Source organism: Geosporobacter ferrireducens (assembly GCF_001750685.1).
GTDB classification, from domain to species: Bacteria; Bacillota; Clostridia; order Peptostreptococcales; family Thermotaleaceae; genus Geosporobacter; species Geosporobacter ferrireducens.
This window is the reverse complement of sequence record NZ_CP017269.1, coordinates 173014-230684: the sequence shown is the minus strand read 5'-3', so window position 1 is coordinate 230684 and position 57671 is coordinate 173014. Positions and strand designations below refer to the sequence as shown.

Genomic DNA, 57671 nt, shown 5'->3' with positions numbered 1-57671 from the left:
TGCTAGGAAATTTTGATATTTCGCATCTCTAAAATAATATTATTACTGCGAGAATCTAATAAAAAGCTCTATATGTGCCCTGTTTCATGATCTTGCATCAAGACAAGCTGTTGTGGGAGGAATAAGGACAAGCCAGTCAATGCAAGGTTCTATGAGTATTATCAAAAGAAGATGCGTGAAGGAAAGATCCAGCATCAAGCTATTACCTGTATTATGAGAAGGCTGGTAAATATTATTTATGGCATGATGAAGAACAAGACAGAATATGTCCAATCCCAGGTTTTAAATACTAGGCTTAGGGTGCCACTGATTAGTACAGGTAGTAAACTTGGAAACATCTTTGAAGAGAGATATGTATTGACATTATTAGTAACATCGATTGTGTCTTTTGTAATCTTTGATGGATCGATAAAGCTAATATAAAATAGACTTTTAATAGCATCTAAATAAAATTTAAGCCCTGGGATGCCAGGGCTTATTCTATTTCTATAGGATTTCGTCTGAGATATTCTTTTAAGCAGAGATATCGTTCATCTGTAGTTCTAAGTTTGTGCAGTAGATTTTCTAAAAGGGCCTGGGCATCTTCCAGATCATATTGGATATGCCTGAGTTCATCCATATTTGTTTTTTTATCGAGGTTACTTTTCATCTCAAGAATCTTCTCGCGAAGAGCCGCAACTTCTCTGGATGCATTAGAAAGCTCCTGACGGAGAAAATCGTCGGTGTTGTCAATGCCTAGATTTCGAATCATATGTAAAATCGTTTCATAATATTCTCTGAAAATGCGTTCATCCAGCATGTAATCATCCTTTCAGTAAGTAAGTAGATAAAGTAGATATACGCATTGAAACATACTAGATATTGTATATGTACTTTCTATTATATTTTGAAAAGCTGCCAGCGACAAGTATCGATTTCATAGCGTAGTTGATATCGCTTCAAAGTGCCGCTAATTAGGCTTTGACATTCATATACCCACATTTTATTGCCGGCAAGCTTATTTAATTCTTTCGTAAGGACCTGATCCACCTTAATCTCTATCCAGGATTCATCCTCCTCAATGAGCCGAAACTTAACAGGCGTAATCTGGCCATCCAGGTTTGTTTTAGAAATCATTTCAACTGCCTTATTAACGATTTTCATAATAAACACACATCCTTACAAAATAGAAGTCATAACCGACATCTCATCAGTGGAGCCAATGCCGCCCATGAGAGGCTTAATCCCAGAATTTAAAAAGCCGGCACGATGAACCGATGTGGATCCGAACCGGAAGCGAAGTGAATCAATTGCCCGATCAAGTGCTTGATTTTTTTCTTTATGTACATCATCAAAAAAAGAGGTTTGCTGAAATTCATTACTGCAAAGCTCCGATACCCGAACACCAAAGTGTCGCAGAGCTTCTCCCTGCCAGGCTTCATCAAAGAGATCACGGGCAATTCTATAGATTTCATTAGTAGAGTCGGTCGCAGAAAAAATCTTTCTTTGATGAGAATAAGTTCTAAAATTGGTGTCCCGGACACTTACAGAGATGAGTCTGGCCACGCAGGCTGCATCACGAAGACGCATGGCTACAGTTTCTGTTAGAGATAAAAGAATCTGATGCGCCGTTAACCGATCATCTACATCGAATGGGATAACACTGGAATTTCCAATGCCCTTCATATCAATATGCTTTCCCGTATGCACTAGAGAAGCTTCTATACCATGGGCATAGTTATAAATCAATTCTCCATGACTTTTAAGCCTATATCGAATTAAATTCAGATCTGCAGCTGCAAGCTCCCCGATGGTGTTGATACCCATGGCCCGCAGTTTTGGAGCCGTACAGGGTCCTATCATGAATAGATCCTGAATATCAAGGGGCCACATCTTTTGAGCCATCTCTTCCGGATAGAGGGTAGTTACTGCATCGGGTTTTTTCAAATCAGATGCCATCTTTGCCAAGAGCTTATTTGAACTAATACCTATTGATACGGTAAAGCCCAGCTCATTTTTAATCCGATCCTTGATTTTGTGTGCTGCATCAACTGGATGACCAAAATGTTTTTGCATATTGGTATAGTCTAAAAAAATCTCATCAATACTAAATTTTTGATATGCCGGTGAAAAATCTTTGATGATCTCCATCATTGCATTTGAGCACTTTACATACAGTGGATAATCCGGAGGCACAATGACCAGAGTCGGGCATTTCTGAAAGGCAGCATGCAATGTTTCTCCGGTTTGGATATTAAAGGCCTTACAGGGAATACTTTTAGCCAGAATGATGCCGTGGCGCGTCTCCGGATTCCCGCCCACTGCAGAGGGAATAGTACGAAGGTCTAAAGAATCTCCCTGCTGGAGCCTATGGGCTGCAGAAAATGCTAAAAAAGCTGAATTGCAATCTATATGCATGATACAGCGATTAGAAGGACTCATATAAAATAATCACCTACTTTATGCCAAAAGGCGAATAGCGCGTGCTTTAGAGTTTTCAATAGAAATATATCCTTTCTGCTTCAGTATTTGCAGATGCTTATGTACGGTGTTTGTAGATCGTATATTGCAAAGCTCTCCAATATCACGAATAGATGGAGAATCACCAAACATGCGGTAATAAAATTTTATGGAGTTTAAAACCTTCTCCTGATTTGCTGTAAGCATTTTTACACCTCCTATAGTATAACCAATCTATTAAAATTATACCGAACAAACGTTCGATTGTAAAACTCTGAAAAAAGCTGAATAACAGAAAAATCCAGAGATAAAGCTAGTTAATCAAAGCAGAGGATGATTTTCACAGATTTACCACCGAACACATGTACTGGTAAAATATTCTTAACGGGTGTTCTCCATAAATAGAGGTGATGAGATTGAAAAAAGAAAATTTTAAAGAAATAACCGATAAGGATCTAATGGTGTTCCTTGTGGCAAAGGGACTGAAGATAGTTAAGATAAAAAAGGATCCTGAGAGAAATAGAAGTTTGGTGTATTTCAATGATACAGCAGAGCTTGAAAATGCAGTGCTTGCTTATACGAATAAAGAAGAAATTAATTATGGAGATTATATTGCAGCTGAGAAAAGAGTAAAGACACTCCTCAGCATGCAGAAGATGAATTAACGAAAATGACTCTAAGCTTTAATCTTTCGTCTGTCATCTTTCAACGAAAAGTTGAAGGAGATGATAGAGATGCTAAAACCGCCAATTGCACGAATGGGAGGCAAGTCTCGCCTGAGAAAGCAGATAATATCCATGATACCGGAGCATACATGCTACATAGAACCATTTTTCGGTGCCGGCTGGGTATTCTTTGGAAAGGAGCCCAGCAAAGTTGAAGTAATCAATGATGTGGACCGGGAACTTATTAATTTATTCAAAATGATCAAACATCATCCGGGTGAAATTGAAAGGCTGATGCAATTTGAAATATCAAGCAGAGATAGTTTTGCAGAATATAAAAAAATGGAAATAAACGCCTTAACAGATATTCAAAGGGCAGTTCGGTTTATTTTCCTGATTTCTCAAAGCTTTGCAAGTAAGGGAATATCTTTTGGTTATGGAACCAACACCCGGCCTTCTCCCCAGATATTTGACACATCAAATCTGAAGAACTTAAAAGAACGGTTAAGAAATACCTATATTGAGAACCTAAGCTTTGAAGAGATCTTTGCCCGTTATGACCGTCCATACAGTTTTTACTTTTGTGATCCGCCCTATTATGAGACCGATGGCTATAAAGACAAATTTGACTATGAGGATCATATGATGCTTCGAGATATTCTGCTGAATGTCCACGGACAGTTTCTATTAACTATTAATGATCATCCGGAGGTACGAAAATGGTACAAGGACTTTTATATGATAGAAACAAAAGTGCCCTATTCTATCGGGAAGGAACAGGAGAGCAGGAAAAAGTATAATGAACTGATTATAACTAACTATGAAGTCAATACAGATTCGCTAAAAATAGTGTAGTCCCCCACCCTAATCATAGAAAAGTACTGAATTCATTTTCAGTACCTTTCTTATATTTATATAAGTTTATGAGAGGAGAGAGCTATGAAAAAAGGAAAAAATGGGATTGAATTAAAGGATATTGCCGAATTTTTAAATCTTTCCAGGCGTTTTATGCGGGAGCTGGATCTGCTTCGAGCCACTGACATACCACCCCAATACATCAAATTGACAAAGGATGCAGCCATAAAGGTAGGAGAGAAAGCTTATCTTTATGCTTCCGGAGAACATCATGCCAGGGCTATGCACTAGAAGCTGCGAAAAGTGCAACTTGCATGAAAGCTGCGGAGGCTGCTCCCTTTGCGAAAGAACCTTATGCCGGCAGACCTGTAAGTGCTGCTTTGCCCTTTGTTTTCACCGCCCCTATGCTGCTGCATATATGAAAAAAATCGGCGGTGTAGAGATCCATGCTGCAACCAATAAAACATTGCAGTTACCCGATCATATACCGATTGTTCCAGATCGACTTAAAATACAGCCTAAATTGGAGGAGATGCCGGTTATAGGTATTCATGGAGGCAATATGTTTGTAAGAAATGGGGAGCGAATCAACAGGAGTCACTATTAAAAATAGGGACTTTTATACTGCTAGAGAGAGAAGACAGCTATCAACTAAGGCATCATCCAAAATGGGATGCAATTCGAAAGGACCCTACGCTGCAGAACTGCAAAAGCTGCCTACATCCTGAAAACGGCGGGAAGCTATGTCCCGTATATAATGAAGATATATGGCCGGAGAATGGAAAATGGTGTGGATCCTATGCCTTTTTAGAGAACCAACATAATAAGGATAATAAAAAGGAATACATTGAAATAGCAAAAGCATATGACATCGATGAGTTGATTAAGATTGTTGGCCAGGAATGGAATTTAAAATAGAATATTGATTTGTTGAAATTTATAAAGTGCTTCGCAGGCAAAATTTAAAAGTGAAGTACTTTTTGAAATGTCGAGAATTGCGGTCGATTTATTGGTTATCTCTCAGATTCCTAGAAGGAATGAAGCAGATTTAAGAGAAGGTATAGAAAATATTGAAATTAAGATAAAATCATGTATACTAGAAATGTTAAAATGACTAATGACCATTATGTGAAATTGAAATATAAATTAAAAGGAATGTAAAAATACTATAGGATAAATTTCATTAAACATAGTGCGTTGGATAAATAACTTCTAGGAATTTAGGAGATGAATGAATGAACTCTGAGGCTAAAAAAAATATTATGTGGTGTCCTGTTTTCATAATTGTTACTATGGGTATAATTATGGATATATTCGTATCTATGGGAAAATGTAATATACCAGTAACGCAACCATATATGGATTCTATTTATTCAGGGATTGTAACTATTTCTGTATTAAATTTTACCTTGATTGCTTTATTATCGGGTACGTTAAGTACTTGTTATTATGGATATCAGTTAAAAGATATTTTAGGATTTAAAAATACTCCTGTAAATTTAAAAATTTTTATTACTGTCTCATTATTACATATGATACTAGCTACAATGGTTCTGTTTTTAAATTACATTATAGATAGTGTAAATGTATTAACATCTTTGTTATTTTCAATGGTGTATATTGTATGGTATACAGGACAGGAAATTTATAAAATAATGACAAATGAAAACTACTGTATTGATATTGTTAAAAACTATTATGAAACCATAGTAGTTAAGGAAAAAATCAATTATAACTTATTTAAATTTCACTTGAATAAATTATCAAAAGCATTAGAGATAGCGATTGAAGAGAAAAATAAAGAGGATAAGGACAAAGTATTAGAGATGTTACGTACACTTTGTGCCTTTATGAAAGACGCGGAAAATAATACGGAGTATTATGATTACTCCATTTATTTAAAATTTGTTTTAGATAAGCATGTTGTAGATTTGAGTTTGCAATTTGGATATAACGAGATGGTTAAAGAAATAATTAATTTATATGAAATTGTGTCACACAATCAATATGTCAGAAATGATTTTTTGATATTACCACTTAAGGAGATTCAGTTTTATGATGATAAAATATTGCAAAGTTTTAACTATCTAGATCAAATTATAGATTTAAGCTTACTTGATGAGTACAAAAAATATAAAATAAAGGATGAGGACATACAAAGAATATTGCATAGCTATATTTCGAGTTTATTAAAAAATCAGCTATGTTCTACAACGTGTAAAAATGTAATGATTACAAATTATATTAGTAAATTATCTAGGTTTAATTGGAATTGTGAAAATCAACTTCTGCTAGTGGATCAGGTTGCACTGTTAAATCTATTACATTATCATATTATAACAAACGAAGATTTGAATGAACGGAAATTTCTTTTTAAAGAATTAGTCAAAAATACTTTTATAAACAATGTTCATAATAGCAACATTACATATTACAATTATTTGTCTATTATTCTTCAAGTGTTTTATGCCTATATTATGCACGAAGTAGAAACTCTTAAAGAAGATTATAGGGAAAATCTAAAGCGACTTTTACAAACAGATATTGCTACATCAAATATTGTACGATTGAATGTTAGAATGCTAATAAAAATGAATATTGAGGGTGTTCTATGTGCTATCGCACTTAGAATTGAGAAAGAGGACGATTATACAACAAAGTTCGAATATTTTCCCCCGTATATGATGGCAAAATCAGTAATTTGGACAAAAGAGTTTAATATCAGATTTATGTTTTTTTTATTCATGATATATAATGATGAAGTTGGATATTACTCTTTATATAAAAGATTCTTCAAATGGGATAAGATGAATAATACTGCCAAGCTACAAATTCTTAATGAGTTCATGAGCCTCTTTGATTATAATACAGAAGTACTTAAAATAAATATTATAGATAAGATAGGAAGACTAGCTGATTTAATGGAATGTTCGTTTTCAGTAAATGAGAATAAGCAAAAAGAATTATTTGAGCATATTAGGGAGGAACATGTAAAATTATTCACGGAAAATTCCAGCAATGTAGAAATGTCTGAGTTGAATTTGGAAGATATAAGATATCAACTTAATGAACTAATGAAACTTGAAAATGTCTTTGGATGGTCTGAAGATTATTATAATGAATTTTATGTAAAATATTCAACCCCCTATTGTATATGTAGAAAAGAACATATGAATAATAAAAGTGCTGCTCGAAATATACAAATAGCATGTTTAAGTGCTATAAATAATTTTATTAGTTCATCAACTAATGAGTTAGAATTATCTTTTGATGAGCAAGGAATCAAGAAGATGCTAAATTTCTTGAATAATTCAAAATATGATTCTAAAAATTATACGTTTACTGATGATTGGGCTTTTTCAAAAGAGTTGAGGGAGTCTTTAGATTTTAAGGAAATCATAAATAAAAATAGTTTTATAGATGACGTATCTACACATAAAATAAACTCCCGCATTTACTTCAATAGAGATAATTTTAAGTTTAATATTAAAATATCATATTATAAGTGGATAGATTTAACTGATAAAGAGTGTGTTGAATACATAGAGAATTCCAAAACGTATAATGGATTATATAATATAGATGGTGCTTTAATGGCAAAGGACAAAGCTATCAATACGGTACAAAGACTGTTCTGTAAAGAAAGGATAGTATTTAAATTAATGGTGTCTTTTAAACGTAATGATGTAACACATATTAAATTTAAGACTAGGGAATAACTTGAAAATTATTCCTAAAGCCTCCTATAGTATTTCATTTTATAAAAAGTGGGATATTCTTCTTTTGTATGTAGATATGGATAGGTTACAGTGTGAAGTATATACAGGGAATTCGAAATCACTACTAATACCGATAGATAGAGTTATAGTATTAAATAGGGACTCAATAGAGCCTTTTCAGATTAATATAGGAGATATGACCACCTTCTCTTATTTGACTACTGCAGACAAATTATTTAATGATGGCTATTGTTTAAAAATGAATTTTGATCCCGAAAAAGATTTAGTAAAGATAGATTGAAAAATTTTCAATAGTAGAAGACATTAAAGGCTACATAATATGCATTGTGTAGCCTATTCTCTATAAATGTGATAAAATTTGCGTAGACAGTAATTTTCTTAGAAAATTTTAAAAATCAACCTATAGAAGCAACATCTTACAAAATTAACCAAGTAAATTATCTATTGAAAAATTGGCTACACAATTATTATCATGCTTTTTTGGAGGGAGAATCAATGAAATATATCGAGGAGTTTAAAGAAGAACTGATCCGTCAGGATAAATCGCAAAATACAATTTCTGGTTATGAAAGGGATCTAAAAGATTTTAAAATTTTCTTTCAGGAAAAAGCCGGCAAAGAATTTCATCCGGAGGAGATCATTGCTCTAGACATCCAGGAATATAGATCCTACCTTCTGAATATAAAAAAACAAGATGTCGGCACTATTAATCATAAGTTGACAGCCATGGGGCAATATTTCAAATTTCTTGTGGCTGAGAACATCATGCGGGAGAACCCTGCTGCAGCTGTAAAGAAAATAAAGGTTCAGGCACCAACCCTTCCGGGATCCTTAGACAAAAATATTGTATACCGGTTACGGCGGGAATTCCATCGAGAGGGAAATAAAAGAGATATTTGCATCTTTGAGTTAATTTATAACACCGGTGTTAGAGTTAGTGAACTCGTTAATATAGATCTGGATGATTTTGATATAACGGACCGGAAGGGAGAATTAGATATTCGAGCTGGCAAAGGGATGAGAGCAAGGAGCTTACCTTTGAATAAGGATGTAAGAAACGCCATATTAAACTACTTAGATGTACGACCAAAGGGCAGCTGTAATAAACTGCTACTAGGCGAACGCGGCCCTCTGCAAAGGCAGGCAATTAATAAGATTATCAAGAAGTATAAGGATAGAGCTGGACTGGGAGAATACAAGATTGCGCCCCATACGTTCAGGCATCAGTTTGCATACGACTTACTTGATTCAGGTGAAGATATTGTAACTGCTGCAGAGCTTTTAGGACATTCTGATATTAACGTTACCAGAAGATACAGCTTGCCTACAAAGCAAGATAAACAAGCTGCCGTGGAAAAATTAGTTCTTAGCAGATAGAACAAATTTTACAAATAAAAAAGAGAAGTATCAATAGGATATTATTCCTGCTGATTCTTCTCTTTTTTTACCCATTTAATCTCATAGCCGAGAACATCTAAGATTTTTTCTATGTCTTTATAGGAGGAATGCCCCTAGGCTTACTTGTTTCATTTGCATAATTTGTCGAATGATACGAAGAGGATTTTGTAAAACAATGACAAAATAATAGATATAATAATTTTGAGGAGGAGTTTTCATGAAAAGACTTATTACATCTATTATCATTGTTATGATGATATTTAGCTTGCCGGCAGCCGCAGCATCTAACGAAATAAAAATAACTCTAGATGAAAAGCAGCTTCAACTTGATGTTCCGCCAACCGTTGTCGAAGGGAGAACGCTTGTGCCTTTGAGAGCCATATTTGAGGCTCTTGGAGCTAGACTTGAGTGGGACAATGCTACTAAAACCGTAACTGGCACAAAGGGAAACACTATAGTAATTTTGCAAATTGGTAACAAAGTAGCGATGATCAATGGGATAAAGAAGGAATTAGAAGTACCTGGAACTATCATTGATAACAGAACTCTGGTACCAGCTAGGTTTATTGCGGAAGCTCTTGGAGCAAAAGTGGACTGGGATAACAATACGAAAACAGTAGTAATTAAGAGTGTGGCAGAGGCTGCTGAAAAAACTACAGAAACAAAAACTACATACAAAGTCCTAAGAGTAGTGGATGGCGATACATTAGAAATTGAATATAATGGAAAAAAAGAAAAGGTGAGACTGATAGGTGTAGATACTCCTGAATCTGTCCATCCAGACGCTACAAAAAATAATGAATTCGGTGATGTGGCTTCAAAGTTCACCAAAGGCTTGCTTGAGGGTAAGGAAATAGAGTTAGAATTTGATGTGCAAGAAAGAGATAAATATGGTCGATTATTAGCCTATGTCTATATAGATGGCAAAATGTATAATAAGACGTTATTGGAAGAAGGATATGCGAAAGTAGCGACTTTCCCACCAAATGTAAAATACGCAAATGATTTTGTTCTAATCGAAAAGAAAGCTAGAGATGCTAATAAAGGATTATGGGCATATGAAGAGGTAGAAAAAACTGAGGCGGCTGAAATAACTACGCCAAACGAACCTTCCCAACCGAAACAACCTACAGCACCAACTACCCAAAGTGGAAATGTGTTAAAGGTTAAGGCTGGAGAAAATGCTACTGTAACCATTCAGGGAACACCGGGAGTAGAATACAAAATTTCCGTATTCTATTCATCTGGTGCCAGTAAAGCGGCAGGGCTGGAAGCTAAGAAAGCCGATTCAAATGGTAATGTATCATGGACATGGAAGGTCGGGTCGTCCACAAAGCCTGGAAAATATGATGTTGTGATCAAAGGAGATAAGGAGATAAAACTCACATTAGAAGTAGAATAGAAAATACAAAGGGTGGGAGCAATTAGGCTTCCATTCTTTGTATTTTGTGATTTGATCTGTTATCGACCTACTAGATAATAAAATAGCTTTTATTTCAATATAGTACCAAAATTGCTATAATAAAGTAAGAGTATCAAATATTATACCATTGGTTGATAACTGTAACCTAAAGATTTGTTTGAGAGGTGATTATTATCGAGGTTAACAAAAAGCGTATTATGATAGGCTATGAAATATGGATTTTTTTACTTGCTATAATAGCTGTTTCAATAACCATTCTAGACTTAAATAACCGTATCATAATTACGCCGAATTCATCTATCTATTGGCTAGATAATGGCATCTTAGCATTTTTCACGGCTGATTATTTTATTAGACTTGCGATTTCCAAAAACAAAAAAGAATTCTTTAAGTATAACATTTTAGATTTAGTTGCAATTATTCCATATAGCTCTGTATTCAGGATTTTTAGGGCCTTCAGACTTATCAAAGTTATTAGAATAACAAAGGCATTTAAAATTACTAGGCTAATCAGAGGGTTTGCATTGGCAAATAAAATTAAAACGAGGGTTAGCACATTTGTTAATACTAATGGATTCATTTATATACTATATCTTACAATAATTACTATTGTTCTTGGTGCAATAGGTATATATTTTGCAGAATTCAAGTCTAACATCAAGTCATTTGAAGATGCATTATGGTGGAGCTTTGTAACAGCAACGACAGTAGGATATGGAGATATTGCGCCTACAACAACTATAGGCAGAATGATTGCAGCTATATTGATGATTGTAGGGATTGGATTTATCAGTATGTTGACTGGAACAATTGCTACTTTCTTTTTAAAGGTTACTAAAGTCTCCCGAAATAACCAGATTACAGCGGTTGTAGATATTTCAGACTTAGGAGATGAAAAAATTAAACAAGTCTTAGATTATATAGAATTTATACGAAATAAATGATAAAACTTAATTTTCTTGTTTACTTACCTAAGTTTTGTACAAACAACTAAGCTGTATTTAGAAAATCATGGAAACTTAACTGGATATACTTAGGCTGTAATGCTTCAACAAACAATTTTGCTAGTTTTGATAAGTTAGGTAAAACAATCTCTATATGATCCTTGAACTCTATGACTGTAGCAAAAACACTTCCTAGCTTTTTTATCAATGCTTGAACACCTATATTCTGAAACTTGGATGAATTGAATGTAGTATTTTTCATTAAGGTAATCAGGTTATGAGTAATAAATACCAGCCATAAAAAGCCATATATCCCATAGAATTTTGACGTTCTTAGATTCTTAATTCCATAGATTTCTTTACAAGTTTTAAAAAAGGCTTCTATGGTCTGTCTTTCATTGTAGAAATGAAATAATTCAATAGCACTCATTTTTTCAGAGCTTATGTTGGTAATCAGATGAGAATATTTGATTTTGCCGTCTTTACCAACAAATTCGCAAGCAATGATTCTTAGATCTTTGGATACAGGAATTTCTACAATATGCACTTGAATATTAATCTTTTGCCACTGGTTATTTTGTATGGTCTTTGCAAGGTTTGCTGACTGTTGAGAAGAAAATGCTTTTACAACGAATTTGACTTCTGTTCTTTGCAATATCTTAATATTATTAAAAGAACCATAGCCTGAATCTGCTCGAATAATGAGTTTATTCATGGATAGATGCCCTTTGAACTTAAAAGTGGTTGCTTTCAGTAGATCCTCGAATCTATTACCACAAGGATAGGGCATTTTCCATAAACAGACTATGATGGATATACTCAAGCTGATCTATGTTTGGTTCGCTAAAGTTGGTCAAGAAACGGTTAATCTGCGATTGAGCAGGAAAATGATCCATACCAAGGAGACTGGTAGCTACAGTATCGGGAATTAATTTATCATTAATGTCACTGGTATAATTACACCCCATGACAAGAGAAGAAATCAAGGTTTGCAACCTGTTTAGATTCGTATAATTAACACTTTTCATTCTCAGATTAAAAGCCTTAAAAGCTCAAGGAAATTGATTTTATTTGCAAATTGAATTACAGATACAAGCCAAGCAGAAGTATTTACCACTTTATTCTCATCTAGTTTGAATGATATACTTTTTATAGGTGAGATACCGCTTTTCGTAGGATTTTTTTTGGAATAAAAAATACTTCTACTGGCGGCTAGTTCTCACCTTTTGTTGTTTTTTGGTAATTCAATATGGAAATTTCATGAAACCGCTATGGTTTTGTCTGTGCAAAATCTAGGTAATTAAACTTAAAATATATACAATGATTACTATATATGGTGTATATTCTATTTGAGGATTTGATAAACGCAATATATAGTGTGTTAAATAGATAAATGGCATTTGAGCTAAATTATTATAACAACTTGATATAAATGGTAATAGGCGGTAAAATTAAAAGAAAAATAGGGTGTGATACTATTGTTTCAAGAGATTGAACAGATTAAAGAGAGCTATATTAATCTCCAAAGTAATAATTTAATAGATGACATGACCGAAAGTGATACAAGAGAGAAGTTAGTTGTACCATTTCTTAAAGCATTAGGATTTACGGAAGATTGCTTATATAGAGAGAGGCCGATTATAAGGGGTAAAGCAATAGTTGATGTTGAAGTAAGAAAAAATGGGAAAACTATTTTGTTAGTTGAAGTTAAAAGAGCCTCTGTTAATAAGCTTGACCCACACTTGTATCAATTAACAAGTTATTTGAGTAGTAGAGAAGAAATTGAATGGGGTATTTTAACAAATGGAAAAACATATATTCTTGTAAACAAAAGTTTAAAAGCAGATTTCAACCAGAAAAAAGTCCTTGACTATAATATTTTTCACAAGTTTGATAAAAATACACTCAATTATTTTACCTATAACTACATATTTCAGAATAAACTTACTCATTATTTGAAATTTACTAGACAATATGAAATACTTAAATCAAAAGAGAATAAAAATAAGGTATCGTTTAGTAGATACTATGAAACTATAAATAAATATTTTCAATACTTAGAAAAGACTATTGGTTATAGAGATATAAAGCATTTAAATGCTGAAGATTTTATTCAGTTTAATAAGAATGATATTCTTGAAAGTTATAAGAGAAATAAGCCGATTACCAAAATAAACACAATAAAAAACAGGTATGCTCATATAAAGAATTTCTATGATTTATTCGAGAAGGAAAAGCTAACAGATGAAAATCCTTTTAAGTTCAATATATCTGATAAAGAATTAGTCGATATATATGGATTGTCTCTTGATGAAGAAGAAAAGGAACCGCTAACAGTTGATGAAATTAGATGTATTTTAGAGGGCTATGAGATTACACGACAGCCTGAAAGAAATAAACTTATGTTTCTGTTATGCTTATACTGTGGAGTTATGAGAGAAGATTTATTATCATTAAAGATTACCGATATCGATACTAAAAAGAAAACAATAACTTTTAGAGATAAAACATTTGTCTTGCCACAAGAATTTATAAATAGAATAGAAAATTATATTTTTAATATAAGGAATAAGGAATTTAATAGTGATTATTTTTTTCCAAGAAAGTATAGAAACTCAACAGAAGAACCGCTTTCCATATCGGCTATTAATACAATAATAAAGAAGGCTGAAAGTTTTCTAGCTGACGGATCTAATTCAAGAGAAGTTCAAATTAATCCAGAAAAAATTAAAGGTATGCTGGCAAAGAAACTGTTTGAGGCTGGGTTTACACTAGAAGAAATAATTTCTATAACAGGGATTTCACTGGGCACTCTTTCTGCATATATAAACACGGAAAGCATCATAGAACGAGCTGAGGTGAAAATGTTAGATAAAAGACATCCATATAGAAAGCTATTTAAGGAATTTTAAATATCAATTTTAGCAGATACAGCCACATTTATTGTCAGTCATCAGCACCCCAGATATGTGGAGTGCATAATAGGAATGCAAAGGAAAGATACATAGAAATCCTGAGTTTTCAGCACTTTGCGAGATATACTACTTTCATCACGGATGGCAATGATTTTAGGAACAAGGTGCTGAGAGATAAAATTGAAGTTTCCGTTGTTCTGGACATGGAGTGTGTAGGCATGTTTAATGCGTGCGTAGATTAGAGTATTCAGACATGTCTATATTACGCAGTGTGAAGTTAATTTGGGATTGGGCAATGATGAGAGAATGGCATCTTTTTAGCTGGCGTTCTCTTTTTATATATAGAGTTTGATGAGATTAATGGAAATAAATTCATGTAAGTGATATAATCATATCGATAACGTTGTTTATGTTGATATTATAATATATGGAGGTTTTTTAATGCCGGATGTGAATGAGCTTCTCAATATTGCGATTAAGGAAACAGAGAATCTGAATCAAGGAGAAGTTTTCCTTGTGAGAGACTTATTTAAAGGTTATGAGTGGAACAGGATTTCTCGTAGCGAGCGGCTTCTACTTGGTACACTATTTTTAAATTATGTGAATACATCAAGAGGTTCCATCCAAGCAATTGAGAAAACCTCATCAGGGCAACAGAAGTATAAAATTAATGTGAGATAATTTGTTCTGACTTATAATCAGGAGTTACAAAGTTAAATTTTTCATAGATTATTAAGTTTGGTTCTGGGGTGATAACATGGAAAGAATTAAAACTAATGCAGGGGCACTGCCTTCTAATGCGGGTGATGATTTTCATCTTTTGTGGGCAGCTCAAAAAATATTGGAAATGCTTAAGCCTAATGTAACGCTTACAGCAGTAACCGTAGAGGGTCCTGCATGGCAAGATTCAGTTTTATCTGATATAGAGGATAGTAAGTTGTATGCAATTGACTTAGCTGAGTATTATGGAGGTACTGATTTTCAAAGTGCGTCAAAAATAGTTTTTTCTCAATTAAAATATAGTACATATATGGGTGACGTGGCATGGACTGCTGCAAGTTTATGTCGGTCTGATAACAAGAAAAAGGATAATTCAATTATTCGGAGACTTGCTGATGCTTATAAAGAGTATACAGAAAAGAATGAAGATTCTAAAGATAAGCTTATTATAAAATTTGTCAGCAATCGTCCCATTTCTGATAGTTTTAAAAAAAGCATCGCAGAAGCAAAAGAAGTTTTAGCGAAAAAAAATTATAAACAAGCAAGCACCCTAATTAAGAATCTTTGTCCAGAATTTAAAATAGAAATTGAAAGATTATATAAAGAATCTAACCTTAATTCAATTGCATTTCTAAGTTTTATTAAAATGCTCGATTTTGAGGATTGCGGTACGGCTACAAGAAGCATTAAAAAAGCTGAAATAATCCAACAACTAGGCAATTGGGGGATAGATAGCTTACAAAACAAGTATAACGAAATAATAATGACCATACGGGATCGAATGATGCCTGGAAGAAATGCAAATGTGGCTATGACTAAAGATTTTGTATGTTCCCTCTTTGGTGGCAATTATGCTCGATTTTTCCCGGCTCCTACAAACATTCCCTTGTTGAAAACTGGTTATATTGAAAGAGAATGCGTTTATGATTTAGCGAAAATTGTATTAGGACAAGAAAAAACGCCTATATGTGTCCATGCAACAGCCGGCATCGGAAAAACTACTCTTGTTAACAATATGGGAAAGTATCTCCCCGATGGCTCTGCTGTGGTCTTTTTTGATTGTTATGGAGGAGGGACATATCTACAACCTTCTGACTCAAGATATGAATGCGATACAGCCATACCTCAGATTTGTAATAGCTTGGCACTTGAATGTAAAACCGAATTTTTATTGGAACGCAGATTAAAGGAATCTGAGTTTTTCCAGGAGTTATGTATACGGCTGGAACATGCAGTTAAATATGTAAAAGCATTTTCTGAAAACGCTATTATATTGTTAATTATTGATGCAGCAGATAATAGTGTATTTGCAGCAAAACAAAATGGAAGGACTTGTTTTATTGATAAATTACTGCAACAACCTTTACCTAAAGGTGTAAGATTACTTTTGACGTATCGAACAGAACATGAGGATTTTTTTACCTTTCCAGATAAAGCAATGTTTTTTGAAGTTCCTGCTTTTAATTTGCATGAAAGTACAGAACATATCAGATCTTTTTACCCCTCAGTAGAGGACGAAACTTGTTTAGAATTTCATCATTTAAGTAAAGGGATACCACGGGTTCAGGCATACACATTAACTTCAAAACGAGAAATATTCTCTGAAGTTATAGATATGCTACGTCCAAATGGTAAAACCACTGAAGATTTGCTTAATGGTATACTTGATGAAATCTGGCAGAGATATGGGGAAAGAAATGAAGAAATTTCATTAATCTTCGGAGTCCTTATTAATTTGCCGCGACCAATACCAATAGTGATTGCTACTAAAATATTTGGCTGTTCACCGGAAATGTTGCAGAGTTTAAGTGTAGACTGCTCTTTCGGTCTTTATATTGAAAATGACTATATTTACTTTCGTGATGAAGATTTTGAAACGTTTTTACGAGAAAAATATTGTGATAATTTAAAAGCAGTCAGTACTATTACAGATTATATGTACCAGCATCGGCACCAAGATTCGTACTGTGCGAAACATGTACATAGTTTCCTTGCCCTACAGACCGATATTTCCAGGCTTTTAAATATTTCCTTGGAGGAATCAATAGATGAATCGCTTGTGGATATTACAGAAGCTAGCAGGATTATGCTCTCACGAATTAAATCTACTTTAACTATTCCTGTCATAAAGACACAGGAATACTGGAAGGAATCTTTTCAGTTGATATACAAAATCATTGACTTTTCCAAAAGTGATGAGTCTATCAATAAACTAATACAAAGTAATCCTGAACAGGCATATTTGTATTGTGATAACAACACTCTTTTAAAAGTATTTACCACTGATAGAAATGATTTTGACAGTTTAGGAAAAGCAGTTTTTATCTTTTCAATGAAATCTGAGACAAAGACAAAAGCTCTTTCCTACCTGGATAGCTATAGGGGTGCTATCAATTATTATTATAGTAAACCCAAAGAAAAGCAAAATCCTGTAAAAAGGCCACACTTAGGTGATATTGTCAATGTAGCAGATTCACTGCTCAGACTTAGAGACGAAACATCGATGAGACGCTGGATAACCTCTTGGAATAATAAGAAATTCCAGGCAAACGTATTATTTGAAGTTTTTGTGCAGTTAATTAACAGAAATAATACACAAATGGCAAATCAAGTTGAAAAAATGAATTGGTCATTTCACTGTAAACTCGCTATAGTTGCAGCTTATTTAAAGTGCAAAAAAATACCTCCGATTTATTTGGTTGGATATCTTATAAAATTGTTTAATAAAATGCAAGTTTTGAATTTGGCTAATCTTAATAAAGATCATGTGATTTTGTTCCTCGAGCATCTTTGCAAATATGATAAAGATAGGAATATACTTCTTAGTATTATATCAAAGTATCAGATTAACTATCGTATTTCACATTTGCCCTATATTCATGGTGATAATGAGCATGAACTAGACTGCAATATAAGATTCTATGTATTGGAAAAAACATTGAGGAACGAGAACATTAATTCCGAAGATTTTTGTGATAAAGATGACCTAAAAAAGGATAAGCGATTTACACAGAAAGAAATTGATGAACGCATAAAAGATATTAAGAAAGTCTACGGCTTTCTCCTTCCAGCTTATACGTATCGAATTCAAGTAATATTGGGGGGGAGTAGAGAGGCTACAGAATTGTTATATAAAGATTGTTTGACTAAATTAGATCGGTTGTTTTGGAATGATCTTGATTATCAAAAATCTGGAAGTATTCGCCTTTATCTGTTAGCTTTATCTGATGCTGTTTTGTATATGAACACAACGGATTCTCATGAAATACATACTAGTCTACTAAAAATAGCACGAACTGCCAAAATATATCGCGATACGAAATTTGCCTTAGCAGATTTATGCTCATATGACCGACGTTCGCACCAATTCACTTTAGAAACACTTAAGTCTATATCTGATGAACTTATTCAACATCCTATATCAGCTATGGAAGCATCGGAGGCTTATATTCAATGTGCTCAGATTGGACAAAAAGTTGAAATAAACGTTGGGCAGAGTTATTTTGAAAAGGCGCTTCAAGCTGCGAAAGGCTTGGATTACGAATCATATAGAAAGCTTGAGCTTTTTAATGTTTTGTCCAATGTCGCTTCCAATAAAGGATACTTATCTGACATCGAGCTTTCTCATGAGTTTATGCGTTTAGCTGAGGATTTTTATCGAAAAATGGGTGACTCAAATAATTTTCCATATAAAGAAGTCTTTCAAACAGCAACAATATTATGTCCAAAAAATATTTTTTCTGTAATATGTCGGCTGGATGATCGTAACGATTTTGATCATTTTTCCCTCCCTGAAAGTGTCTTTTATGTGCTATCAGAATTGTTGGAAAAAGATGCTTATCAGCTAGATATTATAGCATCGTTATCTACGATTTTGCTACCAGAACAGCCATCTGATTACAGTGATCTAGCAAAAAAAATATTAAAGCAACTAACTAAAGCGCCAATTACAGTTCAACAAAAGAGTCTAGATATTTTGATTCATGATACTTTATATAATGTGCCATTGAGCTATAAAGATACATTAGCAAAGGAGATTATCGTCTACATCAATGATTATAATCTTTTTAGTTGTAAAAATAGCTCGGAGATTACAGCCTTACATGATTTCCTTTGCACCACTAATAATAAAGATGTGAAAAAACAGCGGATAGAAACTGAAAAAGCAAATTTACCTATTCCAGATATGGAATATATACAAACCATATCTGACTCTATACAATTAGTGGACTATTTAAAAGAATTAGATCGGGATAGTCAAGTCAAATTTGTTGATCTATGGCTTGCCAATACTTTACCAGAGAGTTATGTTTCTAACGCCAACATGTTGATAGAAGCTTGTTTAATTGGAGTTTATTCTATCGAATCTTCAAAGATTATGAACGTTTTTATAAAACATATATGCACATGGAGTGTTTGGCCATCTGTGGAATCTTGGAGAAATGATGTAAACATCCAAAGAAAAATATTTGTAGATCATATGGATAAGATTTTGAGTTCCTATCATGATTATTATGATAAGTTAACTAGAATATTTAATGTTCAGACAACTGATATTCGAACATTCTTTATAGAATATTTGATATCACAAGACAATATTGTAAGTGAATACATTATTGAAATATTAAAGAAATTATCTATATGCCTTTCTGCAGATTTTGCAAAAGAAGCTTTAAAATGGTGCATTTCTACAGAAATTCCTTCAATACATCCTTTGTCCGGAGATAAACCATTTTCTGATAGCTTTTTGCATAACGACGAGGAATTAATACCGGTTTGCAAATTGCTATGGCGGATGCTTGGGCATCCAGATAAAAAATATCGTTGGACTGCTGCGCATATAATACAAAATTTATATTCATGTGGATACTCAAGTACTATAAGTCATCTTATTACTTTATATCACTCTCCTTTTGATTCGCGATATATGGATAAAAATAACTTTTTCTTTGAAGAGTCAGCTAAAATATATTTTTTAGTTGTATGCCTTCGAATCTTTGGCGAAGAACCGAAAGAGGGAGTCTCCTTTTATAACTTTTTTAAAGAAATTGCGTGCTCAGAGCAAACTACTCATGCATTACAAAGAAGGTTCGCCAAACATATTAGTCTTAGAATTGCTGATACAAATTACTCTGGTGACGTTGCGCAGCTATTGAGCTCTGATGAACTAAAGCTTGGAAAAATTAAAAAGACTCCTAGATATGCAAGAGCAAATTATTCCTTAAAGCAAAAATTCCGTTTTCATTTTGATACGATGGATACGCTCTGCTATTGGTATGATGATGTTGCTGATATCTTTAGTCTCACTCAGGAGGAAGTTGCTAAAGACTGTGATAACTATATCCAACAGTTCGGAATTGATAACGATAAAACTCGAATATGGCGCGATGAATATTTGCATTATAATAGATATCGTAACCGGAATACGGATAATAGACATGGTAGTTTACCAGAAATTGAAACCTTGGATAAATATGCTGAGTGGCACGCAATGTTCTATGTTGCAGACCAATATCGTTGCACCTTGCCCTATTCCGAAGATTCATATAAAAACTACTATGATTGGCTAGATTCATATCTTCCCGGATATCAGAGGTATTGGAGTAGTGAGTATCGTGATCATATTCCTTTTATCCCGTTTTTATGGGAATTTAAAAAGTATAAGAAACCAGAAAATGATGGAGAATATATGATTCCATCAGATTTAATCCGCTCATTAATCATAAGTGGAGATAATATTGTTTCCTACCTGAGCTATAATTCTTCATTTGATCAAAGCAGTCAGAGGATTAAGATAAAGAGCGCTTTAATTAATGAGAAGGACATTGATAGGCTAATTTGCGAATTAAAGAAACCACACAACATATTTGAGGACTTTGATTTTGAATCAGATCCGGAAGAACGTAGATATCTCGAAAAGACTGCTGTCACAATTTGGCCTACGTGTATTGATGTGGACTCTTTAAGAGATGACCGGCTTGACCAGCATGATCCATTTGCAAAAGATGTATATACAAATATCTTTTCTTTTTCGGAGGATATTATGAATTATTGTGGATTTGAAGGACTAAATAATGTAGAGGCGCTTTTGTTGCCTACTAAAAATAGGCATTTACCGTTTCATATAGCAAAATGGAGTGAACCAAGTGAAGAAGGAGGATATGAAAAACAAGGAACATATGGTAGTATTGCTGAAATCGAAGCCAATCTATGCTTGGAATTTCTTGCAAATATTAATAAGGCTATCATTTTTGAATATAGTGTGGTTTTTGAAGATCAAACTTATCATTTCTACGGAACTCCAAGTAAGGCAGCCAAAGAAAAAGGAATTTTTGTCATCCGTTCAAATGGTATTACAGAATCGTATGTATTACAGCAAGATTCTGATAGCTCTTATGAATAAAATCGGTGGTTTTTTAGGTTTGTATTAAATGTAGTAGCCATTATCTCAGAAACAATAATGATGCTTGATAAGTGAGGAGAGAAAAATGTGGATAACTTTCGATGGATTCGTCCCAATATGAATTTAGCCCATTTTATACGAGATGGTAATACAACACAACATTATATAATAGCGGAGATCTTGTATTGGACTTCAAGCATTATGCTGAGCAGTTCTATGTCGGAGCTGAAAATTTGATGGAATTTCTTCTGGGAGAGGCCTCAAGTAAGGGGGATATCGCTAAACTGGACTTGTGGTATTTTGCAATTGTATATTTATATCGGCAAAGCTTGGAGCTGCTTTTAAAATCGACACTCTTTCAATATATTGTGAATATTGAAGATAGGAAAAAAGCTGTTGGAAGTATTAGACACGATCTTGCACAAGGATTGGAATTATTGCTTAATAGCATACCTGAAGTTGATAAAAGCCAAGGGCACGATGCGATAATTTGGTTAAGCAGTTTTTTTGCGGATATATCGCGTGTTGACAGGGAATCTGATATGTTTAGATATCCCTTTGGAAATAATATGAAAGTCCTTTTTGAAAGGCAGACACACATTTCTTTAGTTGCCACACAAGTAAACATGAAAACCGCCTTTTCTATCATGAAAGATATAAATGAAAAAGGATATTCATTTATAGGAAATCATATAGCTTATGAACCGAGGTTGATTATTGAAGGTGGATCATATTATGAACAAAGTGTAGTGGGATACAAATACTCCGAAAGAAAGTTTTATCCGTATTTTTCCTCATATGAAGAAGCGGCGAAGCATTTAGAGAATGAAATTAAGAAAAACCATAATTCGGTATTATTTCTTCCAATGTGCTATTTATTTAGGAATGCAGTAGAATTGGGTTTGAAAAGAATTATTTTGGAAGATAGTCATATTCCATATGATGGTGCTATGAAAAAGATTAAAAGAAAGAAACATAGCTTGATTGGTCTATGGAACTGCATTTCTGAAGAACTTGAGAAGTATGCCAATGCACCGGATGACGATACAACATTAATTGATACAGAAAAATACATACAGAAATTTCATAATTTTGATCAAGAATCTGATATATTTAGATATCCAGTAAACAAGAAATTATTACCATACTTTAGTAATGGACAAACCTTTGATATGTTAAATATAGCAGGGTGCTTTCATGAGTTATGTAATTCTTTAGATGTTTTTGATAGTATGCTTTCAGAAATAAAACAAATTGAATTAGAAAATGCTTAGTGAAATGAGTTACTATAGTGACTATTAAATTTCATTGAAAAGAAAGTATTTTATAATAAATATTGTAGAAAAATGCGAGGAAGTGAGTAATATGCCATCGGTAAGAACCTATAATCTTGATGCAATAGATATATCTGGAATTCGGGCACTACTTTGGGAGGCATTGAGTTTGAAATGGGCGAAGGAGGGCCATTATCCTGTTCATTCAAACTACAGAGTAAAATATGATGATATCTGTATTTCAATTGCAGAATTAGCAGCAAAAAAGAATATTATTCAAAATCCCCCTATTCCACAAATGCAACCCTTTACAAGAGAAATATCTGCCCTTTCCAAGCAGAGAATAGGAATTGTCATTTGGGAATTAGTGTGCCAGCAAATTTTATATATAGATTTAACGCAAAGCAGTTATTCTGGAAATCATGGCTTTGTTTTTGACATTACCGAATATGGGCAAAAAGTACTTGCAAATGGAAAACCGATTCCTCATGACCCTGACGGATATTTAGATTACTTAAGACATGAAATTCCAGATATTGATAGTGTTATCTATACATATGTAGCGGAAAGTATCCATGCATATAATACCAATTTGCTTTTATCTGCCACAACTGCAATTGGATGTGCATCTGAAAAAGCGCTCCTACTTTTAATTGAGGCTTACATCCCATTCTTGCCTACAAAAAAGGAACAAACAAGTTTTGTGCAAAAAACAAAAGGTAGATTTATAAAAAATCAGTTTGAAGAATTTCAAAAAAGTTTAGGAGGTCAAAAGGGTCGTATTGATAGGGAGTTGGTTGATGGTATTGATATAATAATCAGCGGGATATTTGAGTTGCTAAGGCAAAATAGAAATAGCGTGGGACATCCTACAGGGAAACAAATGAAAAAAGAAAATGTATATGCTTCCTTACAAATTTTTATTACTTATTGCAAACGGATTTACGCACTCATGGAATTTTTCAAAAGTAATTATTGTACTACAAATAACATTAAAACCGTATCCATATAATCTGGTATATTGATAATTCCAATTCAAAATGAAAGAGGTGATTAATTATGGAAGGAAAGTGCAAATGTATTATTTGCGGTGAAATAAAGGAAAGCACCGAAGAACACATAATCCCAAAATCGCTTGGAAATAATGAGCTTAAAATCTTTTTTGTGTGTAAAGAATGCAATTCAGGTTTAGGAACTCATGTTGATAATTACTTGGTAAATCATAGACTTATACAAATCATACGACAAAATTTAAAATTGAAAGGTCAAAGTGGGCAAATACCTAATCCATTCAAAGAAGGAAGAGATAAAGAGGGGAATATTATTCGTGTTGATAATCTTTTTGTTCCGTCAGTAGTTCCAAAAGTGGAGCAGCAGGGCAATAGACTGCGTGTTTTTGCTCCAACCTATGAACAAGCAGTTGAACTAGTAACAAAAAAACTCAAGCGCATGGGATATACTGATGAAAAAATACAAGAGTGTCTAAATACTATTCCATCTGATCTAAAAAGCAAGAGTTTTCAGCCAGAGATTGAATATGATGCCACCATTGATTTTAATAGATTCTTCTTGGCGGCATTAAAAATTGCTTATGAATATGGATATTATAAACTTGGAGAAACATTCTATGCCGATGAAACTGCACAAAGAATTCGTAAAATCCTTTATAAGGCTACAAAAGGTAATTTTGATGAAAAATATGACAAGGTTATGCTTTTACCACCAGACTTTTCCGAGTTGCTAAAGCCAGCTCAAAATATGTATTGCCATATGCTTGTCCTACATAAGGATATTGAAAATCGCTTACTTGTTCATATAATACTTTTTTTAAGCTCTGCATTTTCATTTAGTGTTTGCATATCTGATGATGCCTCAAAATATAAAATCCATCAAGATTGTATTACAGAGATAATTCTAATTAACTCATAAATGAATTAATATTTTATTTGCTTGCGTTATGCCCTCATTATCACCATATATTGAAATATTCAAGCTGGTGGGGATGAACCCTTTTTCCTGTTTATCAATAATGTAACTGATCAGTTTATTTATAGCTCGAAATTCTGCTTCAACATTATTATGAGATTGAATAACCTTCAAGGACTTCAGAATTAACTTATCATTAGTTCTTTTTATGAGAATGGCTATAACAGCTTTTTTCTGTTCTCCATGAAAACTTGCGTCAAAAAAACATCTGATATTCATAATGCTCTCCATTTATTAAACATTAAGAAAGTCTTTTAGTTCATCATAATGGGATACGAAAATGACTCGTGCAAAAACTGCAATAGAAAATTTTAGTATCTGAGAGTCGTTTAAACACACCTTGCTTTTTATTTGATTACTTTTAGCTTGATTTCCTGATGATTTACTTGTTCTGTCAGTTTATCAACTTTTTCTCACAGATCATTAATACCTTCGATACTTTGCTGATATCCATCATACAAGGCTTTATTATCATTCCTGATTTTGCTTTCCATTTTCGTCATGTTTTGATTTGCTTTTTCAAATTTCAAAACATAAAACACTTGTCTTTTCAAGACACAAATTCTATGAGTTTTGAGGTAAAGAAAAGCCATATGAAATTTGAGAATCATTGATTGCAAAAGGGGTCGTTACAGCCATTTTTCATATCAAAGAATTGAATTCACTTAAGCTAATGAATATTAGCGTATTGATTAAGGTTAAATCCTTACTATTTTTACACTGATATGAAGAGGAAAATGAGTAATCTTTTATATACTCTACAAATTTAGACAAAATTTTTCGACATTCCCCCATATAATATAGCTTAAGAAAATAATGCCGTAATATAGTTTGGGTTTATAAATTTACTTTGTAATAGGGTGAGAATATATGGCGAATATGATACCGAGCAAAATATCAGAATCAGCAACTGATGGAGAAATAAAGGTGTATGAGTTGTTAGAAAAATATTTACCAGAAGATTATATGGTTTGGGTAGAGTTAAATATAAAAGGAAATTATCCTGACTTTGTGGTAGTTGGCCCAGACCTAGGCATTATGGTACTAGAGGTCAAAGATTGGGATTTAAATTATATAAAAAAGATAAATAAAAAAGAAATAGAGCTGTCTGATGGAACTGTTAAGGCAAATCCCTGGGATCAAAGTTGGAGATATTGCATGAGTATACTTAATGAGGTGAAACGATCAGATAAGTTCTATAAAGATAAGCTTAAAGATTTGATAGAATTTCCTTGTAACCATGCAATCGTGTTTCCAAACATTTATCAAGCAGAGTTTGAGCAGAGTATCACAGATACAAAAGTATTGGAATCTAAATACGTACTTTTTGGAGATGAAATCAATAATTTGCTCAGAACTAGGAGTGAAAAGAAACTGGTTGAAAAACTCAAAAAAATGATGCAACGTGATTTCGGAGGAGATTTTTTCATAACAAGTGATAAGATGCGAGAGATTAGAAGGCTATTATATCCAGAGGTCATTATTAGTAAAAAGAAGGACGGAACCATCCGAACGATGGATGCAAAGCAGGAAGAATTAGCTAGAGGAATGAATTATGGAAACGTAATTATCAAAGGAGTGGCAGGTAGCGGAAAGACAGTCATATTAACTGCTAGAGCAAAATACTTGGCTAATAAGCATGCAGATTGGAATATATTGGTTTTATGCTATAATGTAACACTCTGCAAATACTTAAGGACGGAAGTTTTTAACAGTGAAACAAATATTAAAGTCATGCATTTTCACGGATTCTTTGAGGAGAATTGTATCACTCTAAATATCGATTATAATAAGAATAAAATAGCAGAGATTATCAGCAAGCTAACAAATGGACAATATAGCAGATTGGCAAGATATGATGCAATACTGGTAGATGAAGGGCAGGATTTTGAAAAAAGTTGGTTAGAGTTTCTTTTCAAATTATTAAATGGATCGACTGATAATCATTTTCTCCTAACCTCCGACGGGGCGCAAAATCTTTACGGTAGGGAATATTTCCTTTCAGATATTGGCGTACAGGCTGAAGAGATCGATATACTTCAAAATAATTATAGAAATACTGAGCAGATCTTGATGTTTGCCTATGGGTTTTTAACAGATGAGACAGAGGTACCTATAGATAAGAGTTTGGATAAAGCCAATAATAATTTTATTACAGATCCAAAGCGAATATATAGGAAAGGACCTGTACCAAATATAAAAAAATGTACTAATTTCAATGAGGAAATCAACGCTGCAATAGACAAAATAAAAGATTTAAATAATCAAGGCATTCCTTATGATGAGATTGCTGTAGTTGCAGCAAAAAAAGATGATGTCAATAATTTATATAATGAGATTAAAAAAACTTTAAAAGTTACAAACGTTCGTAATGAAGATACAGAAGTCCTTAAAGAAAACTCAGTAAAAATATCAACCTTGCATAGTATAAAGGGCTTAGATTATGCTGCAGTAATTATCTGTGGACTTAACGAATTTCCAGGTGTAGACGAGCCAATTACTGATTGGATGAAACGTATGAAGAAAGCTATCTACGTGGGACTAACACGCGCTAAAGACGAAGTTTATATATACTACAGCAAAGAAAATCTATTTACTATAGCTTTAGAACGGGCTCGTAAAATTGTTTTGGAGTCTAAGGAACTATACCATATGAGTAGTCGCGCGATCGGACATGAATGGCAGCGGATTGAAGAAGAATGGATTGTAATAAAAAACAAAAATAAAGAAATAGGAGAAGCTAAGACGACGCTTATAAGGTTAGAAAGCCATTTGGAGTCCAGCAGACAAGAACTAGAATCGGAAAAATATTTGATAAAAACCAAGCTTAATGAGATAGAAGAGAAATTGAGAGAGTTAAAGAATGAGAAAAGTGATCTTGAGGCCGAGAAGATAAGATTGAAAAACTGGCATAATCAATTGAATATGCAGCAAGCAGAAACAGAAAAAAAGAGCAATAGAAAAAGAACCGGAAACATAAGAAATTTCTTTAAAAAGCTATTTATTTATGGAATATTAACGTTAGCAGTAGTACTTTTTATTGGTAAAGACATTAACAGTTTAGGAGATTTATTTGACAGAGAATATCTTAAAAATGAATATATGAAAAATGAAATGAGGATGCAGTTGGTTGTAGGTGAGTACCCGAAAGGATATAAGGGGACTTACATAAAGGTCAGCGCGAAAAAAGATGATAATATATCAGGTACATTTAAAAAAGATACCAAAATAGAATTCTATCAAGATAATAGAGTAGTAATAATCTATCCGGATTCTAAAGAAGAAGAACATTTTTTCTCAAATAATATTGTTAAGGTTGAGGTGGCCAATGTATTTACAGAGATCTATCACAAAGATCAAGTCTACAAAGGAAGGATAATTTTTGACTATAACTTTGCTGAAGATGTGATAGTTAAGTAAGTGGAGCTGGTTTTTAAGTTGGCTAAGAGAAAATTTTAAGGTTAGAACGAAACAGGAGTGAGAGATTTTGGGTTCTCGCTCTTTTCATTTGTGACAAATTTTTATTGTCGAAACTCGCTATCAAAACCTGTAACTTATAGGGAGGATAATGCTATTTAAAAGAGAAATTTGAAATTTAACAAGAAAGCAATGATGTCTATAATGGGAGGTTGGAATATCGTGATTATAGTAGTTAAAGTCAGGTCAACTTATTAAAAAAGTTTACAACATAATATGATGAATCGTACCATAAGTAACAGCATATTTTGTAAAATATGGTAGATTAACCTTTCAAATATTCATTCGAGGAGGGTAGAAATACTTATGAGTAATCCTATAGATTTATTAAAAGAAACTGAGTTGTGGATTTGTTTAAACTCAATTAATAAAAAGTATTCGGAAAATGCATTAATATTTTTGGAAAGAATTAATCCCTTACTTGGTTCGATTGTCGTTTTTTTCCATTCTACACCCAAGACGATTCTATTCATGTGAGAGAGGTTATAAAGAGAATTGAACAGATTGTACATCTAGAATGTCTAATTTCTAATACTTCACGATCTTTTACAGCCACCGAGGTATTTTTACTTATCATCTCGTCTTATGCTCATGATTTGGGAATGGCTGTTTTTCCAGGAGAGGAAATCCGGCTATGAGAACAATTTGAATTGGAAGATCGATTCTTCTCTATCTCAATATTTAAGAGATAATCACTCAAAAAGAGGATTAGTATATATTTTTATTATTTGTATAAGGGTTTTATTTTCAGATTGTCAATACAAAATAGGGGGAATAAATGTATGTTAGCTAGCAAAATTATAAAAGAATATGATGAAGTCTTTGGCATGAAAAAGCAAGTTACAGATTATTTGAAATTGAATAAATTTGGGTTTATATTTTCTATAATATTTATTGTTGTTACTTCTATTTTATTTGTAAAAGTCTTTGAAAAAGCCAGCGTTTTGACACGGTTAATTGCTTTTATACTATATATCACTGCCATTTTCGTTGGCAGGGAAGTTTTGAAAAAATCAATAATTAAAAGATATGGAACTCTTTTTAACTTTGAAAAGCATAAAAGAGAATCTTTTAGAAAAAAACTAGAAGAGCTCAATATTAAGAATAGAGAACACTATGAAGTTTTAGATGAGTTGTTAAAAAAAGAAATTGAACTAGAAGAAGACACTAGGAAATTTCCGTTTTTAAATATTTTATCACAACTAGGTACAGCACTCATTATTACAGTATTTTTAGGATTGAGTATTCAGCTAATGGTTGATGGGTACGAAGCGCAGGCAGCAAAGTTGATGATAGTATATGTAGTGATAATAGCGGGACTATCGATATTTTCATCTTTTATATATGGCCTTAGAGATTTTACACGAAGTTATAAACTAAAACAAATAAGCAAGCTTGTTAGTGAGCTAAAGCTATTAAAAATCATAAATACAAAGGATTAATTTCAATGATATTTTGCTTCAATAATAGGATTCGCTCTAAATAATGAATAATATTAAAAAATAATTAGTGTATCGATGTCAGAAAATCCCCTGTAAGTGAGGGCAATTATTTTTTTCCGAGAATGTCTAAAGTTCTGTGTAAATGATAAAAATCATCACTAAAGGAAATGATCATTTATGCAAAACTATGAAAATATGACGATTAAGGAATTAGTTCTAAGCTGTAATTCTGTAGAAGATGAATAATCTAGATAGTTTTGAGTCAAAATTGAGCCACCATTCCGGAGGTGAGCCGTTTTGATAAATGTCCTCTAGAATGTAGATATACACTAGATTTAGTACAAATTGATTCTAAAGGAGGTCAGCATGATGACCAAATATCGTGAAAGAAAGCTCTTCTCTCTCCTATCACCTATGGATATACTCTAAATCAGGCTGTTGCCTAGGCGTACCTGAGAGGGAGTTGAGCCACAACTGCTATGGAGCGAATACTGTGAGTCGCGTCATCTTAGCAATGAGCTTCCGCTCATGTATTCTCACTTTTGCTACCACTATCAAAAGTTCGCAGAACGAAATTGGGCAACTTACACATTACTCGAAAACCTGGACAACAGATTGCTGTAGACTGGACTGGTCAAACTTCTGCCATCATTGACAGAGATACGGGTGAAATTATCCCCAGTGTATATTTTCGTATATCGTGCTTTCCTACAGCCAGCATGCCCTATGTAGACGCATTTTTAATACAAAATCAAGAAAGTTGGATTGTTGCTTATATTAACATGTACTAATATTCCAGAGGCGTTGCTCGCATTCTCATTCCGGATAACTTAAAAACCTGTGTTGAGCGAGTCATTTAGTATACTTCAATGATTTGAAAAAACTATCATGAGATGGCGGAGTGCTATAATACATCCATCATTCTAGCCCCGTCCAAGAACACCTAAGGACAAGCTTGGCCCGTAGCACTGTGTAAGAAAAAGTTTTTAACCCTATAGGAGTCAAACAAGACTAATCGTGAAAAGTTAGTGGTATTTAATGAAAAATCCTTCCAAAAGAAAGAAGGTAGCAAAGCCAATATCTTTATTGCCAAAGAAAAACCTTTGCTGTTACCGCTACCTCTATTTCCTTATGAACTAGCAACTCGGAAACAAGCCACTATTTAGCTTAATTATCACATGCCCATAGAAAAAATGCATTGCTCTTGTGCCAATGAATATATCAAACATAAGGTGGATGTTAAGATAACACGCAATGTAATTGAAGTTTTTTACCATAATCACAGGATCTGCTTTCATCCAACGTCATATGCTAGTGTAGGTCAGCGCAGTAGAATATCAGCGGAGATGGTCAGCAAGATCACTGAAAGGCTAATCGCTGAGATTAAAGAATGGTAAAACAGATTTCCTAGAATTTATCACTATATCCCCTCTACTATAGAGGGTTTTTTATTTGATTTGATTATAATTTGGGTAAATATTTAGAAAAATGTTGCTTTTTTGAAAAAATAGTATTTAAATAATATTATAGGAAAAAAATGTAATTATTTGCTTTGATAATTTGACTATATATAATGAAGAAATTTATTTACTATTATCCTGGTAACCAATAGATTTGTAAATTTTCCTTAAAGAAGCATTATCTTGACACTTGATTCGACCATTCTCGTAATCTTTAATTGTTGATTTATTTAGACTACACAATCGTGCGAGCTGTTCTTGTGTTAGACAGGTCATAAGCCTGTATTTTTTAATTATCTCTCCTATAGAGTCTTCGGACAAATTATCTAGTTGAAGTAAATACTGCGTATCTGTTTTTAGAACTTTACATATTCCTTTTAGACTAGATATATATGGTTCTGTTTTACCATTTTCTATATTGCTTAATGTTTGGGGAGAAATGCCACTACTATGAGCTAGTTCTTTTATTGACAAATTCATTATCTTCCTTAATTTTGTGAGCCGTTGCCCTAATGTGTCTTCTGGTAACTCATTGTAACTATTAATCTGACACTGAATTTTTATTACCTTGTGTTTTGCTGACACGTCCTTGTCCATGCGGATACTATGGAGATGTAAGCCACTCTTGCAGTTGTACGCCGCAGCAAATAAAAAAATATTTGTCAAAAATCTCAGGGCCTCTTTTAGATCGAATTGATATGCACGTAGAGGTCTTTCCCGTAAAATATAAGGAACTCGAGAATGACAGCATAACGAAGAATTCCTTAGAAATAAAAAAGGACGTAAATTTTGCGAAAGAAATACAGGCAGAGAGATATAGAAAAGAGTCCATTGTTTTTAATTCACAATTAAAGCCAAGTCAGATTAGAAAATACTGCAAATTGGGAGCAGAAGAAAAAAGGTTAATGGAGGAGGCATTTCATAAGCTGGGATTAAGTGCCAGAGCTTATAATAGGATCATAAAGCTAAGCAGAACCATTGCAGATTTGGCAGGAAGTGAACACATTGAAACAGAACATCTGGCAGAAGCAATACAATACAGAAACCTGGATAGGAAATTTTGGAATTTATGATAAAAGGTTAGAGGATGATAGGCATGAAGGAAGAAAATGTATATATCCACTGGCTTCATAGCATTGAAGGCGTTGGACAAAAGAATCTTAAGAAACTGATGACAGCTTTTCAGTGTGGGAAGAACATATTTGATGCTTCCGAACGTCAACTGAAAAAAGTAGAAGGAATAAATCAAAGGATCATTCATAACATATTAGAAAACAAATCCCAAGAACAATTACAACGGATTAGAGATAGGATATCTCAGCTGGGGATAATTTCTAAATATATGGGTGATGAGGGGTATCCCGAAAGCCTTAAGAATATTTATGATCCCCCTTTTATACTGCACATGCGCGGCAATCTCTTTGAACAGGACATTAGGGCAGTTGCTATAGTAGGTGCAAGAAAAGCCAGTGCTTACGGTAAATGGGCAGCTTACAAACTGGCAGGAGAGTTGGCTCAAAGAGGTATTGTGGTTGTTAGCGGAATGGCATATGGGATAGATACTGCTGCGCACAAAGGCGCATTAGATGCAGGGGGGAGAACCATTGCAGTCCTAGGCTGCGGTGTTGATATTTGTTATCCCAAAACGAATTATCAACTGATGGAGGAAATTGCTGCAAAGGGGGCAGTAATTTCTGAATATGCCCTTGGAACAGAACCCATTTCAGGCAATTTTCCTGCAAGAAACCGCATTATTAGCGGACTGTCTAAAGGTGTAGTTGTTGTTGAAGCGGGATTGAAGAGTGGATCCCTCATTACGGCTGAGATGGCATTGGAACAAGGTCGGGAAGTATTTGCTGTTCCTGGAAATATCAATAACACAATGAGTGCCGGCTCAAATAAATTAATTCAAGAGGGTGCAAAATTAGTGGCCTCAGTAGAGGACATTCTATGCGAGTTAGACATTGTACCGGAGACAATCACAGAAAAAGTTGCGATAAACCTTAGTGAAACTGAAGGGAAAGTCTATGAGAAAATATTGGAAAGACAGCCGGTTCATTTTGAAGCTTTAAGCAGTATGCTAGGAATGGATGTTCATAAAATTAGTAGTATCATTACAATTTTACAGATTAAGGGATTGATTGAACAATTACCGGGAAAAATACTCATTATAAAATAATTTTACATTAATATTTTGAAATTTACGATACATTCTGATATAATAACTATTGCTTTTAATAAATGGGGGTGGAATTGTGGCAAAATCTCTCGTTATTGTGGAATCTCCCGCTAAGGCCAAAACGATTGGCAAGTTTTTAGGTAAAAACTATAAGGTGGTAGCCTCCGTTGGTCATGTAAGAGATTTACCCAAAAGTAAAATGGGTATAGATATAGAAAATAAATTTGAACCACATTATATTACAATCCGGGGAAAAGGTTCAATTATACAAGAATTGAAAAAAGAGGGGAAAAAAGCAAAAAAAATTCTGCTTGCAACCGACCCTGACCGGGAAGGAGAGGCAATTTCTTGGCATTTGGCACATATTCTTTCTGTAGATGAAACAGAAAAGTGTAGAATTGAATTCCATGAAATTACTGAAACCGCTATTAAAAATGCCGTTAAAAAGCCTAGAACCATTGACAAAAACTTAGTAGATGCACAGCAGGCTAGAAGAGTATTAGACCGATTGGTGGGGTATAGCATTAGTCCATTACTATGGAGAAAAATACGGAAGGGACTCAGTGCTGGAAGAGTACAGTCTGTTGCAACAAAACTGATTTGTGACCGGGAAAAAGAGATAGAAAAATTTATACCACAAGAATATTGGAGTATTCTCGTTACTTTGTCCGATCAAGAGAACCAAGAAGCTTTTGATGCAAAATTTTATGGTAATGCCGAAGGTAAGCTTGAATTAAACAATAAAGGTGAAGTAGATGAGATCTTAAATAAGATAGCCAGCCGGCCTTATACTGTAACAGATGTAAAGCAGCGGGAAAAGAAAAGAAATCCTTATCCGCCCTTTATCACGAGCAGCTTGCAGCAGGAAGCTGCCAACCGTCTAGGTTACTCGACGAAGAAAACGATGATGATCGCTCAACAGCTTTATGAAGGAATCGATTTGGAAGATGAAGGATCAGTGGGCTTAGTTACATACATAAGAACCGACTCTACCCGTATCTCTGAAGAAGTGAAGAAATCCACCAAAGAATATATTCTTAAGCATTTTTCTGAAGCATATTTATCTAAAGAAGAGAAGGAATTCAAAGCCTCTAAAGATGCGCAAGACGCCCATGAAGCCATACGGCCTACTTCAATTGAAAGAGAGCCCGATAGGATCAGAGCCTCTCTTAGCAATGAACAATACCAGCTGTATAAATTGATTTGGGAGCGTTTTCTTGCCAGTCAAATGTCTGCAGCAGTATATGATACCTATTCGGTAGAAATTCAAAATGGTGATTACATTTTTAAAGCTTCGGGGTCAAAACTGGTTTTCGATGGTTTTCTCAAGGTTTACACTTATGCTTCTGTTTCAGATAATAAGATACCGGCAGTAATCGCGAACCAAGTTTTATCACAAAAAGAGATTGTACCGAAGCAGCATTTTACGCAGCCCCCGCCTCGATTTACCGAGGCAACTCTGGTAAAGGAACTGGAGGATAAAGGAATCGGCAGGCCCAGTACTTACGCCCCTATTATCTCTACGATTCTAAGCCGTGGATATGTGGAAAAGGAAAGTAAGGCATTTAAGCCTACAGAGTTGGGTGTCATTGTTAACGACCTACTGGAAGAATATTTTAAAGATATTGTGGATGAGTATTTTACTGCTGAGCTGGAAAAACAGCTGGATCAAATCGAAGAGGCAAAACTGGATTGGATTAAGGTGATTGATGATTTTTATAATTCTTTTGCACCATCCTTACAGCATGCAGAAGAGGAAATTGAAAAAATTGAACTGGTAGAAGAAGTTACTGATGAGATTTGCGAAGAATGTGGAAAAAATATGGTGATAAAGTATGGAAAATTTGGAAAATTCCTAGCTTGTTCAGGGTATCCTGAATGTCAGCATACTAGGCCGCTGGTACATAAGATTGGTGTAGCTTGTCCAAAATGTGGCGGAGATTTGTTAGAAAGACGATCCAAAAAGGGAAGACTTTTTTATGGCTGCGGCAGTTTCCCTAAATGTAATTTTATGTTATGGAATAAGCCTGTTGATGAAAAATGTCCTGAGTGTACGGCGCTGTTAGCTGAAAAAACCACGAAAAAGGGAACATTTATCCAGTGTACCAATAAAGAATGCAAATATAAAAGAGCAGTAGAAAAAGATGAGTAAAAGTACCTATTATCATAATATTCAAAAATATTCCTTGAATAGTATTGTAAAATGTGATAATATTTTCTTGTTTGCCCAATTGAAAAGAAAGAGGTGAAACCAATGTTTCACGGGACCACCATCGTGGCTGTACGAAGAAGCCCTCATGATATCGCCATTGGCGGTGACGGGCAAGTAACCTTCGGGGAAAAGATGATTATGAAGCATACCGCCAAGAAAGTAAGAAAGTTATATAACAACCATGTGCTGGTTGGATTTGCCGGATCAGTTGCGGATGCTTTTACACTGACAGAAAAATTCGAAGCCAAACTGGAACAGCATAGTGGGAATTTAAAGAGAGCGGCAGTAGAACTTGCCCAAGAATGGCGTCAGGATAAGATTCTAAGAAAGCTGGAAGCAATGATGCTTGCGGTAGATCATGAAACACTTTTGCTGATTTCTGGAAATGGGGAAATTATTGAACCGGATGATGGTTTTATTGCTATTGGCTCAGGGGGTGCCTATGCATTGGCAGCAGCAAATGCATTATATAAACATACAAATCTTGCTGCAAAAGATATTGTAAAGGAATCGTTAGAAATCGCTGCTTCCATCTGTGTATATACCAACGACAATATAACTGTTGAAACCCTTTAGGAGTGTGATTAAAGTATGAAGAATTTAACGCCCCGGGAGATTGTAACAGAGCTGAATAAGTATATTATTGGACAACAAGATGCCAAAAGGTCAGTAGCTGTAGCTTTGAGGAATCGGTATCGAAGAAGTTTGTTACCGGATTATTTCAAAGAAGAAATAAAGCCAAAGAATATACTAATGATGGGGCCAACAGGGGTAGGAAAAACCGAAATAGCAAGAAGATTGGCCAGGTTGGTAGATGCTCCATTTGTAAAAGTAGAAGCAACGAAATTTACTGAAGTTGGCTATGTTGGGCGAGATGTAGAATCCATGATCCGAGATTTAATTGAAACCTCCATAAGAATGGTGAAAAATCGTAAAATCGAAGAAAAATATGAAATAGCTAAGAAATTCATTGATGAAAAAATCATAGATATTCTTTGCCCCATGCCGAAGAAAAACACAACTTTCAGAAATCCCTTAGAAGCATTATTTGGCGGTGGACAATCGGAGGAAGAAGAAAGCAGTTCTTATCAACAGGAACTTACTACTGCTAGACTACAAAAAGAGCAAGTCAGGAAGCAGTTGGAAGAGGGACTTTTGGAAAATGAAATGGTAGAGATAGAAGTTGAAGAGAATGGGAGATCTACCATTGAGTTATTTTCAGGGACTGGAAATGAAGAAATGAATATCAATGTAAACGATTTGCTCGGTGGAATCTTGCCTAAAAAGACAAAAAAGAGAAAGTTAACGATTAAAGAGGCGAGAAAAATATTATTGGAGCAAGAAGCGCAAAAATTAATTGATATGGATGAAGTAGTAACAGAGGCCATAGAAAACGCTGAACAAAATGGCATTATTTTTTTAGACGAGATTGATAAAATAGCTAGCAGCAGCTATAAAGGAGGACCTGATGTTTCTCGAGAAGGGGTACAGCGGGATATACTTCCAATCGTTGAAGGGAGTACTGTCATCACAAAGTATGGTCCGGTCAAAACAGATCATATTCTCTTTATTGGCGCAGGTGCTTTTCATATTTCCAAGATAACGGATTTAATACCAGAACTTCAGGGAAGATTTCCGATTAGAGTAAAGCTGGAGAACCTTTCTAGAGATAATTTTAGGGAAATTCTTACGGCTCCCGAAAATGCATTAATCAAGCAATATAAAATGTTGCTGGAAACAGAAGGCATAAAAATTCATTTTCATGAAGAAGCTATTAATGAAATCGCAAATATTGCCTACCTAGTCAATGAGCAGACAGAAAACATTGGTGCAAGACGGTTACATACCGTTCTGGAAAAATTATTAGAGGATATATCTTTTGAAATAACAGACATAGATGAAGAAGAACTTGTCATTGATAAAGCCTATGTAGAGCAAAAGTTATCAGATCATATTACCAGTCAAGATTTAAATAAGTATATTATATAGTCAATAAACACAAATGAGAAAAGTTATTAAGGAGGATCAGCAATGTATAATACATTATTAGAGAAAACAAGAAGGGTAAATAAGATATTACAGCAATCCGGAAATGGACCAGTATCTTTTTCAGAGTTAAGCAAAACATTAAGTGAAGTTTTAGATGCAAATGTTTATGTATCCAGTAAGAAAGGGAAAGTTTTGGGTGTAAGTCTTGCAGATGCATCAGACTGTCCAATTATTATTGATCCTGATACCGGTGACAATAAATTCCCTGATGAATATAATGATGAACTGCTTAAAATTGTTGAGACAAAATACAATATTACAGGAGATCAACTTTTAGAGATTTTCAAATATGATGTGGAAAGCTATAATAAGCTTGTAACAATTGTTCCGATCAACGGCAGCGGACAGCGGTTAGGCACCATGATTTTGGCAAGACATCAAAATAAATTTGTGGATGAGGATTTGGTTTTAGTTGAATATAGTGCAACCGTGGTGGGAATGGAGATATTGAGAGCAAAAACAGAAGAAATTGAAGAAGAAGCCCGCAAAAAGGCTGTGGTACAAATGGCAATCGGAACACTATCTTATTCTGAGCTGGAAGCAGTTGAGCATATTTTTGAGGAGTTGGAAGGAACAGAAGGATTACTGGTAGCAAGTAAAATAGCAGATCGCGTAGGCATCACCAGATCAGTTATCGTAAACGCCTTGAGGAAATTTGAAAGTGCAGGCGTTATTGAGTCCAGATCTTTAGGCATGAAAGGAACCCACATTAAGATATTAAATGACAAACTGATAGACGAATTAAAGAAGTTGAAGCGTTAGTTATGAAGCATCAATAATTGTAATTTATTGAAAAGAGTAACCTGAACCAGGTTGCTCTTTTTTTTATTATTAAAGTGGAAGAAATGCTGATTTTAACTTGTGTTACTAATATTTAGGAAAATTTTAAAACTTTTCTAAATAAGGGGAAGTAGTATATAATAAGATTATGTAAACAACGAAGGACTGTAGGACTATATCTAGAAAATCGACAAAAAAAGACAACAAAATACACCGAAATGTTATATTATAAAAAGGAAAATAGGAGGAAAATAAAATAATTTGTTGAATTATAAGGGAATGAAAAATTACATATAAAATTTAGTTGTAAATAAATGTCGAATTACTATTAAGAGAAATCAGGAGGGAATCGATTATGCTGGATAAATCCTTCGGAAAGATAAGGGCACTTGAAAAAACGATGGATGGGTTATGGCTCAGGAACGAGGCTATTTCAAACAACATTGCCAATGTGAATACACCTGGATACAAGCGTGATACTGTGGAATTTGAAACGCTGTTAAAGGAGAGTTTATCAGGCTATGGGATTAAGGGCAAAACAAGTCATGAAAAACATATGGCTATCGGTGTCCAAGATGTAGAAAATATTGAACCCACGATAAAAAAAGATGAAAACACGAAATATCGTAAAGACGGCAATAACGTAAATATCGATGTAGAAATGGCAAATCTAGCAAAAAACAATATTGCCTATAATATGGTTACCCAGAGAATCAATGGAAAAATGAATAAATTAAAATTAGCCATAAAGGATGGGAGGTAAATAAATGAGTATGTTTAAAGCGATAGATGTAAGTGCAACTGGATTAACAGCAGAAAGATTAAGAATGGATATTATTTCAAAAAACATTGCAAATGCAAATACCACTAGAACGAGTAGTGGAACACCCTATCGAAGACAGGTACCTGTATTCAAGGAAGCTTCATCCCAACTGAGCTTTGCAGAACAGTTGGATGCAGCAAAGGGAAAACGACAGGGTGGGAATGGTGTAGAAATTACTGCAATTAAAGAAGACAAAACACCCTTCAAAAAAATATATGAGCCTGGACATCCTGATGCAGATGAAAATGGATACGTACAAATGCCAAATGTAGACATCGTGTCAGAGATGATCAATATGATTTCTTCAACAAGGGCATATGAAGCAAATGTAACAAGTTTAAATGCGACAAAAAGCATGGCCATGAAGGCGCTGGAAATCGGAAGATAAATCTAGGAGGCATAAGCTATGAAAATTAACAATATCGCGATACCATCAACTACACAATTCAATATAGAGAATACGAAATCAAAAACAGATTTCGGTACCTTCTTAAAAGAATCTATACATAAATTAAATGATCTGGAAATGACGTCTCAGTATATGGACGAATTGTTAGCAACAGGAGAAATCGAAAATATCCATGACGTTATGATTGCTGCTCAAAAATCTGATATCGCCCTGCAGTTTACAATAGAAGTAAAGAATAAAGTTTTAGATGCCTATAGAGAGATTATGAGACTCCAGCTATAATATTCTGATACATGAAATGAGGTGACTAAATGGGCAGTGCCTTTGAACGCATGAGACAACAGCTCAATGAATTCTATCAATCCCTAAACAAGTCTCAAAAAATAAAGATCGGTGTTAGCGGATTGCTCATCATAACCAGTATGGCATTATTAATCTTTTTTACTGCGCAGCCCGAGTATGTGACCCTCTACAGGGATTTAACACTAAAGGATGCTGGGGAAATGATAAAAAAATTAGATGAGATGGGGATTCCATGGAAAAACGGTGACAGCGAGACAACAATTTTGGTACCAAAAGAATACGTGAATAAGGCGAAAATGAACTTAGCTGTGGAAGGGTTTCCAAAAGATGGTTTTTCCTATGAGGATATGTTAAATAACAGCAGTTTGACCATGACCAATGATGAAAGAAAAAAACGTTATTTAATCGCACAGATGAATGCATTGGCAAGTACCATCGAAGAAATCGAAGGTGTAAACAAAGCACGGGTAAATCTGACAGTAGCAGATGATACAGGTTTTCTGATCAATGATCAAAAATCAAAAGCTTCTGTATTTGTGGAGTTAAACCCAGGAACAAACCTTCTGGATGAGCAAGTAAACGGAATTGTAATGATTCTATCTAATGCAGTAAAAGACCTGGATCCGGAAAATATATCTGTTGTAGATAATAAAGGCAGAGTATTAAATAAGAAGAAAGAAGGAGATGCCTTTAGTGCATCCAGCCAGCTGAATTTGCAGCATCAAGTGCAAGATGATTTAAAAAATAGTATTGAGCAATTTTTAGCTACGGTATACGGGCCCGGGAATGTTGCAGCGCTGGTAAATGTAAAATTGGATTTCGACAGTGAAGTTACAGAAAGCAAAGAATTTGCCCCACCGGTTGAAGGCGAAACGGAAGGACTCATCATAAGCATGAGTGAATTAAAGGAGCAGGTAGTGAACAGTCCGCAAGGCGGTGTTCCAGGAACAGATACCAACGCTGAGGATATTACACAGTATGTTGAAAACAGTGGAGATGCTTCGCGGTATGATAAAGCAAATAGAACAATAAATTATGAATTGAATGAAATCCGCAAGCAGATCGTCAAAGCACAAGGTCAGGTAAAGGACATTACGGTTGCAGTTGTGGTAAATAAAAAGACATTAGTAGATCAGGAAATGTCTGATGAGCACAAGCAGGAAATTATCAACCTGGTTTCTGCAGCGGCAGGATTAGATACACGGGTTGTAGAGGTAATGGCTAGAGATTTCGATACCTCTTTGACAGATCAATTAGCAAATATACCTGGACAGACGAATAAAGGAATTCTTGATGTAGTTCCTCTCTGGGCAATGGCAATTTTAGCAGTGATGTTATTGGGCGGCACCAGTTTCGCGGTTTACAGGGCAAGACAGCGCAAAAAAGAAATGGATAGTCTGCTTGAAACCCCGATTATGCCAGTGGTAGACAATATTAATGAAATTGAACTAGATGTTAATGAAAAATCTAATTATAAAAAGCAAATTAATAATTTTGTCGACAAAAAGCCAGATGCTGTAGCACAGTTATTGAAAACATGGCTAAATGAAGATTAGGAGTGTAGATGCATGGCTCGAAAAGGTGGAATGAGTGGAAAAGAAAAAGCAGCAGTGTTATTAATCGCTTTAGGGCCTGACAAATCAGCTAAGATATTTAAGCATCTTCAGGAAGAAGAAATCGAAGAGCTGACCCTGGAAATAGCAAACATGCGAAAAATACCTGCAGAAGAAAAAGAAAAAGTGTTGGAAGAATTTTATCAAATTTGTCTTGCACAGGAGTTCATTTCCGAGGGTGGCATTAACTATGCAAAAGAGGTTTTAGAGAAAGCTCTGGGCTCCCAAAAAGCATTTGATATTGTAAACAAATTAACTGCATCTTTGCAAGTAAGACCTTTTGACTTTGTAAGAAAAGCTGATGCCAGTCAGTTGTTGAATTTTATTCAGAATGAGCATCCGCAGACGATTGCCCTTATTTTGGCTTATTTAAATCCTTTGCAAGCAGGACAAATCTTGTCTGCGCTGCCACAAGTAAAGCAATCAGAGGTTGCGCAAAGGATTGCTACCATGGATCGTACATCTCCCGAAATTATAAAAGAGGTAGAATCTGTATTGGAAAGAAAACTGTCCTCGATGGTTACACAGGATTATACATCTGCTGGAGGAATTCAGTCCATTGTAGACATATTAAATGCAGTTGACCGGGGAACTGAGAAGTTTATTCTTGAAACCCTTGAAGTTCAGGATATAGAGTTGGCTGAAGAAATCAAAAAACGGATGTTTGTATTTGAAGACATTGTTACCCTTGATAGTACATCTATCCAAAGATTTATCCGTGAGGTGGAAAATAATGATCTGGCAGTTGCACTAAAAGGCGCAACAGAAGAGGTGCAAGAAGTTATTTACAATAATATGTCAAAGCGTATGGCCGAAATGATCAAAGAGGATATGGAATTTATGGGTCCAGTACGTTTGAGAGATGTGGAAGAAGCACAACAAAAAATTGTAAATATTATTCGTAAGTTAGAAGAAGCCGGAGAAATTATTATTTCCCGAGGAGGAGGGGACGAGATCGTTGTCTAGAATTTTCAAATCTCCTTATGTCCGGATGGGTGAAAAAAAAGAAATTGAGGCCCATATTCCTGTACCTGTTGTGGAAGAACATGGAGAATCAAAAAATGATGATATAGAGCAACAACCTTCTTACGAGGAGATTATGCGGGACAGGATGCAATCCCTTGAAAATGAAATCCAAAGCAGACTAGCGGATGCAAATGCAGAAGCAGAAAAAATCATACAAGAAGCTTATGAAAATGCAAAGCAGATTTACCAGAATGCTAAAATAGAGGGTTATCAAGAGGGGAAGACAGAAGGGTATGGAGAAGGGAAAGCAGAAGCCGACTATCTAATTGAAGAAGCGATACAGATCAAGCAAGCAATTCAAAACGCAAAACATGAAACAACAAAAGCTCTTGAAAAGAACCTTATAGATTTAGCCATAGAAACAGTTGAAAAAATCGTCCATGAACGTGTAGAAGATTCCTATGAGACCATTATTGGATTGATCAAACTGGGGTTGGAAAAATGTACTTATACAGACTCGCTGATCATACGGGTTAGCCCGGAGGACTATGGATATGCTATTGCTGCAAAAAATAGAATCCTTGCCTTAGCAGAGAATATTGACGATATTCAAATCAAACAGGATGCAGCTTTTAAAAAAGGCAACTGCGTGATTGATACAGTTTCAGGGAGTATTGATTCGAGCATTGAAACCCAGTTAACACAAATTAAAGAATTATTCAGAGAACTTTTGGAGAGCGAGTAACCCATGAATAACATTAACTTACAAAAATATCGTTCAACGATTGCAAATGTAAACTTAATTAAATATAGCGGAAAAGTATCTCAAGTGATTGGCCTAACCATTGAATCAATGGGTCCGGCTGTTAAATTAGGAGAATTATGCCATATCTATCCGTTGAAGGGAACAAAGCCTATCAAAGCAGAAGTTGTAGGATTCAAGGATAAAAAGGTTCTGTTAATGCCCCTTGGAGAAATGGAAGGTATTGGGCCAGGGAGTAAAGTAGTAGCTACCGATGAATCCTTAACTGTGAATGTGGGAAATGAATTATTAGGGCGCGTACTGGATGGACTGGGAAATCCAATGGATGGAAAGGGAAGCATTTTTTTTCACAAACGCTATCCGGTAAATAATTCGCCGCCAGATCCTTTGAGCCGAAATAAAATTGAGAGCGTTTTATCTCTAGGGATAAAGGCAATCGATGGCCTGCTGACCTGTGGAAGAGGGCAAAGAGTTGGTATATTTGCAGGAAGTGGTGTAGGAAAAAGCACATTACTAGGGATGATTGCCAGAAATACAAAGGCAGATGTTAATGTAATCGCTTTGATTGGTGAGCGGGGAAGAGAAGTTAGAGAATTTATTGAGAATGACCTGCAGGAAGAAGGTCTGAAACGTTCTGTTCTGATCGTTGCAACATCAGATCAGCCCGCCTTAGTGAGAATGAAAGGGGCTATGTTGGCTACATCAGTTGCAGAATACTTTAGAGACCAGGGGCTGGATGTAATGCTAATGATGGATTCACTGACGAGGTTTAGTATGGCCCAACGGGAAGTAGGATTAGCTGTTGGAGAGCCTCCGGTTACAAAAGGATATACCCCTTCCGTATTTGCAGCTCTGCCAAAATTATTAGAGCGATCAGGAAATTCTGAAAAAGGTTCAATTACAGGGCTTTACACAGTTCTTGTAGATGGTGATGATATGAATGAGCCGATTGCAGATACGGTAAGAGGAATTTTAGACGGACATATTGTACTTTCAAGATCCTTAGCCAATAAAAATCACTATCCGGCCATTGATATTTTGAACAGTGTGAGCCGTCTGATGCCAAACTTGATTGATGAAGAGCATCAACATTTATCCAATACATTTAAGAATGTGCTGGCAGTATATAAGGAAGCAGAAGATTTAATCAGTATCGGTGCATATGTAAAGGGGAGCAATAAGCAAATTGATTTTTCAATCTCCATGATAGATCAATTAAACAATTATCTTAAGCAGGGAACTTATGAGGCATATGATTATGAGGAAGCAGTTGAGGAAATAAGAAAACTTTTCCAATAGAGGTGTTGTAAATGAACAAATTTCATTTCAAATATGATAACTTGCTGAATGTCAAGGAAAAGCATGAGGAGATTGCGAAGGGCAAGCTGCATAAAGCTGTTGAAAAGCTGGACTTAGAAAAGGATATATTGAATGGTTTTAATAAGGACCGGCGTAATTGTCAACAGCAGTTAAGAAGTCAAATGGAAGAAGGCGTTCACGCAGCCCGCTTAAAGGTATATGAATCCTATATGCATAATCTGAATCAGAAAATTCAACATCAACAGGAATCTATAGAACAATGCAATAATAATATAAATCATTTGCGCATGGCCTTGGTCAAAGCGACTACTGAAAAACGAACTTTTGAAAAGCTAAAAGAAAAAGAAAAACAGCTCTTTAATTATCAGGAAAAAAAGGAAGAAGAAAAGTTTATTGATCAACTGGTAACCTTTAATAATTTTAAGAGCAATTAGGGGGTAAAAATGGCTACTTCAAATGCAATTGAAAAAGAAACAGCATCCTTGAATATAGGGAAAATAATCGTCATTGTATTGGTCGTTTTTACCATGATACCGGCTACTATTCTTGGAATCATGTATTTCACCAATGAAAATTTCAAATACATCGCCAACAATTACCTTAGTCAGTCTCCGGGATTTATCGGTACATACTTTCAGAGTTTTCCTACCCGGGAGGAAAAGGAAGCTCGAAAAAAACTTGTGGCAAATTACCTGCTGAATACTGACGTCTCAAGGGCATCAGATAAGCTGACGATCATTAAACAGGAAGATGAAGCCCTTTATAATGACCTTATAAGAATAATGGGGCAGATCAATTCAAAACAAACGGAAAAAGTGCTGGAACTGTTAAGAGATAACTCTTTGAAGAAGGATATTTTAACACTAACGTTAGAACAGATTGAAGCCGATAATAAAAACACTTTGGTAGATAAGGCAAAATTTTATGAAACATTAACGCTGGCAAACTTAATAAAAGAAATAGAACAAAACCTGATGAACGAATTTGTTTCTTTTAGGGAAATAGGATTAATTATGGAGCAGATGAAGGATGCCACCACCATAAAGGTATTAAAGCATCTGGATGAGGATGTGACAACCAGAATCCTGTCAAATTTTGAATCGAAGGAGAAGCAAGGAAAAATCCAGCAGAATTTGCACCAGCTAAAAGACAAAGAGCTTTCCTTAATGAATGCGGCACAAATCTATAATGGAGAGAAAATAGAAACACTTGCGAAGGAATTGGGCGATGAAAAAAAATACAAATTGGATGAATTGATTGTGATTTTTAGGAATATGGATCTGCTGCAAACGGCAAAAACCTTTAACCGGATGGAGGATGCACAGTTTCAGTCGAAGCTGCTGAGTAAAATGAAAGAAGCGGAAATACTGGAACCGGACCAGGGATTGAAGACCGATGATGTTTTATTGGCCATGAGGCTTTTTAGACAACATGATGAAAGAGTAAATGATTTGATTAAAGTCTATGGCAAGATGACAGCGCAGCAAATTGCAGATCTAATTGAAAATCTCTACAAGGGAAATGGAAATATTATCAAGGAAACCTTCTCCAACAAGGAGAGTATTACTATAACCGATAAAGATTTGGCTTTAGGCTTATTAAGAAGTCTTAAAGAAAAAACTCAGGCAGAGGTCATAGCAGCTTTAGAAAGCAAGCTAGGATCTGAAATTTCAAAACAATTAACAATGCCTGATTAAATCATAAATACATACATAGAAAGGAGGTGAAAAGAATGAAAGACTATTTGACGCAGATAAATCTACAACCAGCCGCAAACGCTAATGGATCTGCAATGGCAAGCACGGCGAAGAGCAAGAAAAACAGCTTTGATCAGATTTTAAAAGACAGCCTGAATAATAATCAAAGAACAGATAAAAAAGAGATGACTTCAAACAAATACACTGCAATGCTGCAAAACAAAAAAAATCAATCATTAGGCGGAAACAGCCTGAAACAGCAGAAGAGTATGAGTACAGATCTTGAAGAAGCTGTTCTTGCAAAGAATGAGCCTGATCAAGTTGACGAAAAAGCAACTGCATTACTGGCAATATTACAAAGCCTGTCCCAACTGCTTCAAACAAATGAGGAGGCAGGTCCGGAGCAATCTATGGATTCTTCTGCCATAGAAGCAATGAAGAAGGCTGTAGAAGAAATTTTGCCACTTGCTTTAGCAATGGAAGGTCCAGTAGAAAAAATAGTTGCTGAAATCAACCAACAGCTAAGTGCTTTATCTGATGAAATGCCTGCAGACACGATCGAAGGGAATGTAGAATTCATGCAGGATCAAGGCCCTGCAATCGATATGAATACAGAGAAGCTTTTAACACAGCTGCAAAATATTATGGATAAATTTTCTAATGAACAGGAAGAACAACCGGTTTCTGCAGATATGGCACCTATAGTAAAAAAAGAAATGGATAACCAGACGGTTCCAAAAATCGATATGGAAACCATGGAGGAAGTGGAAGAAAGCATATTCCCAACGAACGAAAAGGCTGTGGAAAGTCTAAGAGAAGCAGTGGAGACCAAGAAGGACGAAAAAGTTAAAGGAAGTCATCAAAATTCTGTGCAGCTTGAAGAGCTAAACGCAACGAAACCGACTTCACAACAAAAAGATATGAGCATGTTCCTAGGTTCGCAGGTTGAAATAGCAGAAACAAACCTTGCTGATCCGGCTGGTGATGTACAACCAACACCAGTCAAACCAACATTTTCCAATATTATGGAGCAAATTTTGCCGAAGTCGGAAATCTTCATTGACGAAGAGCGTTCTGAAATGCTCATTCAGCTAAAACCGGATAATTTAGGGAAATTAGTAATGAAACTGGAAGTAGAGAAGGGAATCGTGGTTGCTAAATTCGTAGCAGAGAGTCACATGGTAAAAGAAATATTGGAGTCCAATATGAATACATTAAAGGATTCCCTGCAGCAAAAAGGGTTAAATGTTCAGGAGCTTAGCGTTTTTGTGGGCAATGACGGAAACTTTCAGGGACACCAGAATTTCATGGCATTTCAAAAAAAGCAAAATAATTCCCGCATTAAAGGATTGGGATTGGCCCAGGGATCATCTGCCATTCAGGCAGAAGCCCAGACAGTAAAATCATTACATAGTGAAAACATTGATTTTCTTGCATAGGAGGTGTGAAATATGTCCGATGAATTACTCTATAATATAGGCAGTACCCCAGACCGAACGACAAATACCAATACAGGGCCCAAACAGGAGCTGGACAAGGATGCTTTTTTGCAGCTTTTGGTTACGCAGCTCAGATATCAGGACCCTTTAAATCCCATGGACGACAAGGAATTTGTCGCGCAGATGGCTCAGTTTTCTGCTTTGGAACAAATGCAAAACCTCAACAAAACCACAAAAGAAACCTACGAGCTAATAGATGAAATCGCCTATTCCCTTTCCTATCAAATGATGGTTGGCGATGCAGAGATACTCAATACCAACAAACAAATACTACAGGAACTGGTCAATTTGAATAAGGCGCTCAAGGAGTATGGCATTGCTCCTCCTGCAGAACCGGGTCAGGAAGAGGAATAAACGGAAACCACGGAAGGGTAAAGTAGGTGTCTGCTATGAATAAAGTTATTTCTACAACCATCAGACCGATTGAAAACCAAAAATTAAAGGCCATACAAAGCAGGGGAATTGAACAAAAATCCTTTGCACAGGTATTAGACCATGTAGTTGAAAATCAAGAGGTCAAATTTTCCAAACATGCCCTCCAACGGCTGGAGGCGCGCAATATTCAGCTGAACTCCACGGAGGTCCAGAAAATAAAAGAAGCCTTAAATAAAGCCCAGCAAAAAGGGATTAAGGAGACCTTAATTATTATGGATCAAAAAACCTTTGTAGCCAGTGTGAAAAACAAAACAATCATTACTGCTGCAACAAGGGATATGCTGGAGGACAGTGTATTTACCAATATTGATGGGGCTGTAATCATATAGCTGGACCTGCACAGGAAGCTATATATCTCTGACAGACAGAAGAGATATCTACAGCGATTTAAAAAAGGAGGTTATGTAACCATGATGCGATCAATGTACTCAGCAGTTTCCGGACTGCGTGTGCACCAAACAAAAATGGATGTCATTGGAAATAATATTGCCAATGTGAATACAGTAGGTTTTAAAGCCAGCAAGGTAACTTTTCAAGAGGTTTTTAGCCAGGTAATCAAAGGAGCCAGTTCTCCGCAAGGGGGAATGGGCGGAACCAATCCCCAACAAATCGGTTTAGGGGCCAGTATAGCCTCTATGAATGTGAGACACACCCAGGGGGCTTCACAAAGAACCAATTATCCTTTAGATGTTATGATTGACGGCAGCGGTTTCTTCGTTGTCACCGATGATGTCAACCTGCAAAACCGGTATTATACAAGGGCAGGGGCCTTTACGCTGGATAAACAGGGAAATCTGTTAGACCCCAATGGATATAAGGTTCTAGGCTATGATGAAAACAATGCCATTGTACCGATACAGGTGAATTTTTCAGCCACCGCCACAGCCACCGCCACAGCGAACAAATACACTGACACGGGAACGCCTCCCAATAGATTAAATGATATATCCCCCATACAGTTAAAAGGAAATATTAACCCTGATGATACTAAATATTCTACAACCATAGATGTTTTCGACAGTCTGGGACGGGTACATACAGTGAGTGTAAATTTTACGGATAATGTTGTAGGGAATACCGGTGGATCAGATCCACAAGTGGTTAGCTATAGAAAAGTTCAATTTGGTGAAGACCCAGCTAATGTGGCATATGTGAAATTCGATGCTCAGGGAAATTATGTGGGGCTAGTAGAAAGTGTAGCAATAGGTGCTGGTGACGCAATAATAGAAACGAATCCAAATACTACAATAGCATTTAGCCTTAAAAATATTCCCGGAGCAGACGATATTAACTTCACTATTAATGACAGTACCTTTCAAGATGACAATGGCAATGCTCTATTAACCCAGTTTGCAGCCGAATCCGATGCAAAGGGCGTGCTGCAGGTAGGAAATAGTGCAGGGGTGCTGGACGACTTTACCATTTCCGATAAGGGTGAAGTGGTAGGGATCTTTACCAACGGAGAAAGAAAAGTATTGGCCACACTCATGCTGGCGGACTTTGATAATGCACCGGGTCTGCAAAAGATTGGGAACAATCTTTTCATGGATACCATTAACTCGGGAACGCCAAAGCTGGGCAGGCCGGGATCCGGCAGCTTGGGGGCCCTTGCTCCCGGAACCCTGGAGATGTCTAATGTAGACCTTTCTGAGGAGTTTGTAGATATGATTACAACCCAGAGAGGTTTCCAGGCAAACTCCAGAATGATCACAACAACCGATGAAATGCTTCAGGAACTGGTTAACTTAAAACGATAATGAATTTGTTCTATTCCGGGCGCCAGCGCCCGGAATAGATTAAAGGATGGATGATATGATCCGTGTGACAAGATTAAGTGGAGAACCCTATGTGATTAACAGTGAGCTGATTGAGTCGCTGGAAGCCACACCGGATACAGTGATTCGGCTGACTTCCGGAAAAACAGTTGTGGTGAAGGAAAGCATAGATGAAATTATTAATAAAATCATAGCTTACAAACAAAAGATTTTTTCACAATTAAGCATTTTAAACAATGATTCGGGAAATGGGGTGTAGCGATTGGATTTAGCAACAATCATAGGTATTATAGTAGGTATGACATTTATTATAGGTGGGATTCTGTTGGATGGAAGTTTGCTATCCTTTTGGAACCTTCCTTCCATAGTCATTGTATTAGGCGGAACCGTTGCAAGTACGCTGGTGGCATTTCCATTAAGGAAAGTAACGCAGTCTTTCACCGTTGTTCGAAAAGCCTTTTCATCAAAGGATTTGGCACCGGGAGAGACCATTAGCAAAATTATTGAGCTGGCAAACACTGCAAGAAGAGAAGGATTACTAGCCTTAGAAGAAGCTTGTGAAAACATTGATGACGAATTTCTTCAAAAGGGTGCCATGCTGATTGTGGATGGTACCGATCCGGAATTAGTTAGAAATATACTGGAAACAGAATTAGCATTTCTAGAAGAACGGCACGGAGAAGGCAAGAGCATTTTTGATAGTATGGGATCTGCCTCACCTGCCTTTGGTATGATTGGTACCTTAATCGGTCTGATCAATATGCTGCAGCGTCTTGAAGATCCTAAATCTGTCGGGCCAAGTATGGCTGTTGCACTGATTACTACCTTCTATGGTTCCTTATTAGCAAACCTTGTATTTATTCCGATTGCTACTAAGTTAAAAACGAGAAGTAGAGAAGAAATATTAATCAAAGAAATTATGGTAGAAGGACTTTTATCGATTCAAGCCGGGGAAAATCCAAGAATTATTGAAGAAAAACTGAAAGCTTTTTTACCGCCTAAAGTAAGAAAAGGACTTCAAAACGGAAAAGGAGAGGGTGTTGAAGCATAGATGAAAAGAAGAAGAGCAGGGGATGAAGCAAAGCCCGGTTCACCAGAGTGGATGACCACCTATGGGGATATGGTAACCTTATTGCTGTGTTTTTTCGTTTTACTTTTTGCCTTCTCCACCATTGATGTTCAAAAATTCAGTGCCATTATGCAGTCTTTTCAAGGTTCTTTAGGTGTTTTACAAGGTGGAAAAAACATCGAAGTGGATCCTTTACCGGAAGAAGAAAAAAATATCAATCAGCTTGAGGAACAAGAAGATTTTAAAAAACTAAAGGAAATGCTGGAGGAATTTTTAGAGGCAAACAACATGGCAAATGAAATTCTGGTGGATTTGGAAGCAAGGGGATTACTACTTCGATTTAAAGATAATGTACTTTTTGATTCAGGAAAAGCCGATATTAAACCGGATGCAAAGAAAACGCTGAAATTTCTTGCTGATTTACTGAAGCAGGAAGAATTCAACCAGAAGTACATTCGGGTTGAGGGTCATACAGATTCAGATCCTATTGTACATATTCAAAGATATCCAACCAATTGGGAATTGTCTGTATCGCGGGCGTCCAATGTTGTAAGGGTTCTCATTGAAGAGGCGGATTTAAGGCCGGACAGGCTTTCTGCATCGGGATATAGTCAGTATCATCCTGTTGCACCGAACGATACTGCTGAAAACAAGTCGAAGAACAGAAGAGTAGACATTGTAATTCTACGTTCAGAATTTGTTCAATCTGAACCATATTACTAGAATTTTAAAGGGGCGAAAAAGAATGTCTGTAAAAAAAGTTGTTTTATTTAGCATCATCGGATTTATCGTCACTGCAGCTGTATTTGGAGGCGCTTTTTATCTGGCTGCCAATAGGAACTCAGAAAAAGCTGTCAAGGAGATAAAGACCTACAACTATTCTGTAGGAGAGCTTTACTGCAATATAAAAGATAGCAGAAAAATTCTAAAGGTAAATATTAATTTCGAGATTACAGACGAAAGGCTGTCAGCAAAATTAGATGAGAAAAAACCAAAAATCCGAAATGATATTTTAGAGCTGATAAGAAGCAAGGAAGAAACCGTACTAGTAGGTGACAAAGGTCAGCAAATGCTGCGAAATGAAATTTTAAAATCTGTAAAACAAATGATGGATACGGAGAAAATCACAAATGTATATTTTGTTGAATTTATTATCCAATAGAGGGAGGTGACGTAATTGGCCGATGTATTATCGCAAAATGAAATAGATGCTTTACTGCAAGCGCTAAGCACTGGGGAAGTAGATGTACATGAGATAGAGGAAGAAAATAAAGAAAAGAAAATTAAGAAATATGATTTTCGTAGGCCTGATAAGTTTGCAAAGGATCAATTACGAACCCTTCAGGTGATTCATGAGAATTTTTCCAGATTGCTAAATACTTATCTCTCTGGATACTTGCGAAGCTTGGTACAGATAGATGTTTTTACGGTTGAACAATTGACGTACTATGAGTTTAGTAATTCCATATCCAATCCGGCAGTTTTGGGAATTGTAGATTTCTCACCATTGCCGGGACAAATTATCATAGACATCACTCCGGATATTGCATATACCCTTATTGACAGGATTCTCGGAGGGAATGGAAAACCTATTGAAGAGGCTAGAAGCTTTACAGAGATAGAAATAACTTTGTTAAAGAAGTTAATTAAACAAATGATCCGGCTGCTAAAGGAACCTTGGGAAAATGTATTGGACATCGATCCAAAGCTGGAAAAGATTGAAACGAACTCTCAATTTGCGCAGATTATCTCTCCTAATGAAACCATTGCATTAATAACATTAAATATTAAAATAGGAGAGGTAGAAGGAATGATTAATGTATGTATTCCTCACCTTGTAATTGAATCCATTTTACCGCAATTGAGTACAAAGTTTTGGTTTACCAATGTTAAAAAAGAAATATCCGAAGAAGACCAGCAAATTGTTAAGAATAGGTTAGAAAAAAGTTATATCCCAATTCGTGCTGTAATTGGCTCTACCCATATTACAGTCAGTGATTTTATAGATTTACAGATTGGGGACGTCATTCAACTGGATACATTAGTAAATAGCGATGTAAAAATATATGTAAATCAACAATTGAAATATTATGGAAAACCTGGAATAAAAAAGAAAAAAGTCGCAGTGAAAATTTCCAGCATTGAACGGAAAGGAGATGAATAAGATGGGTGACATGTTATCACAAGAAGAAATAGATGCTCTACTTAAAGGAAATGCAAGCACTCCAAGTTCAGATAGCGGTGATCAGACAGCGGAGGTAAGGGATTTAGATGAAAACGAGAAGGATGCCCTTGGAGAAATCGGTAATATCAGCATGGGAACTTCTGCAACGACCCTCTTCACATTACTAGGTCAAAAGGTGACCATTACGACACCGCAGGTTTCAGTAATGACCATTGAAGAACTAAAAGAACAGTACCCTATTCCATTTGTAGCTGTAGAGGTCTCATACAAAGAGGGGCTGGAAGGTATCAATCTCCTTATTTTAAAGGAAGATGACGTGAAAATTATAACCGACCTGATGATGGGCGGCGATGGCAGGAATTTCACCGGAGAATTAACCGAGTTGCATTTAAGTGCCATCAGTGAGGCCATGAATCAAATGGTTGGGTCAGCATCTACTTCCTTGTCGGAAATGTTCCATACGAAGATTGATATAAATCCGCCCGCAGCTTTTGCAATTAATTTTTCTACAAAATCCATTGACATAGAGTCGCGTATGCATGATGATAGAGTAGTGAAGATAGCTTTTAAGATGGTGATTGGAGATATTATCGATAGTGAAATCATGCAGCTTTTGCCTGTTTCATTTGCAAAAAATATGGTAAATCATCTTTTTGAAAGCAGCCATACAACCTATACCAACAGTTATGAGGATGTGATTGATACGAAATCTGTGATAGAACCAAAAGGAATCATTGGAGATAGAAAAGAACATGTTCAAAGTCAAGCTGCAGCGCCTAACTATGGAGAGCCTGTTTATCGAAGAGAGCCAGTAAACGTTCAACCGGTGCAGTTCCAATCCTTTGATGAACAAGAATTACGCAGTGAAAGAGAGAATATTAGTCTTATAAAAGACGTTCCTCTGGAAGTAACTGTTGAATTAGGCAGAACTTCTAAGAAAATCAGTGAAATATTAGAGTTTGCGCCAGGTACGGTCATAGAGCTGGATAAGCTTGTGGGAGAGCCCTTGGATCTATTGGTAAATGGTCAGTATGTTGCAAAAGGAGAAGTGGTTGTTATTGACGAAAACTATGGAATTCGCGTAACAGATATCATTAATTCATCGAAGAGAATAAACAAGGTAAAGTAAAGGGAGGAACAAAAATGTCAAAAAGAATCTTAATAGTTGATGATGCTGCTTTTATGAGAATGATGATTAAAGATGTATTGACGAAAAATGGGTTTGAGGTGGTTGGCGAAGCTGAAAATGGTGCGAAAGCCATTGAAAAATATAAAGAGCTTGTTCCAAATTTAGTGATTATGGATATTACAATGCCGGAAGTGGATGGTATTCAAGCTGTAAAAGAAATTAAAAAGATAGACGGCAATGCAAAAATTGTTATGTGCTCAGCTATGGGCCAGCAAGCGATGGTTATCGAAGCGATCCAGGCAGGAGCAAGAGATTTCATTGTAAAGCCTTTCCAAGCTGATAGAGTGATCGAAGCTGTGCGAAAAGTATTAGGCTAAATGGAAGGAGAAAAAAACTGAATGATTCTTACAAATATTGTCCCGTCTGCCCTAATCACTCAGCAGGGAACAGGCAATACCGCTTTTTTATTTGTTAAGTTAATATCCTACAGTTTTATTTTTCTCATGATTGTTGCTGCAGCGTATTTTACAACGCGATATGTAGGAAGAAAGAGTGCAGCTGTAATTGGTGGTAGAAACATTCAGATTATAGAAAAGGTAGTACTCGGGTTGGAAAAATCCTTGTATATTGTTAAAGTTGGGGAGCGTTTTTTTCTGCTCGCTGCAGGCAAACAAAATGTTGAGCTTTTAACAGAAGTTAGGAAAGAAGAAATAAACCAAGCTCCTGAAGGGTCACAAGGCAGCATGATCTTTCCTAGTTTTGATACGTATCTTAAAAAGTTTTCCAAAAAACAGCCGGAAGATATCAAAGACCACGAATTGTTAACGGGTGAAGACCAAGATACCTTGCAAAAAGTGCTATCAGAATTCAAACGAAAAAATCAAAATATCAATATGTTTGAAGATAAGGATGAACAACAATGAGGATTCAAAAACGCAGATTAGGGTTAACAATTATTGGAATACTTCTTTTGGTTTTTGCTATTTCCATTACAACGTCTTATGCTGAGCCAAGAATGCCTATTCCCAGAATAGGCCTGAATATGGAGGAAGCGCAGAGTCCGCAGGAAGTAGCGAGCAGTATAGAGATCCTGTTTATCCTTACAATTCTGGCTTTAGCGCCTTCGATTTTAATGATGATGACATGCTTCACCAGAATTATTATTGTTTTATCTTTTATTAGAAAAGCTATATCAACACAAACAACACCGCCGAATCAAGTTTTGATTGGATTAGCTTTGTTTTTAACTTTTTTTATTATGGCTCCAATTGGTGCAGAAATCAATAGTACAGCAGTGCAGCCTTATCTGCAGGAAGAGATTTCCCAGGAGGCAGCACTGGAAAATGCAATGAAGCCTGTAAGAAGTTTTATGTTTAGACAGACCCGTGAAAAGGATTTGGCTTTGTTTATTGATATATCAGGAAGTGAGAAACCAAAACAGTTGGAAGATATACCTTCCAAGGCACTGATCCCTGCTTTTATTATCAGTGAGCTAAAGACAGGCTTTCAAATTGGCTTCGTATTGTTTATACCCTTTATCGTTATCGACATGGTGGTTGCCAGTACATTGATGTCTATGGGAATGATGATGCTGCCGCCAGTAATGATTTCTTTGCCTTTTAAAATTTTACTTTTTATCATGGTAGATGGATGGAATTTGATTATTAAATCCTTAATTGAAGGATTTCGTTAGGGGTGTCGCATATGACTGAAGGATTGGTCATTGAACTATTTCAGCAGGCTATGCTAAATGTGATCATTTTATCAGCACCCATGCTTTTGCTGGGACTGATCGTGGGACTAGCAGTTAGTATTTTTCAGGCTACGACACAAATTCAAGAAGCAACCCTTGCCTTTGTACCTAAAATCCTGGCAGTTTTGCTTGCTTTTATTGTTTTCGGACCTTGGCTGCTTGCTACAGCAATTGATTATACAGAAGCTTTATTTGCCAATCTAAATCGTTTTATCCAATAGATAAAGATAGGACAGGATAAACATGGAGGTAATGAACTATTTACTTGATTATTTAGGCGTTTTTTTATTAGTTTTTGCGAGGATTCTAGGGATTTTCGTCACAGCGCCAATTTTCAACTATAACAATATCCCTTTATATGGGAAAATGGGTTTTTCATTGTTCTTAGCTGTAATTCTGGTACCCATGGTGAATATTCCAGAAGCTTTAGAGTTGAGCCATTTCTATATAATGTTATTCATCAGCGCGAAGGAACTGATGACAGGAATGATGATTGGTTTTATATGCTATCTTTTTTTAAGTAGTGTATACTTGGCGGGACATATTATTGATATGGAGATTGGATTTTCTATAGCCAGCGTAATTAATCCACAGGATGATACAGAAATACCTATAATGGCCAATGTGCTTTATTTTATGGCTACATTGATGCTGCTAATAACGAATGGACATCATACACTCATTCGCGGATTGGTTCAAAGCTTTAATATGATTCCACTAAATGGGTTAAACATGAATATATTCATGATTGATAAAATTATTAGTATATTAATCACTACTTTTATCATTTCTTTTAAAATCGCTGCGCCAATTCTTGCAGCTATATTTATCACCAATGTGCTTTTAGGCATCCTTGCGAGAACTATGCCACAAATGAATGTATTTGTAGTAGGGATGCCATTGAAAATATCTGTTGGATTGATTGTAATGGTTATGATTATACCTTTATATGCTGGTTTTTTTGAGTATGTTTTTGATAGTATGTTCGAAAATCTTAAGGATTTCCTTAGCTTGATCAATAGAGGATGATAGAATGACTCTTTTTCACATCGACCTACAGCTTTTTACAGGAGAAAAAACAGAAAAAGCGACACCAAAGCGTAAGAAAGAGGCCAGGGAAAAGGGGCAAGTATTACAGAGTAAAGAAATCAACTCTGCCCTCATTCTTTTATTCACTTTTCTTGCATTATTTTTACTTGGGAAATTTATTTTTCACAATCTACGGCTTTTCACCCATAATATATTTTTAAACATAGTGAATACGGAAGATCTTTTTACGGTTAACGGTATTCATAAAATGTTTATATTGCTGGTAACGGTTACAGCAAAGTTGGTCATTCCCATTATGGGGGTCGCATTTTTAGTCGGCTTGCTGTGCAGTTATACACAGGTAGGCTTTCTATTTACCACAAAAACACTTGGAATTAAGTTTGATAGAATTAATCCTATTAATGGATTTAAGAAGATTTTTTCAAAAAAGACCGTTGTAGAATTTATAAAATCCCTTTTGAAAATTAGCGTAGTTGGGTATGTCACATTCAGTTATGCGTTGAAGCAGTCAAAGGAAGTAT

Annotated in this window: 57 protein-coding genes and 1 pseudogene (1 of these 58 running past the window's edge); 50 read left to right on the top strand and 8 right to left on the bottom strand. The window is 35.4% G+C overall.

The annotated features are described in order from the left end of the window. Positions 1–171 precede the first annotated feature (171 nt). The gene (locus tag Gferi_RS29150) at positions 172–423 is read left to right on the top strand and encodes a hypothetical protein (protein ID WP_069973870.1); all 252 of its coding nucleotides are present in this window, start codon (positions 172–174) and stop codon (positions 421–423) included. Positions 424–475: 52 nt separating this feature from the next. Here the strand turns inward: Gferi_RS29150 and Gferi_RS01150 are convergent, their stop codons facing one another. The 4 genes from Gferi_RS01150 to Gferi_RS01135 form a co-directional block, all read right to left on the bottom strand. Next, positions 476–799 (bottom strand): hypothetical protein, encoded by a 324-nt coding sequence (locus Gferi_RS01150; RefSeq protein WP_069973869.1) that lies wholly within the window; start codon positions 797–799, stop codon positions 476–478. Between the two features lie 80 nt (positions 800–879). After that, complete coding sequence (locus tag Gferi_RS01145; protein ID WP_069973868.1) at positions 880–1143, bottom strand: hypothetical protein; 264 nt, start codon at positions 1141–1143, stop codon at positions 880–882. Between the two features lie 15 nt (positions 1144–1158). After that, positions 1159–2421, bottom strand: coding sequence for a DNA polymerase Y family protein (locus Gferi_RS01140; protein ID WP_069973867.1), 1263 nt, complete (start codon positions 2419–2421; stop codon positions 1159–1161). An 18-nt stretch (positions 2422–2439) separates the two neighbouring features. Continuing rightward, positions 2440–2646: a LexA family protein gene (locus Gferi_RS01135; RefSeq protein ID WP_069973866.1), complete on the bottom strand. Its 207-nt coding sequence runs from the start codon at positions 2644–2646 to the stop codon at positions 2440–2442. A gap of 209 nt (positions 2647–2855) precedes the next feature. Here Gferi_RS01135 and Gferi_RS01130 point away from each other — a divergent pair, with 209 nt between their 5' ends. From Gferi_RS01130 to Gferi_RS01090, 8 genes are all read left to right on the top strand, one after another. Continuing rightward, complete coding sequence (locus Gferi_RS01130) at positions 2856–3104, top strand: DUF5659 domain-containing protein (protein WP_069973865.1); 249 nt, start codon at positions 2856–2858, stop codon at positions 3102–3104. A gap of 69 nt (positions 3105–3173) precedes the next feature. Continuing rightward, on the top strand, positions 3174–3959 hold the full coding sequence (locus tag Gferi_RS01125) for a DNA adenine methylase (RefSeq protein WP_069973864.1): 786 nt from the start codon (positions 3174–3176) through the stop codon (positions 3957–3959). Between the two features lie 84 nt (positions 3960–4043). Further along, the gene (locus tag Gferi_RS01120) at positions 4044–4250 is read left to right on the top strand and encodes a hypothetical protein (protein WP_069973863.1); all 207 of its coding nucleotides are present in this window, start codon (positions 4044–4046) and stop codon (positions 4248–4250) included. Then, a complete protein-coding gene (locus Gferi_RS27885; RefSeq protein ID WP_156782294.1) occupies positions 4231–4566 on the top strand; it encodes a hypothetical protein in 336 nt (111 codons plus the stop codon). The genes Gferi_RS01120 and Gferi_RS27885 overlap by 20 nt, the downstream gene beginning before the upstream one ends. 628 nt (positions 4567–5194) lie before the next feature. After that, positions 5195–7678, top strand: a complete 2484-nt coding sequence (locus Gferi_RS01110; protein ID WP_069973861.1) for a hypothetical protein — start codon at positions 5195–5197, stop codon at positions 7676–7678. A gap of 516 nt (positions 7679–8194) precedes the next feature. Continuing rightward, positions 8195–9076: a tyrosine-type recombinase/integrase gene (locus Gferi_RS01100; protein ID WP_069973859.1), complete on the top strand. Its 882-nt coding sequence runs from the start codon at positions 8195–8197 to the stop codon at positions 9074–9076. Positions 9077–9314: 238 nt separating this feature from the next. Next, on the top strand, positions 9315–10499 hold the full coding sequence (locus Gferi_RS01095; RefSeq protein WP_069973858.1) for a stalk domain-containing protein: 1185 nt from the start codon (positions 9315–9317) through the stop codon (positions 10497–10499). Between the two features lie 218 nt (positions 10500–10717). Next, on the top strand, positions 10718–11464 hold the full coding sequence (locus Gferi_RS01090; RefSeq protein WP_069973857.1) for a potassium channel family protein: 747 nt from the start codon (positions 10718–10720) through the stop codon (positions 11462–11464). A 46-nt stretch (positions 11465–11510) separates the two neighbouring features. Here the strand turns inward: Gferi_RS01090 and Gferi_RS01085 are convergent, their stop codons facing one another. After that, positions 11511–12254, bottom strand: coding sequence for a transposase (locus Gferi_RS01085; protein ID WP_083273302.1), 744 nt, complete (start codon positions 12252–12254; stop codon positions 11511–11513). After that, a complete protein-coding gene (locus Gferi_RS27880) occupies positions 12235–12492 on the bottom strand; it encodes a hypothetical protein (RefSeq protein ID WP_156782293.1) in 258 nt (85 codons plus the stop codon). Before Gferi_RS27880 ends, Gferi_RS01085 begins: the two co-directional genes overlap by 20 nt. 450 nt (positions 12493–12942) lie before the next feature. Between Gferi_RS27880 and Gferi_RS01080 the strand changes: the two genes are divergently transcribed. The 6 genes from Gferi_RS01080 (at position 12943) to Gferi_RS01055 (ending at position 24705) form a co-directional block, all read left to right on the top strand. Further along, positions 12943–14376: a tyrosine-type recombinase/integrase gene (locus tag Gferi_RS01080; RefSeq protein ID WP_069973855.1), complete on the top strand. Its 1434-nt coding sequence runs from the start codon at positions 12943–12945 to the stop codon at positions 14374–14376. 444 nt (positions 14377–14820) lie between these two features. Continuing rightward, positions 14821–15060 (top strand): single-stranded DNA-binding protein, encoded by a 240-nt coding sequence (locus Gferi_RS01075; RefSeq protein ID WP_069973854.1) that lies wholly within the window; start codon positions 14821–14823, stop codon positions 15058–15060. A 76-nt stretch (positions 15061–15136) separates the two neighbouring features. Further along, the gene (locus tag Gferi_RS01070) at positions 15137–21502 is read left to right on the top strand and encodes a P-loop NTPase family protein (RefSeq protein WP_069973853.1); all 6366 of its coding nucleotides are present in this window, start codon (positions 15137–15139) and stop codon (positions 21500–21502) included. A gap of 185 nt (positions 21503–21687) precedes the next feature. Then, positions 21688–22776 (top strand): hypothetical protein, encoded by a 1089-nt coding sequence (locus Gferi_RS01065; RefSeq protein ID WP_236932676.1) that lies wholly within the window; start codon positions 21688–21690, stop codon positions 22774–22776. Between the two features lie 91 nt (positions 22777–22867). Then, complete coding sequence (locus Gferi_RS01060) at positions 22868–23788, top strand: hypothetical protein (RefSeq protein WP_069973852.1); 921 nt, start codon at positions 22868–22870, stop codon at positions 23786–23788. Positions 23789–23835: 47 nt separating this feature from the next. Further along, positions 23836–24705: a DUF2197 domain-containing protein gene (locus Gferi_RS01055; protein ID WP_069973851.1), complete on the top strand. Its 870-nt coding sequence runs from the start codon at positions 23836–23838 to the stop codon at positions 24703–24705. Here Gferi_RS01055 and Gferi_RS01050 read toward each other — a convergent pair. Further along, entirely contained in the window at positions 24700–24981 is a 282-nt protein-coding gene (locus tag Gferi_RS01050) for a ribonuclease H family protein (RefSeq protein WP_069973850.1), read from the bottom strand. The two genes, Gferi_RS01055 and Gferi_RS01050, sit on opposite strands and share 6 nt — an antisense overlap. Before the next feature lie 717 nt (positions 24982–25698). Here Gferi_RS01050 and Gferi_RS01045 point away from each other — a divergent pair. From Gferi_RS01045 to Gferi_RS01040, 3 genes are all read left to right on the top strand, one after another. Continuing rightward, positions 25699–28182, top strand: coding sequence for a 3'-5' exonuclease (locus Gferi_RS01045; protein WP_169832948.1), 2484 nt, complete (start codon positions 25699–25701; stop codon positions 28180–28182). 530 nt (positions 28183–28712) lie between these two features. After that, on the top strand, positions 28713–28877 hold the full coding sequence (locus Gferi_RS29580; RefSeq protein ID WP_456297972.1) for an HD domain-containing protein: 165 nt from the start codon (positions 28713–28715) through the stop codon (positions 28875–28877). Between the two features lie 144 nt (positions 28878–29021). After that, positions 29022–29681: a hypothetical protein gene (locus Gferi_RS01040; RefSeq protein WP_069973848.1), complete on the top strand. Its 660-nt coding sequence runs from the start codon at positions 29022–29024 to the stop codon at positions 29679–29681. 1583 nt (positions 29682–31264) lie between these two features. Here Gferi_RS01040 and Gferi_RS01035 read toward each other — a convergent pair. Then, the gene (locus Gferi_RS01035; RefSeq protein WP_169832947.1) at positions 31265–31615 is read right to left on the bottom strand and encodes a helix-turn-helix domain-containing protein; all 351 of its coding nucleotides are present in this window, start codon (positions 31613–31615) and stop codon (positions 31265–31267) included. 101 nt (positions 31616–31716) lie between these two features. Here Gferi_RS01035 and Gferi_RS29345 point away from each other — a divergent pair. From Gferi_RS29345 to flhB, 32 genes and pseudogenes are all read left to right on the top strand, one after another. Then, positions 31717–31815, top strand: a pseudogene (locus Gferi_RS29345) (ATP-binding protein); the annotation flags it as partial. A gap of 24 nt (positions 31816–31839) precedes the next feature. Continuing rightward, a complete protein-coding gene (locus Gferi_RS01030) occupies positions 31840–32214 on the top strand; it encodes a magnesium chelatase subunit ChlI family protein (protein ID WP_069973846.1) in 375 nt (124 codons plus the stop codon). Positions 32215–32237: 23 nt separating this feature from the next. Beyond that, a complete protein-coding gene (gene dprA / locus Gferi_RS01025; protein WP_069973845.1) occupies positions 32238–33320 on the top strand; it encodes a DNA-processing protein DprA in 1083 nt (360 codons plus the stop codon). A 76-nt stretch (positions 33321–33396) separates the two neighbouring features. Further along, complete coding sequence (gene topA, locus Gferi_RS01020; protein WP_069973844.1) at positions 33397–35472, top strand: type I DNA topoisomerase; 2076 nt, start codon at positions 33397–33399, stop codon at positions 35470–35472. A gap of 102 nt (positions 35473–35574) precedes the next feature. Beyond that, on the top strand, positions 35575–36108 hold the full coding sequence (hslV, locus tag Gferi_RS01015) for an ATP-dependent protease subunit HslV (RefSeq protein ID WP_069973843.1): 534 nt from the start codon (positions 35575–35577) through the stop codon (positions 36106–36108). Between the two features lie 15 nt (positions 36109–36123). After that, positions 36124–37521, top strand: coding sequence for an ATP-dependent protease ATPase subunit HslU (hslU, locus tag Gferi_RS01010; RefSeq protein ID WP_069973842.1), 1398 nt, complete (start codon positions 36124–36126; stop codon positions 37519–37521). 42 nt (positions 37522–37563) lie between these two features. Further along, positions 37564–38343, top strand: a complete 780-nt coding sequence (gene codY, locus Gferi_RS01005) for a GTP-sensing pleiotropic transcriptional regulator CodY (RefSeq protein WP_069973841.1) — start codon at positions 37564–37566, stop codon at positions 38341–38343. A 373-nt stretch (positions 38344–38716) separates the two neighbouring features. Further along, positions 38717–39124 (top strand): flagellar basal body rod protein FlgB, encoded by a 408-nt coding sequence (gene flgB, locus Gferi_RS01000; protein WP_069973840.1) that lies wholly within the window; start codon positions 38717–38719, stop codon positions 39122–39124. 4 nt (positions 39125–39128) lie between these two features. Then, positions 39129–39572, top strand: a complete 444-nt coding sequence (flgC, locus tag Gferi_RS00995; RefSeq protein WP_069973839.1) for a flagellar basal body rod protein FlgC — start codon at positions 39129–39131, stop codon at positions 39570–39572. An 18-nt stretch (positions 39573–39590) separates the two neighbouring features. Continuing rightward, positions 39591–39875 carry a flagellar hook-basal body complex protein FliE gene (gene fliE / locus Gferi_RS00990; protein WP_069973838.1) on the top strand — a complete coding sequence of 95 codons (285 nt, stop codon included), beginning with the start codon at positions 39591–39593 and terminating at the stop codon, positions 39873–39875. A gap of 29 nt (positions 39876–39904) precedes the next feature. Beyond that, the gene (fliF, locus tag Gferi_RS00985; RefSeq protein ID WP_069973837.1) at positions 39905–41452 is read left to right on the top strand and encodes a flagellar basal-body MS-ring/collar protein FliF; all 1548 of its coding nucleotides are present in this window, start codon (positions 39905–39907) and stop codon (positions 41450–41452) included. Positions 41453–41464: 12 nt separating this feature from the next. After that, entirely contained in the window at positions 41465–42475 is a 1011-nt protein-coding gene (gene fliG / locus Gferi_RS00980) for a flagellar motor switch protein FliG (RefSeq protein ID WP_069973836.1), read from the top strand. Next, on the top strand, positions 42468–43220 hold the full coding sequence (locus Gferi_RS00975) for a FliH/SctL family protein (RefSeq protein ID WP_069973835.1): 753 nt from the start codon (positions 42468–42470) through the stop codon (positions 43218–43220). The genes fliG and Gferi_RS00975 overlap by 8 nt, the downstream gene beginning before the upstream one ends. Positions 43221–43223: 3 nt before the next feature. Further along, on the top strand, positions 43224–44537 hold the full coding sequence (fliI, locus tag Gferi_RS00970) for a flagellar protein export ATPase FliI (protein ID WP_069973834.1): 1314 nt from the start codon (positions 43224–43226) through the stop codon (positions 44535–44537). Positions 44538–44548: 11 nt separating this feature from the next. Beyond that, on the top strand, positions 44549–44992 hold the full coding sequence (gene fliJ, locus Gferi_RS00965) for a flagellar export protein FliJ (RefSeq protein WP_069973833.1): 444 nt from the start codon (positions 44549–44551) through the stop codon (positions 44990–44992). A gap of 9 nt (positions 44993–45001) precedes the next feature. Then, a complete protein-coding gene (locus Gferi_RS00960) occupies positions 45002–46255 on the top strand; it encodes a hypothetical protein (protein ID WP_069973832.1) in 1254 nt (417 codons plus the stop codon). Between the two features lie 35 nt (positions 46256–46290). Then, entirely contained in the window at positions 46291–47694 is a 1404-nt protein-coding gene (locus Gferi_RS00955) for a flagellar hook-length control protein FliK (protein ID WP_069973831.1), read from the top strand. Between the two features lie 12 nt (positions 47695–47706). Next, a complete protein-coding gene (locus tag Gferi_RS00950) occupies positions 47707–48108 on the top strand; it encodes a flagellar hook capping FlgD N-terminal domain-containing protein (protein ID WP_083273299.1) in 402 nt (133 codons plus the stop codon). A 35-nt stretch (positions 48109–48143) separates the two neighbouring features. After that, positions 48144–48518: a TIGR02530 family flagellar biosynthesis protein gene (locus tag Gferi_RS00945; RefSeq protein ID WP_069973830.1), complete on the top strand. Its 375-nt coding sequence runs from the start codon at positions 48144–48146 to the stop codon at positions 48516–48518. Positions 48519–48599: 81 nt separating this feature from the next. After that, positions 48600–49946 carry a flagellar hook protein FlgE gene (locus Gferi_RS00940; protein WP_069973829.1) on the top strand — a complete coding sequence of 449 codons (1347 nt, stop codon included), beginning with the start codon at positions 48600–48602 and terminating at the stop codon, positions 49944–49946. Between the two features lie 55 nt (positions 49947–50001). Then, the gene (locus Gferi_RS00935; protein WP_069973828.1) at positions 50002–50223 is read left to right on the top strand and encodes a flagellar FlbD family protein; all 222 of its coding nucleotides are present in this window, start codon (positions 50002–50004) and stop codon (positions 50221–50223) included. Between the two features lie 3 nt (positions 50224–50226). Continuing rightward, positions 50227–51015 (top strand): flagellar motor protein, encoded by a 789-nt coding sequence (locus Gferi_RS00930; protein ID WP_069973827.1) that lies wholly within the window; start codon positions 50227–50229, stop codon positions 51013–51015. Further along, positions 51016–51756, top strand: a complete 741-nt coding sequence (locus Gferi_RS00925) for a flagellar motor protein MotB (protein WP_069973826.1) — start codon at positions 51016–51018, stop codon at positions 51754–51756. It abuts the gene before it with no gap. Between the two features lie 22 nt (positions 51757–51778). Continuing rightward, positions 51779–52195, top strand: a complete 417-nt coding sequence (locus Gferi_RS00920; RefSeq protein ID WP_069973825.1) for a flagellar basal body-associated FliL family protein — start codon at positions 51779–51781, stop codon at positions 52193–52195. Positions 52196–52210: 15 nt separating this feature from the next. Further along, entirely contained in the window at positions 52211–53197 is a 987-nt protein-coding gene (gene fliM, locus Gferi_RS00915) for a flagellar motor switch protein FliM (RefSeq protein WP_069973824.1), read from the top strand. 1 nt (position 53198) lies between these two features. Then, a complete protein-coding gene (gene fliY, locus Gferi_RS00910; RefSeq protein WP_069973823.1) occupies positions 53199–54347 on the top strand; it encodes a flagellar motor switch phosphatase FliY in 1149 nt (382 codons plus the stop codon). Positions 54348–54361: 14 nt separating this feature from the next. Next, entirely contained in the window at positions 54362–54724 is a 363-nt protein-coding gene (locus Gferi_RS00905; RefSeq protein ID WP_069973822.1) for a response regulator, read from the top strand. 21 nt (positions 54725–54745) lie between these two features. Next, positions 54746–55270, top strand: coding sequence for a FliO/MopB family protein (locus tag Gferi_RS00900; protein ID WP_069973821.1), 525 nt, complete (start codon positions 54746–54748; stop codon positions 55268–55270). Further along, entirely contained in the window at positions 55267–56040 is a 774-nt protein-coding gene (gene fliP, locus Gferi_RS00895; RefSeq protein WP_069973820.1) for a flagellar type III secretion system pore protein FliP, read from the top strand. The genes Gferi_RS00900 and fliP overlap by 4 nt, the downstream gene beginning before the upstream one ends. Positions 56041–56051: 11 nt before the next feature. Further along, a complete protein-coding gene (fliQ, locus tag Gferi_RS00890) occupies positions 56052–56321 on the top strand; it encodes a flagellar biosynthesis protein FliQ (RefSeq protein ID WP_069973819.1) in 270 nt (89 codons plus the stop codon). Positions 56322–56352: 31 nt separating this feature from the next. Continuing rightward, positions 56353–57129: a flagellar biosynthetic protein FliR gene (gene fliR / locus Gferi_RS00885; protein ID WP_169832946.1), complete on the top strand. Its 777-nt coding sequence runs from the start codon at positions 56353–56355 to the stop codon at positions 57127–57129. 4 nt (positions 57130–57133) lie between these two features. Further along, positions 57134–57671, top strand: the 5' portion of a protein-coding gene (flhB, locus tag Gferi_RS00880) for a flagellar biosynthesis protein FlhB (RefSeq protein ID WP_069973817.1). Its footprint extends 551 nt past the window's final position; the window shows 538 of its 1089 coding nt (coding positions 1–538); the start codon lies at positions 57134–57136; its stop codon lies off the right edge, out of view.

What these genes read in the sequence shown, in the direction of transcription:
- Gferi_RS01150 (WP_069973869.1), bottom strand. Translation starts at nt 799, where the DNA reads ATGCTGGATGAACGCATTTTCAGAGAATATTATGAAACGATTTTACAT.
- Gferi_RS00940 (WP_069973829.1), top strand. Translation starts at nt 48,600, where the DNA reads ATGATGCGATCAATGTACTCAGCAGTTTCCGGACTGCGTGTGCACCAA.
- fliJ (WP_069973833.1), top strand. Translation starts at nt 44,549, where the DNA reads ATGAACAAATTTCATTTCAAATATGATAACTTGCTGAATGTCAAGGAA.
- fliQ (WP_069973819.1), top strand. Translation starts at nt 56,052, where the DNA reads ATGACTGAAGGATTGGTCATTGAACTATTTCAGCAGGCTATGCTAAAT.
- Gferi_RS01100 (WP_069973859.1), top strand. Translation starts at nt 8,195, where the DNA reads ATGAAATATATCGAGGAGTTTAAAGAAGAACTGATCCGTCAGGATAAA.
- Gferi_RS01050 (WP_069973850.1), bottom strand. Translation starts at nt 24,981, where the DNA reads ATGAATATCAGATGTTTTTTTGACGCAAGTTTTCATGGAGAACAGAAA.
- Gferi_RS01085 (WP_083273302.1), bottom strand. Translation starts at nt 12,254, where the DNA reads ATGCCCTATCCTTGTGGTAATAGATTCGAGGATCTACTGAAAGCAACC.
- Gferi_RS00935 (WP_069973828.1), top strand. Translation starts at nt 50,002, where the DNA reads ATGATCCGTGTGACAAGATTAAGTGGAGAACCCTATGTGATTAACAGT.
- hslU (WP_069973842.1), top strand. Translation starts at nt 36,124, where the DNA reads ATGAAGAATTTAACGCCCCGGGAGATTGTAACAGAGCTGAATAAGTAT.
- Gferi_RS01135 (WP_069973866.1), bottom strand. Translation starts at nt 2,646, where the DNA reads ATGCTTACAGCAAATCAGGAGAAGGTTTTAAACTCCATAAAATTTTAT.
- Gferi_RS01060 (WP_069973852.1), top strand. Translation starts at nt 22,868, where the DNA reads ATGCCATCGGTAAGAACCTATAATCTTGATGCAATAGATATATCTGGA.
- Gferi_RS01125 (WP_069973864.1), top strand. Translation starts at nt 3,174, where the DNA reads ATGCTAAAACCGCCAATTGCACGAATGGGAGGCAAGTCTCGCCTGAGA.
- fliP (WP_069973820.1), top strand. Translation starts at nt 55,267, where the DNA reads ATGAGGATTCAAAAACGCAGATTAGGGTTAACAATTATTGGAATACTT.
- fliY (WP_069973823.1), top strand. Translation starts at nt 53,199, where the DNA reads ATGGGTGACATGTTATCACAAGAAGAAATAGATGCTCTACTTAAAGGA.
- fliI (WP_069973834.1), top strand. Translation starts at nt 43,224, where the DNA reads ATGAATAACATTAACTTACAAAAATATCGTTCAACGATTGCAAATGTA.
- Gferi_RS01090 (WP_069973857.1), top strand. Translation starts at nt 10,718, where the DNA reads ATGATAGGCTATGAAATATGGATTTTTTTACTTGCTATAATAGCTGTT.
- Gferi_RS01040 (WP_069973848.1), top strand. Translation starts at nt 29,022, where the DNA reads ATGTTAGCTAGCAAAATTATAAAAGAATATGATGAAGTCTTTGGCATG.
- fliE (WP_069973838.1), top strand. Translation starts at nt 39,591, where the DNA reads ATGAAAATTAACAATATCGCGATACCATCAACTACACAATTCAATATA.
- Gferi_RS01145 (WP_069973868.1), bottom strand. Translation starts at nt 1,143, where the DNA reads ATGAAAATCGTTAATAAGGCAGTTGAAATGATTTCTAAAACAAACCTG.
- Gferi_RS00925 (WP_069973826.1), top strand. Translation starts at nt 51,016, where the DNA reads ATGAAAAGAAGAAGAGCAGGGGATGAAGCAAAGCCCGGTTCACCAGAG.
- Gferi_RS01030 (WP_069973846.1), top strand. Translation starts at nt 31,840, where the DNA reads ATGCACGTAGAGGTCTTTCCCGTAAAATATAAGGAACTCGAGAATGAC.
- fliG (WP_069973836.1), top strand. Translation starts at nt 41,465, where the DNA reads ATGGCTCGAAAAGGTGGAATGAGTGGAAAAGAAAAAGCAGCAGTGTTA.
- Gferi_RS00960 (WP_069973832.1), top strand. Translation starts at nt 45,002, where the DNA reads ATGGCTACTTCAAATGCAATTGAAAAAGAAACAGCATCCTTGAATATA.
- hslV (WP_069973843.1), top strand. Translation starts at nt 35,575, where the DNA reads ATGTTTCACGGGACCACCATCGTGGCTGTACGAAGAAGCCCTCATGAT.
- Gferi_RS00905 (WP_069973822.1), top strand. Translation starts at nt 54,362, where the DNA reads ATGTCAAAAAGAATCTTAATAGTTGATGATGCTGCTTTTATGAGAATG.
- Gferi_RS00955 (WP_069973831.1), top strand. Translation starts at nt 46,291, where the DNA reads ATGAAAGACTATTTGACGCAGATAAATCTACAACCAGCCGCAAACGCT.
- flgB (WP_069973840.1), top strand. Translation starts at nt 38,717, where the DNA reads ATGCTGGATAAATCCTTCGGAAAGATAAGGGCACTTGAAAAAACGATG.
- Gferi_RS00950 (WP_083273299.1), top strand. Translation starts at nt 47,707, where the DNA reads ATGTCCGATGAATTACTCTATAATATAGGCAGTACCCCAGACCGAACG.
- flgC (WP_069973839.1), top strand. Translation starts at nt 39,129, where the DNA reads ATGAGTATGTTTAAAGCGATAGATGTAAGTGCAACTGGATTAACAGCA.
- fliF (WP_069973837.1), top strand. Translation starts at nt 39,905, where the DNA reads ATGGGCAGTGCCTTTGAACGCATGAGACAACAGCTCAATGAATTCTAT.
- Gferi_RS01070 (WP_069973853.1), top strand. Translation starts at nt 15,137, where the DNA reads ATGGAAAGAATTAAAACTAATGCAGGGGCACTGCCTTCTAATGCGGGT.
- dprA (WP_069973845.1), top strand. Translation starts at nt 32,238, where the DNA reads ATGAAGGAAGAAAATGTATATATCCACTGGCTTCATAGCATTGAAGGC.
- Gferi_RS01120 (WP_069973863.1), top strand. Translation starts at nt 4,044, where the DNA reads ATGAAAAAAGGAAAAAATGGGATTGAATTAAAGGATATTGCCGAATTT.
- Gferi_RS27885 (WP_156782294.1), top strand. Translation starts at nt 4,231, where the DNA reads ATGCCAGGGCTATGCACTAGAAGCTGCGAAAAGTGCAACTTGCATGAA.
- codY (WP_069973841.1), top strand. Translation starts at nt 37,564, where the DNA reads ATGTATAATACATTATTAGAGAAAACAAGAAGGGTAAATAAGATATTA.
- fliR (WP_169832946.1), top strand. Translation starts at nt 56,353, where the DNA reads ATGAACTATTTACTTGATTATTTAGGCGTTTTTTTATTAGTTTTTGCG.
- Gferi_RS01055 (WP_069973851.1), top strand. Translation starts at nt 23,836, where the DNA reads ATGGAAGGAAAGTGCAAATGTATTATTTGCGGTGAAATAAAGGAAAGC.
- Gferi_RS00920 (WP_069973825.1), top strand. Translation starts at nt 51,779, where the DNA reads ATGTCTGTAAAAAAAGTTGTTTTATTTAGCATCATCGGATTTATCGTC.
- Gferi_RS01095 (WP_069973858.1), top strand. Translation starts at nt 9,315, where the DNA reads ATGAAAAGACTTATTACATCTATTATCATTGTTATGATGATATTTAGC.
- Gferi_RS00945 (WP_069973830.1), top strand. Translation starts at nt 48,144, where the DNA reads ATGAATAAAGTTATTTCTACAACCATCAGACCGATTGAAAACCAAAAA.
- Gferi_RS01140 (WP_069973867.1), bottom strand. Translation starts at nt 2,421, where the DNA reads ATGAGTCCTTCTAATCGCTGTATCATGCATATAGATTGCAATTCAGCT.
- Gferi_RS00900 (WP_069973821.1), top strand. Translation starts at nt 54,746, where the DNA reads ATGATTCTTACAAATATTGTCCCGTCTGCCCTAATCACTCAGCAGGGA.
- Gferi_RS27880 (WP_156782293.1), bottom strand. Translation starts at nt 12,492, where the DNA reads ATGAAAAGTGTTAATTATACGAATCTAAACAGGTTGCAAACCTTGATT.
- Gferi_RS01110 (WP_069973861.1), top strand. Translation starts at nt 5,195, where the DNA reads ATGAACTCTGAGGCTAAAAAAAATATTATGTGGTGTCCTGTTTTCATA.
- Gferi_RS01075 (WP_069973854.1), top strand. Translation starts at nt 14,821, where the DNA reads ATGCCGGATGTGAATGAGCTTCTCAATATTGCGATTAAGGAAACAGAG.
- Gferi_RS29150 (WP_069973870.1), top strand. Translation starts at nt 172, where the DNA reads ATGCGTGAAGGAAAGATCCAGCATCAAGCTATTACCTGTATTATGAGA.